This is a genomic window from Vannielia sp. ABF1_015 (assembly GCF_056160745.1).
On the sequence record NZ_JBSWXT010000004.1, the window covers coordinates 170,753 to 225,265 of the forward strand.

The window sequence follows — 54,513 nt, forward strand, 5'->3', positions numbered from 1 at the left end:
CTCGCTGGCCGAGGTGATCAGGCACTTCTGGCGCACATCGGGAAAGTCGGTGTTGGCAAGAATATCCATCACGCCCCAGGCCTGATGCGCCGCGTCGCCATGCAGCTTGCCGCCGATAGCGCGGCGCACGTTGGAGCGGGCACCATCGCAGCCGACAACGTAGTTGGCCCGCACCACGTGGACCTCGCCCGCGTTGATCCCGGTGTTCTTCAGCGTCACGGTTACCGGATGGTCGGTGGCCTCCCGGTCCACCTGCACATCCTGCACCGACCACGAGTAATCCGGCTCCAGTCGCGCGGGCGACTTGCGCATCACATCAAGGAACAGCTCATGCACCCGGGCCTGGTTGAGCAGGGTGTGGGGCATTTCGGAGCTGCCCTCGGGCACATCCTGCACCCGCCCGATGCGGCGGATATGGGCGGGGTTGGCCGGGTCGGGCGACCAGAAGGCCGTTTGGTTTACCCAGTAACTCTCGCGCTTGACCTTCTCGCCAAAGCCGAAGGCCTGAAACATCTCCATCGTGCGGGTGTTCACCCCGTCGGCCTGCCCCTTCTCGATCGGGCCGGGCTTGGGCTCCACGATCATCGTGTCGATCTGCGGAAACTGCGCAAGCTGGGCCGCAAGGCAAAGCCCGGCGGGGCCGCATCCGGCGATCAGCACATCGACCTTGTCGGGCAGCGGCGCAAAGCCCCCTCGCGCCCGCCGGTTGGGCGCGGCATTGCCCAGGTCGGGGTCTCCGCCACGAAATCCATCGAGGTAATACTGCATCACTTGCCCTCCTCCGGCCTGCTGACGGGCAATTGATAACTACACTTATCATTTACGGTCAAGAAAAATATGTATACATATTAATTGCCAGTCATCGGCACCGCGAGGGAGGCGGAATGAAAGCGCTCGTCATGGCCGGACACCTGATCCGGCGGCTCAACCAGATGTCCACCCATGTGTTCTCCACCCGCATTCAGGAGGCGGGGTTTGATGTTACGCCCGTGCAGTTTGCGGCGCTGGATGCGATCCTGAGCTATCCGGGGATTGATCAGGCCGGGGTGGCCGCTGCCATCGCCTACGACCGCGCCACCATCGGCGGGGTGATCGACCGGTTGGAGCAGAAGGGCTATGTCTCCCGGCAGGTCAGCCCGCGCGACCGACGCGCGCGGGAGGTGCGGGCCACCAAAGCAGGCCGCGCCGCCTTTGAAGAGATCCTGCCCATCGTGACCGCCCTGCAAGAGGAGCTTCTGGCAGAGCTCGACGATGGTGAGCGCGAGGCCTTCCTGCGCCTCGCCCGCAAGGCCATAGGCCCGGCCATGGCGCTCCCGCCGCAGGCCGGCTGACGCCGCTCACAGCGGGTTCACCCCCCTGCCCTCAGTCTTGCGCAGTCCCGGCAACCGGCTTGCGCGAGAGCTTGCGCACCAGCACAAAACAAGCCGGAACGATGAAGATGCCGATGAAGGTGGCCGCCGCCATGCCGCCCAGCACCGCGATGCCAATGGCGTTTTGTGCCTGTGCCCCCGCGCCAGTGGCCAGCGCCAGCGGCAACACCCCCATCATGAAGGCGAAGGAGGTCATCAGGATCGGCCGCAGCCGCATCCTTGCCGCCTCGATCGCCGCGTCGATGGCAGAGCGGCCCTGCGCCTCCAGATCCCGGGCGAACTCGACGATCAGGATAGCGTTCTTTGCCGCAAGCCCGATGGACGTCAGGATCCCGACCTTGAAATACACATCATTGGACTGCCCGAAGAGCAGCGCAAAGGCGAAGGCCCCCGCCACGCCGACCGGCACCGAAAGCATCACCGCGAAGGGAATCGACCAGCTCTCATAAAGCGCCGCGAGCGACAGGAACACGACCAACGCCGAGAGCGCATAAAGGTAGGGGGCCTGGCTGCCCGATTGCTGCTCCTGAAACGAAAGCCCTGTCCAGGCCACGCCATAGCCCCCATCCAGCTCACCGGCCAACTCGGTGATCGCATCCATCGCATCGCCCGATGACACGCCCTGCGCGGGGCTACCCGACACCGAAATCGCACTGACCCCGTCGATCCGCGCCAGTGACGGCGTGGAGGAGATCCAGCGGGTTTCCATGAAGGCGGCAAAGCTGACCATCTCGCCGCTGCTGTTGACCGCATACCAGGATTCGATGTCTTCCGGCTGCATCCGGTATTCAGCGGCGGCCTGCACGATCACCGGGCGCAGCGAGCCGTTCATATCGAAGTCATTCACATCGGACCCGGCGAAGATGGTCGAGAGGATGGCGTTGACGCTGCTAACGCTGACGCCAAAGCTCTCGGCCTTCTGCTGGTCGATGTCGATGCGCAGCACCGCCTCGCTTTCGATCCCGCTCGCCCGGACGCTGGCAAGGCGCGTGTCGGCCTCGGCCGTGGATTCCAACTGCGAGGCGGCGGCACGCAGGGCCTCGGTGCCATTGTTGGCGTAGTCCATGAGATACATCGAAAATCCGGAGGTATTGCCAAGGCCCGGAATCGCCGGGGGCTGCATGAACATCACCCGCCCGGCCCGCAGGTTGCCAAACTGCACCGTTGCCCGCGCGGCAACGGAAGCCGCCGACAGGCTGTCATCCGTGCGCTCCTCAAAGCTGCGCAGCTTGATGAACACCATGGCCGCATTCTGCCCCGAGCCGGAGAAGCCAAAGCCGAGCGTGGCAAATGTGCTCTCCACCGCCTCGGATTCTTCGGCCTGCAAATAGGCCTCGATCTCATCCACCACTTGCGCCGTCTGCGCCGTAGTGGTGCCCTCGGTGAGGTTGATCATCGCCATCAGCACGCCCTGGTCCTCCGTCGGTAGGAAGGAGGACGGCAACCGCGAGTAGGTGGCCCCTGCCCCGAGCACGAGCGCAGCAATCAGCCCCACGGCGATCAGCGGCTTGCGCGCAATCCGCCCGACCGATCCGGCGTAGCCCGAGGTCAGCCGCGCAAAGCCCCTGTTGAAGGCCCGCGCCGGAGCAAAGCGCACCTCATGGCCACTGCGGCGCAGCATCGAAGCGGTGAGCGCCGGGGTGAGAATGAGCGCCACCAGCGCCGAAAGCACCATGGCCGAAATGATGGTGACCGAGAACTGCCGGTAGATCACCCCGGTCGAACCGCCGAAAAAGGCCATCGGCAGAAACACCGCCGAGAGCACAAGCGCAATGCCGATAACGGCGCCGGTGATCTGGCCCATGCCCTTCTCGGTGGCGGGCAAGGGCTCCAGCCCGTCGTCCTCCATCACCCGCTCGACGTTTTCGACCACCACAATCGCATCATCCACCAGCAGGCCGATTGCCAGCACCATGGCAAACATCGTCAGCGTGTTGATCGAATAGCCCAACGCCGCCAGCACCGCGAAGGTGCCCGCCAGCACCACCGGCACCGCGATGATCGGGATGAGCGTGGCCCGCCAATTCTGCAGGAAGATCAGGATGACGAAGAACACCAAAACCACCGCCTCGATTAGCGTGTGATAGACCTTCTCGATCGAAAGCTCGACGAAGGGCGAGGTGTCATAGGCGTATTCCACCGTCAGCCCCTCGGGCAGCGAGGCGGCCAGCTCATCCAGCGTGGCGCGCACCGCTTCTGCGGTGTCCACCGCGTTGGCCCCGGTGGCGAGGTTGATCCCGAAGCCCGCCGCGTTCGCCCCGTCAAACCGGGAGTCGCCGCCGTAACTCTCTTGCCCGATCTCGATCTTCGCCACGTTGCCAAGCAACACCTGCGCACCGCCCTCCTCGGACTTCAGCAGAATGTTCTCGAACTCCTCCACGCCGGTCAGCTGGCTCTGCGCGGTGATGGTTGCGGTAAACTGCTGTCCGGTGACCACCGGCATATCGCCCAGCGAGCCCACCGAAACCGTGGTGTTTTGCGCCTGGATGGCAGAAGTCACATCGGCGGGCGTGAGCTGGTATTCATAAAGCGAAAGCGGATCGAGCCAGACCCGCAGCGCATAGCCCGAGCCAAAAAGGTTGATCCCGCCCACGCCCTCGGTGCGCTGCACCGGGCCGGAGATCTGATTGTCGAGAATATCACCCAACTCGATGGTCGAATACCGCCCATCGGCAGAGACGATAGCCCCGACCATCAGGATCGAGGAGGTGGAGCGCGAGACGCTCACGCCCGAGGATTGCACCGCATCGGGCAACCGCCCTTCAACCTGGCTGACCTTGGATTGCACATTGTTCTGCGCATCCACCGGGTCGATGCTTTCATCGAAGGTCAGCGAAATCGAAGAGGAGCCCTCGCGCGATGTGCTCTCCATGTAAAGCACGCCGTCGAGCCCGGTCATGGAATCCTCGATCACCGATGTCACCGAGTTTTCCACCGCCGTGGCCGTGGCACCCGAGTAGCTGGCGCTCACCCGGATCGTGGTTGGGGCAATGTCGGGATATTGCGAGACCGGCAGCTGGGTAAAGGCAAAGACACCGGCCAGCATCGTTACGATGGCCAGAACCCAAGCGAAGATGGGGCGGTGGATGAAAAACTGCGCCATGGGTCAGTCTTCCGTGCCGGCGGCTTCGGTCGCGCCGGCGTCATCGCCGGCATCGCCCTCATCGGTGGTGTCAGCTTCGTCGGCGTCACTGTCGGTGACATCCTCCACCACGCCCTCCGCGTTGATCGTGACCGGCACCGGCACCACCTCCGCGCCATCTGTGAGGTTGTTCAGCCCGTCGACGATCAGCAAATCCCCGGCAGCCACCCCCTCTGTGGTGATCCATGCGTTCTCATGGGTGCCCGAATAGGTGAGCGTCACCTGATGTGCCTTGCCGTCACGCAGGATGAAGGCCGTCAGCGTGCCATCGGCCTGCCGCTCGGTGCCGCGCTGCGGAACCAGCACGGCCTTTTGCTGACCAACCACAACCGCCACCCGCAGGAACTGGCCGGGAAGGATCATCCTGTTTGGATTGTCGAACTCAAAGCGCAGATCAACGCTGCCCGTGGTGGTCGACACCTGCTGCCCGGGGGTAACGAGCGTGCCGGGGCTTGCGTAGGTTTCGCCGTTTTCCAGCGTCAGCACCACTTCCAGCCGCTCCCCGGGCTGCAATGCGCCGCTGTCGATCTGCGAGCGCACCCGCAAGATTCGAGCGGAGCTCTCTGCAACATCCACGTTGATCGGGTCCATCGCCGTCACGGTGGTGAGCGCATCGGTCTGATTTGCGGTTACGATGGCGCCCACCGAAACCGTGCTGACATCCGCGAACCCGTCAATCGGGCTGCGAATTTCCACCCGGTCCAGGTCCAGCCGCGCGGTTTGCACGGCGGCCTCGGCACTGGCCAGCGTGGCTTCGGCCTGCGCCAGAGCGGATTGTGCGGTTTGCAAATCGGAGGTGGTCACGCCCGTGCCCTCCAGCCGGGCATAGCGATCCACCGTTGCCTGCGCCGTGCTCACCCCGGCCTTCGCCCCGTCCAGTTCGGCCTGCGCGGCCGCATAGGCGGCCTCAAAGGTGTCCGGCTCCAGCCGATAAAGCACATCTCCCGCCTTCACCCGCTGGCCGGGCCGATAGACGATTTCCTTCACCATGCCCCCCACCCGCGGGCGAATATCGGTTTGCGCGGCGGCCACCGCGCGGCCCGGCAGGGTGACGGAATACGGAACCGTCGAAAGCTCCAGCTCCACCACCCCAACCTCTGTGGGGCCGCGCGCCCCGCCGGGAACAGGTTGCGCCAGCGCTGGCGAAACCGGGGCAAGCCCGATGACAAGAAGGGCGGCGACAAGCACGGCGGGGAGGGACATGGAGAATCAGCCTGTGGATCAGAGGGACATCTTTGCGGGTCTAACGCACACACCCCCGGATTCCGTTGCGCAAAAACGCAAATGCGGGGGCGCAGAAATGTGGTTTCAGAGCAGCCACGGCCTGGTGCCCTGCCTAGGCGGCGGAGGCGACCATCATCAAAGGATACGTCTGAATGGCGGCATCCCTGAAGCCCTGCTGGCGGCCACGCCGGCCTGACGGCGCGGCATCCCGGCTCATCGCGGGGTCAAACCAGCCAGTCGGCAATTGCAAACAATCGCCGACTGGCCAATAGATCGTCAGCGAGCCCCGGCGCTTGGGCGCTTCATTATAGGCTGGCCAGCTTCTGGCCTTCTAAGTCGGCGGTGGTGGTCTGCTCATACAGGCCACCCAACACACGGAATTCACCAGATGAATCCCGTCACGGGATTTGCGCGACAAAGCCTCGCGGAGTGCGTCCGCGCTGAAGCCAATGCCCTAAGCCACCGATTTAAAGTAATATAAAAGGCTACCCGAAGTCAGGTGGCGGAGAGGATGGGCCTGACGTCGAACCTTATCTCAACCTTAAGTCGTCATTGTCATTTGGGAAGGTCAAGGTTCGACGCTCAGCCGATTGAAACGCGACAGGTAGCGGAACGGATCAAAAGCGGAATCATCCCTATTTCGAGTCTGCCTGCATTCGTGCCTCGGCGAGCGTTATAAATCTGGCATGCACGAAACACCGGCAGCGCAAAGGCGCTAGCAGTGCCAAGAGTTAAACGCACGCTGCCAGGGCAATCATTTAGCGAAACTAAGCGCGGGCGTTGATGACTTCGCGTAGATGCACCCCCAGCAGCACGAGGCCCGGCCAAAGCATATAGGCTTCGATCTCGATGTTCTCGCCAAACGAGAGCAGCACCATCGTCATCAGGATACCAAGCGGCAGCCTCCCGCGCGGATGGCGCGCGGCGTCGATGAGCGCGAAACCCACGTGCCACGCGAGCGGCACCAGCAGCGCGAAGAACCCGACCAGCCCCTTCACGAAGAGCAGCCCGAACCAGGTGTGGTGGCTGCCGATCGGCATGTATTCCACCGCGTGAGAGCCGGGATGCACCGTGCCGTGCCCGAACCAGGGAGCTTCGTTCTCCCAGCGTTCGCGGGCGATACGCTGGAGGGTTTCGCGCACCCGCGTGCTGTCGGCCCGCGCGCCTTTGAAGGCCGAGACGGCATCGGCCGCCAGCGTCATCAGGGTGGTGCCGACGACTGCCAGCGAAGCGGTCAGCGCCGCCGTGACCTGCCACGCCCAGCCGCGCAGGATCAGTGGCAGCATCCGCGGGGCCACGGTGCAGGCCACCAGCCCCACCAGCCCCATCCGGGACTTGGAGGCGAGGATCATCAGCACCCCCGCCGCCACGCCCGCCGCCATCCAGCGGCGGTCTTTCTCTTCGAGGGCAAAAAGCACCATGATAACCCCGAGCAGCGCTGCGAAGGGTGACCAAGGCGCGTAGAACTGCCAGCGCGGGGTCCAACTCGCCGGATCCCATGTGAAGAAGTACACGCTGAAATATTCCGGTCCCGGCCCGCCGATGGCCTTGAGCGGCGAAGTGAAGATGCGCTCGGGCAGGCCGATGTAGGGGGCGGCCAGCAGCACCGGCGCGAGCGCGAGGGTCCAGAGCCCGACCACGCATTGCCCCCGGATCAGCACCTCGCGGCGAATTTGCAGCACCGCCCCGGCCAGCGGAAACAGCGCCAGCAACGCCCAGCCTTTGGCCCAGCCGATGGAGCTCTTGATCGTTTGCTTCAGACCAAGGCCCCAGTCGAGGTGGCCAATCCAGAGCGCCACCAGCATCACCGCCATGCCGATGAACCACGCCCAGACAAGGGCAGGCACCGGCCCGGTCGGGCGCAAATCGGCACGCATTGCCGGCCCGAGATAGAGCGCCAGCGCTGCCAACCCGCCGAGCAGCCAGGCCAGCACCGGCCCGACCACATAGAGTGCACCCACCGCATAGAACGGCCAGGTCCAAATCAGCGTCTTGTAGACCATGCGCTCGGGGCCGGTGAGCCCGGTCATGCGCGCACATCCAGGTCGGGTTCGGGCCGCGCCAACAGGCGGCCGATCAGGGCCCCGCGCATCCAGCCGAGCAGCAGGCCCAGCAGCATCATGAAGGTCGCCGCAACCCCTGCGGCCAGAGCCAGCTTGCGGTTGGGGGATGAGGGGGTCTCGGGCAGCGAAGGGTTCTCCAGCACCTGCACCAGCGGGTAGGAGGCGTAAACGTCAGACTTGGTCGACTGAGCCTTGGCGATGGCGCTGGCAAAGACCGCCTCTGCCACGGTGAAGTCACGCTGCAGGTCCTGCAACCGGGCGGCAGGGGCGGCCAGCCGCTTCTGCTCGGCCAGCTCGCTCTCGAGCCGCGCCGAGAGCGTCTCGTGCTGCCGGGCCACGCCCGCGCGCTCCGCCTCCATCCGCACCAGCTGCGCCAGCAGCTCGGCGCGGGCGCCGTCGGGCGCGAGGTCGAGAGCCGCCAGATCGGCCTCACCCAGCCCGGTCACAGCAATCGCACGGGCCAGAATCGCACCCCGCGCCGAGGCATGGGCCGCACGGGCCACTTGCACCTTGGGGTGACCCTCGCCGTAGGCCGAGCGTGCCTCGGCCAGCGCCGCTGCATGGGTGGCGGCCTCTTCGGTGAGCGCGGTAAACTCGGCATCGGCGTAGAGCTTCAGCGTTGCCGCGGCGGCGCTTGCGGGCACACCCAGCGTGGCTTCGAGCGCGGTCACGCTCTGGATCTTCTCGCTCAACGTGGCCTCCACGTCACGCACCCGGGTCTGCAACTGGCGGGTTTCCTCTACCATCGCGTCATATTGGCCGGGCGAAATGAGACCGGTTTCGTCTTGCAGCGCGGCGATGTCCTCACGGGTCGCGGCCACTGAGCTTCGATATTCGGAGATCGCGGCAAGGCCGCTGTCTTCGCGCGTGGCCATCTCATCGGCGCGCAGCGCGTCGATCTCAGCGAAGAAGGCTGCGATCAGCGCATCGCCGCGCGCCTGCGCTGTTTCCGGGCTGCCGCCGGCCATCTCGACGTGGATCAGGCTGGTCTGGTCGACGAGGTTGATCCGCGGCGCGCCGAACTCGCGGCGCGTCATCCCCATCGCGCCCGCGGCGGCATCCACGATCCGGTCGGCCCCGATCAAGCGCTTGTAGGTCTCGGTCGGGCTCACCGCGTTGCTGGCAAAGGCGGAGTTGGCATAGGACGAGGCCTGCCCGATCCCGTTGAGGTTCATCGAGGCCGAGGCGCCCGAGCCGGGCAGGATCAGCGAGGCCGTGGACCGAAAGCTGAGCGGCGCGGTCTTCAGATACCCCGTGATCGGCGCCCAGATCGCCGCCCCGCCGAGGAGTGCGAAGGCCAGGTAGCGCGGAAACCGCCCAAGGTCGCCAATGCGCCCGCCCAAGAGGATGCGCTTGCCGGTCAGGCGGCGCTTGCGTGCGGGTTTGGTGGTGGGGAACGTGTCTTGCAGGGTCATCGGGCGTCTCCTTCAGGGCGGACCATAGAGGGAGAGGCTGCGCCGTGCCGCTGCGCGGCAGGGGAGGTGCGAGGGGCATCAGGGCGTTTGGGCTATCCGATGGGGTAGGTTGGCGGCAGTAGGACGGGCTCAGGGTTGGCCGTATTCTCAGAATGGCGGCTTTGCGGGACAAAGCTGCCCTTGCGATGAGCCGCGCGTCGACGGGCCGCGGTGCGGCGATCCGCCGATGGTGCGGCGCAGTTTATCGTTGTCATTTGCCTGTGAGGCCCGAGCCTTGCGCCGCCTTCGATGTATCGCCGTGCCGGGGGGCGGCCCGGCGATGCGCGGCGGCTTCGCCTTGATTCCGCGCGGGGGAAGAAGCGGCAAGGGAAGCGATGGGCTCGAAGCGGACCTCCGCAGCCTCCCCCCTCAAAACAACCCCGCCTCCCGGGCCATCAGCGCCGCCTGGGTCCGGTTCGACGCCCCCACCTTCCGGTAGAGCGTCTTCATGTGCAGCTTGATCGTCGGCTCGGTGATGTCGAGGTCGCGAGCGATTTCCTTGTTGGATTTGCCCTCAGTCAGCCCCTTAAGCACCTGCAACTCGCGGGGCGTCAACTTTTCGGCCATCGGGTGGGTGGGGGTCTCGTCGGCGGCGGTCATGAAGTCGATGGGGGCGTATTGCTCGCCCATCGCCATGAACTTCACCGCGTTGATCATGGACTTCGCCGGCAGGGTCTTGGGCACGAAGCCCGCCGCGCCGGCCTCCAGCGCCTTCTCGGCGATCTCCTTGGTGGCCTCGCCCGAGAGCAGCGCCACCCGCTGACCCGCGCCCAGCGCCATCGTCGCCTTCAGCCCGTCGAGGCCATTCATCCCCGGCATGTTCAGGTCGAGCAGCACGAGGTCGAAGGGCGTATCGGCACCCTCGATCAGCTTGTGGGCCGCGGGCAGGTCGGGCGCGGTTTCGGTCTCGATATCGCCCTGGCTCTGCAGGAACATCACGAGAGTGTCGCGCAGCAGGTCATGGTCATCGGCAATCAGAACGCGCATCGTAGGCTCCTGGGTATCCGCACTGGTAGAACGCTGTCTCTCATATCTAACCCGCGGGCGGACCGAAAGGCACGGAGAAATCGGCCAGCCACTATCTCCTTCGGATAGGTTTCCGCGCCGCTGGTAATAACCGGTTAACCAACGCGCCGCGCACCTCTCCTCCCGCTCCGTTGAGCCGGGGCGGGGGCAGCGGGCATGAGAGGGCAAGTTCCTGAACCCAGAAGGATTTGCCCGATGAAAGCCGCCACGTTCAACGCACCCCACACAGCCGTCACCCCGGCTTTGCCCACCGCAAACCTGCCCGCGCTGGGGCTCGACCTGGTCGATGCCACCGCCGCGCAGACAATCGCCACGCTGCTCGCCCCGGGCCGCCGCCGCGCCTTCTTCATGAATGCGCATTGCTGCAACATCCGACGCCGCAACCGGGCCTACCGCGAGGCGGTGGCCGGGGCCGACGTGCTGCTGCCCGACGGGATCGGCGTGGAGCTAGCGGGGAAGATGACCCGCCAGCGCCTCACCGCCAACCTCAATGGAACCGACCTCGTGCCAGCACTGCTGGAACAGGCCGCGACGCAGGGCAAGTCGGTCTATCTCTTCGGCGGCAAACCCGGCACCGCTCGGGCCGCCGCCGCCGCCCTCCAGGCGAGCATCCCCGCGCTAACCATCGCCGGCACCCGCGACGGCTACGACGGCGCCGCCGATACGGATGCCGTCGTGGAGGACATCAATGAAAGCGGCGCAGACATCGTGCTGGTCGCCCTCGGCGTGCCCATGCAGGAGCTCTGGCTGCACCGCCATGCATGGCGGCTGAATGCCGACCTGACCCTCGCGGTCGGCGCGCTCTTCGACTTTCTCGCAGGCAACGTTGTCCGTGCGCCCGATTGGGTGCGCAGTGCCCGGGCCGAATGGGTCTGGCGGCTGGCGCAGGAGCCGCGCCGCCTTGCCAAGCGCTACCTGGCAGGCAACCTCAGCTTCCTCGCCCACGCTGCCCTTAAGGCCTGGGGCCCGGAGAGCTTTGCCGCCGTGCAGCGCCGGTTTCTCGACGTGACCCTCTCGCTCACCGCGCTGGTGCTGCTCTCCCCGCTGCTGCTGCTCACCGCCGCCGCGATCAAGGCCGACAGCCGGGGGCCCGTGTTCTTCCGGCAGACCCGCGTGGGCCATAAGGGCCGCCTCTTCACCATGCTGAAGTTCCGCTCGATGGGCGTCGATGCCGAAGCCCGCCGCGCCGCGCTGCTCGCCACCTCCGACCGTGAAGGCGTCTGCTTCAAATCCAAGGCCGATCCGCGCATCACCCGGGTGGGCCGCTTCATCCGCCGCTTCTCGATCGACGAATTGCCGCAGATCCTCAACGTGCTGAAGGGCGAGATGGCCATCGTTGGCCCGCGCCCTGCCCTGCCGACCGAAGTGGCCGCCTACCCGCCCCGCGCTCTGGGTCGCCTTGCCGTCAAGCCCGGCCTCACCGGGGTTTGGCAGGTCTCGGGCCGCGCCTCGGTCGGTTTCGACAAGATGGTCGAGATGGATCTCTCCTACGCCGCCTCGCGCACCCTGCTGCTCGACATCTCCCTCATCGCCCGCACCTTCGGCGCCGTGCTCGGCGGCCGCGGCGCTTACTGACCCTACCCCACCCCCATCTGCTCTCCGAAAGGACACCTGCCATGACCCACGTTCGCAAAGCCGTCTTCCCCGTCGCCGGAATGGGCACCCGCTTTCTGCCCGCCACCAAGTCGATCCCTAAGGAGATGCTGCCGCTGGTCGACCGTCCGCTGATCCAATACGCGGTGGACGAGGCCCGCGAGGCCGGGATCGAGGAGTTCATCTTCGTCACCGCCGCCGGCAAGGGCGCGCTGGAGGATTACTTCGACACCGCCGCCGCCCTGGAGCAGCGCCTCGAGGCCGCCGGCAAGGCCGATGCCCTCGCCGCGCTGGAGCGCACCCGGATGCCGGAAGGCGCGCTCAGCTTCCTCCGCCAGCCCAATCCGCGCGGCCTCGGCCACGCCGTCCGGCTGGCCCGCAAGCTGGTGGGCGACGAACCCTTCGCCGTGCTGCTCCCCGATGACGTGATCCGCGCCCGGCGCGGCGCGCTGGCCCAGATGGTCGAGGCTCACAGCCGCACCGGAGGCCACATGGTCGCCACCATGGACGTGCCGCGCAGCAAGGTCTCCGCCTATGGCGTGCTCGACGTCGCTGAGCGGCAAGGCCGGGTCGCGATGGCCCGCGGCATGGTCGAGAAGCCCCGCGCCGAGGTGGCCCCCTCCACCAGCGCCGTGATCGGCCGCTACATCCTCGAGCCCTCGATCTTCGACAAGCTCGACACCCTCGGCCCGGGTGCTGGTGGCGAGCTTCAGCTCACCGATGCCATCAACGCCGACCTGCCCCGGGCGGGTGTCTACGGCTACGCCTTCGAGGGCGAGCGGTTCGACTGCGGCTCGATCCAGGGCTTCGTCCAGGCCACGGCGGCTTTCGCCCTCGACCGTCCCGAACTAGCGGGCGAGCTTCGCGGCTTTCTCGCCGAGCGCAGCGCGCCCCTGCGCCAAGTCGCCTGAGCCGACCCTATCCCTAAGGATAGGTCCCTATCCGCCTGACCCTTTGGGTCGGGCGGGCATTCGTGAAATAGAGTGCCAGAGGAAACCAAGGAGCAACCGACATGCTGCGCAAACTCATCCAGTCACTGGCGATTGCCGCGCTCACCGCCCTGCCGCTCGCCGCGCAGGATCTGGCCGCGCCGGAAGGCGAGGTCATTCTCACCCTCTCCGGCGAGATCGGCACCACCAACGCGGGCGACACCGCCCAGTTCGACCTTGCCATGCTCGAGGCGCTCGGCACCGAGACCATCGAGACCACCACTATCTGGACCGAGGGCACCAACACCTTCGAGGGCGTCTCGCTGAAGGCGTTGGCCGAGGCGGCGGGCATCGAGGGCGGCACCCTGCGGGCCACCGCCATCAACGACTACGCCGTCGAGATCCCGTTCTCCGATGCCGTCGAGGGCGGCCCGATCGTGGCCTACCGCATGAACGGCTCCGAGATGTCGGTGCGAGACAAGGGCCCGCTCTGGATCGTCTATCCCTACGACGCCAACGCCGAGTATCGCACCGAGGTGATCTACTCGCGGAGCATCTGGCAACTCGACCGCATCGTCGTGACCGACTAAGGCTGACCCGGCCCGCGCCGCCCGCGCGGGCCCACCACCGACGAGCCGACCGAGGAGCCGCCCATGCCCGGCAACACACGCCGCAGCCGCCACCCGCGTTACATCGCCTCCGCGCTCGCGGGGGCGCTCTGCATTGCGGCGCTTGTCTACCTCTCGATCAACGTGGCGCGCGATCTGCGGCTGCTCAACTCGGCCAGTTCCGACAACGTGCAGTGGACCCTGTCGCAGGCCGAGGTGGAGTTCCTCGAGTTCCAGATGCACCTCGCCGCCCTGCCCGGAGCCGAGCCCGACGAGCTGCGCACCCTCCGGCGCGAGTACGACATCTTCTACAGCCGGATCACCACGCTGGAGCAGAGCTCGATCTACGGCGGCCTGCGCGAGGAGCCGGAGTTCTCCCGCAACCTGCGCATCGTGAAAACCTTCCTCGACCGCACCGTGCCGCTGATCGACGCGCCCGATGCCGAGCTGGCCGCCGCCGTGCCCGACCTGCTCGCCCGTGCCGAGGCGGTCCGCCCCAACGTGCGCGCGCTGGCCAACTCCGGCCTCAACTACTTCGCCGTCGAATCCGACCGGCGGCGCGACAACGTGGCGGTCACCCTCACCCAGCTCGCCGTGGGCGTCACCGTGCTGGTGCTCGCGCTGCTCGGCTTCGCCGCCTACCTCAACCACCTCAACCGCCAGAACGTGCGCCGCCGCCGCGAGGTGCTGGAAAGCGCAAGCCGGATGAACGTGGTGACCTCCACCGCGCTCGATGGCGTGATCGTGGTCGACAAATCCGGTGACGTGCTCGATTTCAACGCCGCCGCCGAGCAGATCTTCGGCTACGAGGCCGCCGAGGCGCTGGGGGCCAACCTGGGCGACCTGATCGTGCCGGAACAGTATCGCGCGGCGCATGACGCGGGCATGCAACGGATGCGCGAGGGTGGCGAACAACGTGTGGTCGGCAAGGGGCGGGTCAAGCTGGAGGCGCGGCGCAAGTCGGGCGAGGTCTTCCCGGTCGAGTTCGCCATCCAGTCCGCCGAAACCGACGAGGGCACCATTTTCATCTCCTTCCTGCGCGACATCTCGCACCGGGTTCGGGCAGAGAAGGAGCTGGTCGAGGCGCGCGACCGGGCGCTGGCCGGCGAAAAGGCCAAAACCGATTTCCTCGCCACCATGAGCCACGAGATCCGCACGCCGCTCAACGGCCTCCTGGGCAACCTCGAACTCCTGCAGGACACCTCCCTCAACGCCCGGCAGGCCCGCTACATCAGGAACATGGACACCTCGGGCAAGCTGCTGATGAGCCACATCTCCGACGTGCTCGACATCACCAAGTACGACGCGGGCAAACTCCAGCTAAGGCCCGTGGCGATGAACCTCTCCACCCTGTTGCAGGACATCGTCGACAACCAGAGCGGCGCCGCGCTGGCACAGGACACCACGCTCGAATGGGGCTGGTCCGGCCCGCAGCTCGACTGGATCAGGGCCGACCGCGACAGGCTTCAGAACGTGTTGATGAACGTGATCGGCAACGCGGTGAAGTTCACCCGCGGCGGGCGGGTCAGGGTGGAGGCGGAGCATTTGGAAGGCCCAACTGGCTCCGAGGTGCAGATCACCGTCAGCGACACCGGCATCGGCATGAGCTCCGCCCTTCAGGCACATATCTTCGACGATTTCCTGACCGGCAACACCGCCTATGACCGTGAGGTCGGCGGCACCGGCCTCGGCCTTGGCATTGCCAAGCGCTTCGTCACCGCGCTCGGCGGCGAGATCGAAGTGGAGAGCGAGGAAGGCGTGGGCAGCAGTTTCCTGATCCGGCTACCGGTCGAACCCGTGGCCGCGCCGGACCCCGAGATGGCGGCACGAAAGCCGCGCAGCACGGCCGCCGCCAGCAAGGTGCTGCTGGTCGAGGACAACGAGATCAACAGCATGGTCGCCCGCGAGATGCTGGAGGCCGCAGGCCATACCGTGATCCACGCCCGGAACGGACGTGAGGCGGTGGAGCGGGCCGGGGCCGAGCCTTTCGACCTGATCCTGATGGATATCTCCATGCCGGTGATGGATGGCCGCGAGGCCACCCGCGCCATCCGCGCGGGCCACGGCCCCTGCGCCCGGGTGCCGATCATCGCCCTCACCGCTAATGCGGTGGCGGAGGAGCAGGAGGCGTTTCTTTCCGACGGGATGGACGACATCGTGACCAAACCGCTCTCCCGCGCCGCGCTCGACCGTGTGCTGGCCGATCATGTAGGCGCCGACACGCCCGAGCGCGCGCCCCAAAACCCCGCCGTCGCAGGCAGCTATCTCGACGAGCTGCGCGAGACCCTCGGTGTCGAGGCGCTGGCCGGGTTGCTCGACCGCTTCGGCACCGAAGTGGAGGCGCTTCTCACCTTCCTGGGCACCTCGGCCGAGGCCGACCTTGCCGAGACCGCCGCGCGCACCCACAAGATCGCCGGTAGTTCGGCCACTCTGGGCGCCGTCGCCTTGCGGGCCGCGCTGGTGCGTATCGAGGATGCCGCAAAGGCCGGGGAGGTCGCTGCCATGCAGGCGGGCATCGCCGCCCTGCCGCAGGTCTGGGCGCAAACCCGCGCCGCCCTGGTGGCTGAGCGCCGAAAGGCCCCCCGCCCGGCGGCGCAGTAGGCAGGCTCAGGGCCGGAGCAGCCCCAGCACCCGCCCGATCTCGCCCACGTTGGTGACCGTGCTGTCATAGCAGGCGATGGAGTCGCCGGGCAGCAGGAAGGGGTCGTAGTCATCCCGGTCGGCCCGGCGCAGCAGGTTCTCGATATCGCGCTCTATCACGACCGAAACCTTGGTGATCGGGTTGCGCGAGAACAGCACCGAGGAGCGGTTGGCACTGGTCGCCCGCGCTCCGCCCACGCAGTTGGTGTTCACCACCGCCTGCAGGTAGCGGGTGCCATAGGGCACCTCGCGGGTCTCGCGCCCGATGGCCGAGGGCGCGTTGCCGGTGGCGGGCTGGGTCAGGTTGGACAGGAACAGCGAAATCCCCGGCGGGCTGATCGGGCTGGGGCGCATCAGGTCCTCCTGAAAGCAGCCCCGGCTCGGCACCTTCACCTCATCGCCGGTGAGCAGCATGATATCGACCGCGTTCTGCCCTTCAAACACGCCGCGCATGTCGAGCGTGTAAAGCGTGCCGCCACGGCGCACCTCGATGGCAGAAATATCGGCATCGGGCCGCACGCCGCCCGCCGCGCGCAGCGCGGCGGAGAGGTTGCGCCCCTCGGTCGAGGCACCCAGCGCCTGCTGGCGACGGCTGTCGACCTGGTCGCCGGGCACGCCGCCGATTTCCACCGCACGCGGCTCGAAGACCGCGCCCGAGACGCCCACGGTCACCGAGGCAAAGTCGGCCACGCGCACCGAGATGCGCGGGGTGTCGGCAAAGAAATCTCCGGCAAGGAGCTGGCGGGCTATGTCGGCCTCGACCTGCGAGGTCAGCCGCCCCTGCGCCCGGATCGGCGCAAGGAAGGGCAGCTTCAGCGTGCCGTCGCGGGAAACCACGTAATCGCCATTGAAGGTTTCGTCATCGCCCACGCGAATATTCACGAGATCGTTGCGGGTGAGCCGCTCGCCTCGCAGCGCCGAGGCCGCCGCCACGCCGCTACCCTTGCCGCCTGCACCGCCACGCGGGGCGCGGCACTTTTGGGCGTTGATGGTGGCCGACCGGAGAAACTGCGCCTCATCCCGGCTGACATCGGGCTGGCGATACTGCGCCTGATAGGCATCGCCCGCAGCAACCGGTTCGAGGTTGTCGGGCGCATCGAGCGCGGCGCAGCCCGCAAGAGCCAGCGCGGCAACGAGCGCCGTGGAAGACTTGAATACCTGCACCATCACTGCTTTCGCCTTGTCGCCTGCGGTTGAATGATTGTTAAATCTTTCCCTCGCCCCGGTCGAGAGAGCGTCGGGCGCGTGCACCCTATCCGTTGGGATATGATGCACAACTGTTGCGCCTTTCACCTCGCCTTGGGCGCGCAAGACTGCGTGGTGCTGCTGGCATAGACCTTGGTTACCAACCGCCAAGGGACCAGAAAGATGCTTACCACTCACGGAACATCTCGTATCGTGCACAACCTCCTCGCCTATGGGGCGTCGGAGGTTGCGGCCAAGGTCTCGCGGCTGTTGGTGGTCGTCGCCGTCGCCCGAACGCTCGATCTCGAGCAGATCGGTGTGGCGGCGGCGGCTCTTGCTGCTGCCGACATCCTGAAATCGCTCACCGAGAACGGCGTCGGCCAGCGCATCATCGCCGCGCGCGAGGACGAGCTGGAGGCCACCTGCGCTACCGCCCACCGAATCTTCTGGGCGTGGTGCCTCGGCCTCTTCGTGCTGCAATCGGCGGTAGGCCTCGCGCTCTATGCGGTGGGCGGCAGCCTCACCCTCTTGCTGCTGATCCTGCTACTGGCCGGTGAATACCTCTTCATGCCAGGCGGATTGGTGCAGACGGCGCTGGCCATGCGCTCGGGCAAGCTGCGCCAGACCGCGGCCATCTCGGGCGGCCAGATCGTGGCAGCCAACCTCATGTCGGCGGCGCTGGCACTGGCCTGGCCCTCGGCGCTGGCGCTGATCCTGCCGCGCCTGCTTACCGCGCCCTTCTGGCTCGTGGCCATGCGCCGCCTGCACCCCTGGTCACCCGACCCGTCCGCCCCCCGGGCCCCGCTCGCGCCTTTCGCTCGTTTCGGCGCAGCGGTGCTCGGGGTGGAGCTGGTCAAGGCGCTGCGCATGCAGGCCGACAAGCTGATCGTCGGCACGCTCATGGGCGCCGAGGCACTGGGCCTTTACTTCATGGCCTTCAACGCGGGCCTCAGCCTTGCCACCTCCTTTTCCACTGCCTTCTCCACCGTGCTCTTCCCGCACCTCTGCACCAGCACCGACCGGGCGCAGGCACTGCGGCAGGCGATGGTGCTGGCCCTCGGCCTTATCACCCCCGCCGTGCTGGCGCAGGCGCTGCTGGCCCCGGTCTACGTGCCGCTGCTGCTCGGCGCCGGCTGGGAGGAGCTGCCCCAGATCGTGTCGATCCTCTGCCTTGTCGCCATCCCCACAACCCTCTGGGCCGCCGCCGCCGGCTGGATGCGGGCGCAGGGCCGCGCAGGGGCCGAGTTCCGCGTGACCGCGCTGATGACCGCCGCGCTCATGCTCAACACCGCCGCCCTCGCCCCCTTCGGCCTGCTGCCCGTCGCCACCGGCTACGCGCTTACCGCCACGGTGGTAATGGTGCTGGCCTCACTTCCCGCCCTCCGCGCGGCCTTCGCCCGCCCCCACCTCGCAAAGGTCTGACCCATGCCTGCCATCTCCATCGTCATCCCCTGCTACAACGCCGAGGCGACCATCCTCGCGACGCTCGAAAGCCTGCTGCGCCAGAGCTTTGCCGACTGGGAGGCCATCTGCATCGACGACGGTTCGACCGATGCCACCATGACCCTCGTGCGCTCCGCCGCATGGCAAGATCCGCGCATCCGCCAAGTCGCCAACCTCGGAAAAGGCCCCAGCGTGGCCCGCAATGCCGGTGTTCTCCGCCACGCCACCGCGCCGCTGGTGGCCTTCTGCGATGCCGATGACCTCTGGCACCCGGAGAAACTGGCGCAGGTCGTGGAGGCCTTCGACGACGAAGCAATCGACGCGGTCTACGGCCAGATCGAGTTTTTCCGTCACGCGCCCGGCGACAGCCGCGTGCGCTCCACCGTGCCCGCCGGGCCGCTAACCATCCCGATGCTGCTGGGCGAAAACCCGGTTTGCACCATGTCCAATCTCTCGGTCCGGCGCGAGACCTTCGCCGCGACCGGCGGGTTTGACAGCGCAATGGTTCACAACGAAGACCTCGAGTGGCTGATCCGGCTGGTGGGTGACGGCGCCCCGGTCATCGGCCTGCCCGCGCTTCACACCTTCTACCGCACCAGTTCTGGCGGGCTCTCAACCGACCTCGACGCCATGGCCGCAGGCCGTGCCACGGCACTGGAGACCGCCGCACGCTACGGCTTTGAACCGGATGAGGAGAGCCACGCCATCCACGCCCGCTATCTCGCCCGCCGCGCCCTGCGGCTTGGGGGCGATCCGCGTGAGGCCCTGCGCCACGCCTTGGCCGGCCTCCGCCATAGCCCCGCAGGCTTCTTCTCACCCGCCCGCCGCGGCGCGCTCACCCTCGCCGGGGCCGCCCTCGCCCCCGTCCTGCCGCGCCCCCTGCGCCGCGCCCTCTTCTCTTGATCGCTCGCCAGAAAGGCCCGCCCATGACCCTCGCCTCCATCATCGTCCCCGCCTTCAACGTCGAGGCCACCCTCGCGGAAACCCTGACCGCGCTGCTCGCCCAGACCCACCCGGACTTCGAGATCATCGTGGTCGACGACGGCTCAACCGACCGCACCCCGATGATCGCTCGCCGCTTTGCCCGCGATGCCCGTGTGCGAATTGTCCGCCAAGCCAACCGAGGCCTCGCCGGAGCCCGCAACACCGGTATCCACTCGGCGCGGGGCGAGGTGATCGGATTCTGTGACGCCGATGACCTCTGGCACCCCGAAAAACTGGCCCGTCACGCGGCCCACCTAGCCGCCAATCCGCAGGTCGGCGTTAGCTACTCCGGCTCCGCCCTGATCGACGAGGCCTCTCGCCCCCTCCACACCGTCCAGCGTCCACGCCTCACCGGCGTCGACGCCAGCTTGATTTTCAAGCGCAACCCGGTTGGCAACGGCTCTGCCCCGGTGATCCGCCGCGCCGTCTTCGACGAGATCGGCTACGCGCCCCGCCAAGAGCCCGGTCGTACATGGTTTTTCGACGAAACCTTCCGTCAGTCGGAAGATATCGAGTGCTGGCTGCGTATCGCGCTCTCCACCGCTTGGCGCTTCGAGGGCATCGAGGGGCAGCTCACACGCTATCGCATCAACGGGGGCGGCCTGTCGGCCAATACCGAGCGCCAACTGGCCGCCTGGGAACGAATGGTGGAGAAGCTTACGCCCCTTAACCCGGCCTTCTTCGAGATCAACACCTCCGCCGCCCGTGCCTACCAGCTGCGCTACCTCGCGCGCCGCGCGGTCTCCGACCTTGATGGCGAGCGGGCGCAACGGCTGATCCGCGCTGCGCTCTCCAACTCCCGCCTGCCGCTGCTCGAGGAGCCCGGCAAGACCCTCACCACCCTCGCGGCGGCTCACTTGCTTCGCCTGATCGGCACCCGCCGAAAGCCCGCCACACTCACCAACGAGCCCTCCCGATGACCCGCCCCCGCATCCTCCATCTCGTCGACGACGCAACCGCTGGCGGCGTCATGCGCGTGCTCGATTACCTCGTCACCTCATCCGAGTTGGCTGAACAGGCCGATCACACGCTGCGCCAGGTGCCTCGTGGCGGCCTGCGCCTTGGCCGTCTTGATGCGGATATGATCGTCTCTCACCTCGCGGTGAGCTGGCGCACCTTGCCCATGCTGGCGCTGCTCCGGCTGCTGAACCCCCGCGCCCGGCTGGTCCATGTCGAGCACAGCTACACCGAGGGTTTCGTGGCCCAATGCGTCCGACGCAAGGGTCGCTTCGCTCTCCTCCTCCGAACCGCCTACCGCCTTTTCGATCGGGTGGTTGCTGTAAGCAAGGCCCAAGGCGAATGGCTCACCCGCAGCGGCGCCGTCAACCCGGGCCGCCTCGCCATCATACCCTCCTGCGTCGACCTTTCGGCCTTCCGCGCCCTGCCCCGGCGCTCCGGCCCCATCCGCACCTTCTGCGCCATCGGCCGGCTCGACCCTCAAAAGGGCTTCGACACGCTGATTGCCGCCTTTCGCACGATCCCGGAGCCGGACCTTTCCCTTCACATATACGGCGAGGGCCCCGAGGAGGCGCGGCTCCGCTCACTCGCTGCTGGTGATGAGCGCATCGTCTTCAAGGGCCGGGCCGTCAACCCTTGCGACGCCTTCGCCGCGGTCGATGCCGTCGCCATGCCCTCCCGCTGGGAAGCTTACGGCCTTGTCGCAATCGAAGCCCGCGCCGCAGGACGCGCTCTGCTGGTCCAAGGCGTAGACGGTCTGACCGACCACCTGCCCCTCGGAGCGCACGTGGCTGAGGAGCGCACAGGCTCCGCATGGGCCCAGTTGATACAAGAGGTCGCAGCAGGCGCAGAGCAGCCCCCCGTTCCCGAACCGATGTTCGTCTCGCAACTTGAAGAAAGGTTCCTTGAGGCTTGGAAAAAACTCGTCGCCGAGGTCCCGCTTTAGGTGTTCGATCCCAAGGTTTGATGGTGTGATCCTTTCTCAAGCTTGGAAGGAAGCATTATGGGACAAGTTCGTCACGAAGGCGCCGCGACCACGCACGCCGTCAGAGCAGCAAAACAGCGCTCGCAAGCTTCGCTCGCGACGCTGAGCCGGGAGCTGGGGATCAATACAAAGACGGTTGCAAAGTGGCGTAAACGACAGACGACGATCAGAAAAAACCTAAATCATTTCAGCGTGTTGTAGAAATTTCGCCAACTCGCCGCAGTCAATAGGTTCAGAGAATGTCGTCGGCAGAGAACGCTGTTTGGCTGCTAGCTGCCAACTCCAGCGCTCAGCCCCTCCCGCATAACCCTCGAAAACAACGAGAAAATCTGGCTACAGCCGGATCGGGAGAACGCTTTCGCGGGGGCAAGTGGCGGAGACGAAGTCCGCAATAGTTCCGACGTATATTACTGTTTTTCAAAAATTATTAAGCTATCATCTGAGAACATACCACACTTCCTACCACACCGGGTGCACCGTGCCTGCTTACGGCCCAGAGCGGCCTTTCGCTCGATCATCGCTACGCTGCGGTGCGGCTCGCCGAAGGAGACATTCGCCGCACGCGCGAACAACTTGACCATCCTGCTTGTAAATTGCGCGGCCAATTAACCCCAAGAGCGCCAATCAATAGATCGATGTACTCTTTCCCGGACCTCGTCCTCAAACCTTACCGAGTTCCTAGGCTCAGGACCCATTGATCTCAGCGGAAGGGCATGATTCACAGCGCGAAAACTGAGCGGTGATATGTCTGATCTCTTCTGGCTGAGCGATGCGCAGATGGCGCGCCTGGAACCCTATTTCCCGAAGTCCCATGGCAAGCCGCGTGTCGATGACCGGCGCGTCTTGAGCGGGATTATCTTCATCAATCGCAATGGGTTGCGTTGGCGAGATGCGCCGAAAGACTATGGCCCCCACAAGACGCTCTACAACCGGTGGAAACGCTGGAGCGACAGGGGGATCTTCGCGAAGATGATGGCGGGGCTGGCTGCCGAGCACGGCGAGAAGAAGACCGTGATGATCCCCTCTCATCGAAACTGCGTTTCAACTGCCGGGGCAGTGGACGCCACATATCTGAAGGCTCACCGAACGGCGTCCAGTCTGGGCGTCAAAAAGGGGGGCGCGGCCGCCTGATCGGGCGGACTAAAGGCGGCATGAATACGAAACTTCATGCCATCTGCGACAGCCAGGGACGTCCGCTCAACCTTTTCGTCACGGCTGGACAGGTCAGCGACTACATCGGTGCGCGAGCGCTTTGTGACAGTCTGCCGGACGTCGACTGGCTGCTCGGAGATCGCGGCTACGATGCCGACTGGTTCCGGGAAGCTTTGAAGGACAAGGGGATACGTGCCTGCATCCCCGGTCGGAAGCAGCGAAACACAACCGTCAAATACGACAAGCGCCGCTACAAACGCCGAAACCGGATCGAGATCATGTTCGGCAGGCAAAAGGACTGGCGGCGCGTTGCCACGCGCTACGACCGATGCCCGAAGGTCTTCCTCTCTGCCATCGCTCTCGCCGCTATCGTCATCTACTGGCTATGAGTCCTGAGCCTAATAAATTTCAATCCGGCCATCTTATCCCGCGTCTTGGTCACGAAGCTCTTGAGCACCTCACCTTTATGATCAACCGCCCGCCACAAGTAGTGCCGCTCCCCGTTGATTTCCACGAACATCTTGTCGAGATGCCAACGCCGAAGGCTCGACTTCATCCCTTCGATCCGACGTGTTCGGATCTCGGCAGCGAACATCTTCGGATCTCGGCAGCGAACATCGGTCCGAACCTGTTCCACCAGAACCGGGCAGCTTCATGAACCACGTCTATACGTCGCTCGTGCAGCAGATCCTCGACATTGCGAAGCGAGAGCGGGAAACGCACGTACGTCATGACCGCGAGGCCGATGATCGCGCGACAGGTTCGGAAATACTTGAAAGGGTTGTCTTTCGTCATCCCGAAACGCTACGAGAGCGCCCTGCCCCGCTCAACTGGATTCCCTCTGACACCGCCTCCTGCCACTATGGCTTGAACGCGTATCCCTGCCCCCAGACCGTGGTTATTCGTCCGGCATCAAACCCCCTATTTTTCAGTCTGCGTCTGATATTGCTGATGAAGACATCGATGATTTTGCGTTGCGGTTCATCGCGACCTTGGTAGAGCTCGTCAAGGATCGCCATTTTAGAGACCACCCTTCCCCGTCTCCTGATCAATAGCTCCAGCAAAGCGCGCTCTTTGTCCGGGAACCTGATCGTCTCGCCTCTAATGGAGAAGAGACCAGTTCGGAGGTCGAGCACCAATTCCTCGATACATACTCGGTCCGCTGGTGGCGGTGGCATTGATCGCTTGGCGACCACAGTCAATCTTGCGATCAACTCATCCAGCCTGAAGGGCTTTACGATATAGTCGTCTGCCCCGGCTCTCAGTGCATCAACTTTGTCTTCGAGCGAGTCAGATCCTGAGATCACAATTATCGGAAGATGCGAGCCGTTCGCTCTGACCGCCCGAAGGAAATCCATGCCGTTCTGATCTGGTAGAACAAGGTCGAGGAACACCGCATCCCATGCGGCCACTTCGAATTTCTGCAGGGCCTCTACGACGGCATCAGCACATTCCACCTCATGACCATGGGCACAGAGCCCTTTTTTCAGGATTCGTGCGGCGTTTGCGTCATCTTCGACAACTAGTACTTTCACCGCGGCTCCCCCAGAGGTACTGTACGCGACGACGAGTGGATATCACCCTCAAATCGCTGTACGTTCTTGCGTCAGACACGGATCCAAAAAGAACAGTCTTGCGGTGATGGGCGCGTTAAACCCGGAACAGTGTCTCACCAAGAAGGATAGTCCCGCAGTGCTGAGTTTCAACAAAAAGCTATGTCGTCGACGCGGGTTTTCTATTGCTTGCTTCGGCTGCCAAAGGTCTCGATCACCTTCAATGCTTCCAATTAGTTAAGATGCGGCCGAGCAGCCGATCGGAAGGCTCATTGGTCTCGAAGGCCGCGCTCAAAGGCAAGCTGGCTTCGCGCAGCCGAATTAGCTACTTTTTGCAACCGGGCCAGTTGGCGGTCTTCCCTGGATTCACCGACCACCGTCACGTCCAAGTCCGGCCACCTTTTTCTGAATAGAGCGGCAAGGTCTCTCCCGGAGATGCCTTCCATTCCATCCGGTTCGATAAGGACGGCATGCGGTGCTCTGCCGGAATTTGGACCTTCCAGTGCCACCATTGGATCTTTCTGCCATTCGACAACGCTCCCTGCGGCTTCAAGCTGGTAGATCAAGTTCTCTGCAGCGGTATTGTCATGGCAAACAAGTAGGATGTGATCCTCGTCCTGCACCTTGAGGTCGTCCGCCGAAGTCGCGCCTTTGAGGGATGCTGCCGGAAAGAGCATCGCGACTTGCGTGCCGATTCCGAGTTTGCTCTTGACCGTCAGCGCGCCACCGACCTGTTCGCACATTCCTATTGCGGACGCCAAGCCAAGACCGCTTCCAGCGTTTTCGCCCTTTGTCGTGAAGTATGGTTTGCCGGCATTGGCAAGGGTATCTGCATTCATGCCGCATCCGTCGTCCCATACCTTCACCACGGTGTACGTTCCTGGCACGAACGTTGGGCCCCACTTGCCAACGTCCGGGCTGTTCTCCGAGATCCTCTGAGTGGCAACCCGAACGGTAATCTTGCCACCCGATCTCCCTTTCTCGATCGCATGCTGTGCGTTAATCAAGAGGTTCAGAAGCGCCCTCTCGAAGGAGGTGGGATCAATCTCGACATCCCGAATGTGCTCGGTGGGCGCTTCAAACTCCAAGCCAATGTTCGCCGGTACGACGCGCCGGAACATACCCAGAACCTGCTCTACGATCGGAACGAGAGAGTGAGGCTTCGGCTGGTTAGTGTTCTTCTTTCCGGATTTGACGAGTTGCTGCGCCATGTCGGAGGCTCTGTTTGCGGCGGCCAAGGCCTCTTTCGCATAATCGGTGCTATTTGCAGGGTCCATCTCAAGCAGTTCAAGGTTCCCGCGCAGTGCAGTCATTGCATTGTTGAAGTCATGGGCGACGCCTGCAACAACCTGACCCAAAACTTGGAGGTTCTCAGAGCGGGTATTGGCAAGCTGCTTGGCATGGTCCGTGTCCGCGAGAACCTTTTCCACCGCACGCAGTCTCATTTTCTTTTGCTCCAAGCGCTCCACGAAATACCCCATCGCCAACGCGCCGCCGACGATGGTGGTGAGGAGCAATGTCACAAGGATGGTCATCCGTACACTTGGCGACAGCCATCCAGCCGAGACCAAGGCCATCATGTATTTGCAGCATGCCAAGACAAGAATGCTTGTCGTAACAGCGTAGGCCCTGATTATCCGACTCTCGATCCGTGCGCCCAACAGACCACGCAGTACTACGTTGTCCCGGTTTGTGAACATCAACGAAAGGGACAGGGAGAAGCCCCCTAGGCCCGTGATAAGCCCCATCTGTTTGAAGCTGGCAAGCCTTGTCAGGGCTTCTGCATCGAAAATATACCCAAGGAGAGCAAAACCAGTGACCAGAGCTGTCATCGTGCTCAGCACAATGGCCAGGATCTGAGCCGCAGTTGCCTGAGAGCTACGCAGCAGGATCCCGCAGGAGATCGCTCCCAGCGTCAAGGATGTACTTGGTGCCATTCCGTCTGTCACAACGACACCGTCCCGCCAAGTTAGGTATGTGCCGAAAGCGACAAAGCCGAGCGACACAAGCGCTAAGGCAGAGCTCAGGGAAAACGGGCCAGAGCTGCGGTCCAAGAAAAGGAGTGCGGCGCCGGCGGCCATCATCGCGCTGGCCGTTTCGGGAACTGTGGCAGGCCAGGAGTCCGAGATCCGTCGAAATCCATCGACTTCCATCACCCAACCCATTAGCAACGCCACGGTCGCGATCAAGGCCGCGACTAAGGCCAACAGAGTTTGAGGCCTCTCGAATTTTGGCACCGACAAGCTCCTTGACCACAATGACCTTGGCACAATCATATCTAGTAGGTCTCAGTGTTTCTTCCCATTCCACACTATAGGGGTTGATATGGTTAACGTGCAGTTAACACTCACATGGAGATTGGAATAAAATCACCTCAAGCGGGTGTTACGATCGCCTTCTAGTGCCTGTGATTGCGGGCGTGGTCGGCGAATTGATGCCAGCGCCGGTTACCTTGCGGTAACCATTAAGGTGTTGTTAACCCTTTACGCTCACACACGTGGGCAAACGCGATCTATAGGGATTAATGGTCCACATGGCACAAGATGTAACATCCCAGATTTTCGGATCGTCCGAGCATGCTCTTGAGCTGCTCTCAGAGGAGCTCCTCACCGCGCTGAGTTGTAGCTCGCAGATTGAGTTGCTTGTCGGCATTCTCCACGCGGAGCGCTGCGGGTTTACCTCCACGCGCGACGCGCTGAACCGCGTTCTTGAGCAGACGATCCATATCAAGACAGAATCGGCGGCTCGCCTTGACACCATCGATGATGGGCAGGGCACCACAATGCATGACAGGACCTTGAAAGCACAGGCTGCTCGGGAGCCAGAGCGGGCGCCGGACCAGCAGAGCGATGCGAGCAAACTAAAGCGGGGCTTGCGAAAACTGGCTGGGGCGCCTGTTGCATTCAGGGGAGCGTAATGAAGCCAACCTCCGGCGTGAGGAAACTGGAATACTCCAAAGGCAGTCAGAGGTACGGCGCTTGCCGGATGACCCACGCGCGTCTGACGTTTCAAACCTACGGTAGCGCCCCCCAGAGAACCGGGCACAGTTCAGAGCGTACACACTGGCGATCACCGAAGCAGCCACGTCGGAGCCATCCACATAGCAAGTTCCAACGTAGCGGTCATGGCTTCTTTCCCCGTCAAAACGACAAACGACGACCTTTCCTGCGGTGACTCTCTGTAGGGTCTTGGTCGCCGCCCGAAACCGAGGCTGGCCTCTTTCCGTCGCGTCGATGCCGTTCAGCCTGTCCTTCACTCGTCCGAGCCAAAGGGTATCACCATTCGGCTCGGCACCCCAGCTACTATGCTGGCTTCACGAGATGAATCCTTCGCGGAGACTTTCGACGGAGCCACGATTGAGGGTTTCTTTTGCGACTACGAAACTCATTCAAGATTTCGCATTAAGCCGAACTTAAACCTGCGAGTACTAATGTGAACCTCGATGGCTTCTGGTTTCTGCTTGAGAACTATGATGAACGACAGTTTGCCTGAGAAAGGGCCTGCAAGGGAGCGGATATTCGAGATCCTAAGGCAAGCAAAGTCTGCGGCATATGGCTCGGAAGAAGATGAACAAGCGAAGATACGATCAAGCGCATTTGAGCCCAAGCGCGAAGCGCGGCCCACGCCTCCCCGACTGTCTGATCTTGTGTCGCCCGTCGATCGGTTCTTGCTGCGCGAGAGCCTAGACCTTGAGCAAGTCGCTTTGCACTTGGCGCTCGGGATCAGACCTTACAATCAACGCGCGGGCTCTAACGAATTCCGGGAAGTGTGAAGCTTGGAGGTTGGGATTGGTCTGTTGGGTACAGTGGCATATGGATTGCAGTTCGTGAACAACTTTAAGCCGGGGACTGTGCTCGCGGTTAGGGCCCTCACCTCACCGCCGGAGCGTCCGCCGGATTCATAAATACTAAAGCATGTCCCTCTATAGCTTTGCCAACACCGTGGGAGCTTTCGGACATTATGCACGCTTGGATTGATCCTTGGAGAACGGCCATTCTCCCCGCGGAAGCGCAGCAGTTGGCGCGCCTGCTTGTCGGACAGTCCGATCTGGATGACGCGACTGGCATCAAGCGAAGCATAGTGCTTGGCGATCGCGCGGATGAGGTCCTCTGCTTCTCAGGCATATTTGACGTCTTTGAGCACGCCTTAGAGCGATGGTCGGGGCAAATGCGAAAGTTCCCTAACAACGGCGCGTTCGCCGAAGGGGTGACCCAGTGCTTTGCCGAGAATCTGGATAGCGAGGAAGTGCCCATGGAGGCGGCGCCATTCATTGAGCAGAAGCACACAGCGTTCCTCACGGGCCATATACTCGATGCTTTTGATGCATTTCCGCTAGTTTCCCTTGCACGCTATGGCTGCCCAGTGGCCATCGGTCAGATGGACGAGATCGTTCACCACATCTTTGGCCTGTGGAACCGATTGGCACTTGGGTTGCTCTGGATGACGAGGCGAAAGACCACTCATGACACCCAGCCGTCCAGATGGATCGTTTCTGGGCTACTGCACCGTCGCTTCATGATGACTGGTGCCGAGCTTTGCTGCGCGTCGTTTGGAGCGGAAGCCACAGATCGTACGACCGGTGCAGCCAACGACAATAGCCCTCCGCAGGGCGTTTATCCCGAAAGCTATCATACCGTGCCATGAGCCGCGGCGTTCCAGTCGCAAGCTACTTTGGAGCGAGAGGAAGGGTGTCTTCGGTGAGGAGCGCTTAGGCCTCCATCTCCTTCTAAGCCCTCGTTGTTCAGTCCCGGATCATGGCGTTCCTGGCCGCCGCCGAGACACGACAAGATGTCGTACAGCCAGATAGAGAAGAGGCTATATGAGCTCCAAACAACGTTCCACTTTTCTCGTCATCGAGAACTCCATGTCAGGCGCTCCATCAATCGTGCGTCTCTTGGCCGAGATGGATGTGGCACATTCAACTGTTCACAATTTCACGTCCGAGGAAGCGCTGGCCTACTTTGAACAGGCCACTCTGGTCGCTTCCGGCCGTATTCCTCACATCATTTTCTTAGATTCTGTGCTCTCCGAGATGGACGCGGTGGAGTTCTTGACGCGGCTACGGCGGCTTCCAGGTGGTAAACACCACTATGTTATGGTGTTTGGAAGCTCTGAGGCGACACACCGGCTGGAACTAGCAAACTCCGCAGGCGCAAACATTGTTCTTTTGAAGCCCCACAGCGATCATCGCCTGGTCAAGGTCCTCGCCACCGCACTACGGCTTCTTGGGGGCATGCAACTGCCGTCTCCAGTATGTTAGGGGGACGGTCCGGGGAATTTGATGAGCTGGCACCGACACATGCTGGGACACATCTCCCCCTTGATCCGATGCCAGCGCCAAAGGGACAGGCCAAAATGCCGATATCCCGTATAGGGGCAATTCCTCCGGACCCTCCCAATCAGTGTCGCAAACCCATGAGCTGCAGCAACGAGTTCAGAAGTACCTCGGTCGACAAGAGATTCGCGGTCCTCTCAGACTGAAGATCACTTGTCTTGGGCAGAGCGTGATTCGGAAGAATATGCTCTGCTTGCACGATCAGCGACTGCCGGTTCCTTCGAGAAAGCAGGCCGTACAGCCTGGGTATCTTCGTTCAGAATTCATTGAAGTTATTTAAGCACGCCTACACGATCTGCTGGGATTGGGGTGCGTGAAGATGGGCTCCATCGGTGATCCCCAAAGAGCTATCGAACGACGAAGTCAGTCAGCATGCGATTCACCAACTCCATGCGCATCGGAGGCGAAGTACACATTCTGCTTTGTATTCAGCACTTTCGACAGATACCTTGATATCGCGGATGGGTACTGCTTGTTCGTGGCAACGTCAGCTCAAGAGTCGCACTGTAGATTTCAGCCAAGTAGCCCGGTGTTGCACAGCCCCAAATCCAAAACAATCTGGAGCTACGATAATCCAGTTTTCGCAACTGTAGAGTTAACTGATGAATAAGCATTTTGCCCACAACTCTGGAGCGATCGCAGAAGAGTGATCAACCGGGATTGCTGGCCCGGAGTTCTGGAACGACCGCTCACCAAAACGGAGGGTGGTACAGAAGTTGGGGAAGAAATTGCTTCATTTCTATTACAGGCTCGTCAGAGCCTCTGAAACCGAGCGCGCAACTGTGCCCGGCATGTCCGGTGGCCGGACGGAGAGGCCGTTGGCGCCGACCCATTTTAGCCCTCGAAGGGAACTGTGCTGCAACGTGGGCAGGCGGGCACATACGGCGGTTCCTGCATGTTTTCGGAGGCAGTAGGGCAAGATGTTCGATCATGTTTTGGAGAACGCTCATCCCCAAACTTCATGCGAAATAGTTCGCATCCTGGAGGCCCAAGCTCGCGAACTATCTCGGCAAGGACAGACCTCTGCGGCAATGCAGAAGTTCGTCGCGGTAGCTCAGATTTGTGGGCCTTGCCTAAAGAAGCGCGACACGGCTGGGTGTTTGTGATGGCCCACGTGACGTTCTTTGGAAGGTAGGAGCACGTCGGGGATGCTCCGGTCTTGTCCGATCCGTTCAACCAGATCCCCGCAAACGAAGAGACCGCCAGCGTCACTGCCGATAGCGCCTACGATTTCTGCGAGTGCAACAATGCCACTGCGGATCGCGGCGTCCATGCTGATATCCCGCTGCGGAAGGCCTTCATCGCCGGCACCGGCGCAGCAAATGAAATTCTGCTGGCAAACAAATGCCGCGACCGAACCCTATGCCCCCGCTCAGCAAACTCCTTCAGATACGTCTGCCGGGCTATGGATGGGGATGGAAGGGGCTAATAACACCGCGGGAACCGCGTCGAGACGTTGATGCATTGCCCAAAACTGATGGGCCAGCGGCTCATGGCATGGGACTACGACCCTCAAGTCGCAGGGCTCCAAGTCCAGATTGCCGTCTTGAGCGGCTACACCACGCTCGGTAATCACGTCACATCGGCCTGGGGATAGGTCTGCCTGGAAAAGGGGAAAACTCGGCCATCAGCGGATTTGCGCTCTGGGGCCTAAACGCGCGAGCTTGCTGTGTCAGGTTGAAACCGCCCCACCCTCCGATGCAACGGGGCACACCGATTGCATTCAGTCCGAAGCGAAACCAGAGGATGGCTCGGCCTGCGCCGTCCAGAAGCAGACTTTGCGGAGCCCGCGTCTGAATCAAAACCTGTGAGCATCTGCAAGCATTCGTGCGCGTGGCCTCCGGCCTTTAGCAAGCCTGTACGTCTTGAGTAAAACTTAAAAAGCTCCTCACAGGTCTGCCACATTCCCGATCCGTTCACGGCGCAGACGGTGGCTACGGTCATTTCCAAGGTCGCAGAGACGGGCAAGTGACGATCGCGACGCGATGGGCCCTCGGGGCTCGGTCGGACAGAAGTTCCGTTCACATCCTGTGGCGATCCTTTCTGCAAGCTGAGGTGGGAACCCCAAATGACTGCTATCACATTTGAACTGAGTGCCGAGAGTGCTGCGACTTCGATCAGCCCGGAAATGTTCGGCGTCAATCTCCTTTACCGAGATGAGGAGATCGCGGACAACGACGGTGCGGTTGCCGAGAACATCCAATCTTTGGGCGCGACTACCCTGCGTTGGCCAGGGGGTGGAGTGACCGAAAGCCATTTCCAAATGGACGCCTTCGATATCACGTACCATCCAGATTTTGACGGCCACGCAGATCAGAACGACGATGGCGTTACAGTGTTGAGCCTTTCCAGTTTTCTTGAAACGGCTGCGGACCTGGGATCTCCGGTTGCGATCGTTCTGCCAACGGTCGACGGCTTCGATATCGGGGCCGGCGCGGCCCTCCTAAACGGCACTTACGGTGAGCGCGATGTGTCGGACGCCTATCTGGAGCTGGTATCCGACTACGCCCTGACCGTACTGACTTTGGCCGAAGAGGCCAGTGTGGAGATCAGCGCATTCGAAATCGGGAACGAGTTCTGGCTTGGGGGACGGATGACCGCGGCAGAGTATGGGCGTCTCGCGGCACAGGTCTCGGTTGTGGTTCACGATGTCATAGAGGACTTCGCCTCGACTCATGGCGCAGTCGACGCGGCGATTATCGTTCAATCCACCCATTGTGCCGGACGGTTCTCGCCCAACGAGGCGAGGACGGTTTGGGTCGATCCGGACGATCCGGAGAGTATCTCGACCTCGCCGGCGCCGGAGTATGTTGCCGTCGAGGTGCCGGCCCAAGGCCCGGCCGCCGATCAGCTCGTGTCACTCATTGACGGACTAAACAATTTCGTCTCGTCGACGGGCCTGGCGGCCGCAGACGTAATCGACGGGATTGTGGATCACTACTACGAAGATGATGGGCTAAATGGCGTCGATTCAGACGACTACACCTTCTATATGCTGTCGCGCTGGGGCGACCTTCTGGACCGATCTCCAACCCTTCCCGAACTCGCTTTTCACATCACTGAATGGAACGCGCGGGCCAATGGAAACTTCGACGACAACCGAGGGCTTGCACAAGCTGCCATGATTGTGGAGCAGTTCTATGAAATGGTGACCATGGGGGTCGATGCCGCCCAGATCTGGCCGCTGCGGCACGAGTGGTCGGTCGAAGATACAGCCCTGACCGGGAATGACGCCGACGGTCTGCGCCTTTCTGGCAAGGCCTTCGCCATGATGAGCCATACGTTGGTTGGCACCACCGCATTCGGCGAACTTGAGCAGGGCGGCGTCGACCTCCACGCTTTTGGTACCGAAAACCTGGACCGGGTCGTGATCTTCGCGTCCGAGCGCACCGGCGCCGACAACGCAATTGATAGTCTCACACTCACTGGGCTTGACGTCGATCAGCGCTATTTCATTAGTACCACGTCTTTGTACGATGATGGCTCTCATGGTGGCATGTCTTCCACAGCAACGCCCATCGTCACATATTCCAATGGCTATACAGGCACGCTCGACACGCTTTCCGTCGACCTCGAGCCTTGGGAGCTTGAGAGACTCGAACTGACCGTTGTTGACGGGGGCAACAACGTCGTGGCCGGATACGGCGGAAATGACTTCATATCTTTGTATGGCGGAGATGATGTCGCGGAAGGTGGGGCTGGAAATGACCATATTCTTGGCGGCCAGGGCCACGACTACATCTCCGGCGGGATCGGTGACGACCGAGTTCACGGCGGCAGCGATAACGACGTCCTCTATGGGGATGCTGGCGACGACGAGTTGGACGGCGGTGTAGGTAATGACCTGCTTGTGGGCGGCGACGGCGCAGATGACCTGATCGGCGCCCGTGGCGACGATCATTTGCTTGGTAACTTCGGCGATGACTCGCTGGATGGCGATCTGGGTGATGACACACTGATCGGGGGAATGGGCCAAGACAGATTGTTTGGTGGAGATGGGAACGACCACATCGATGGCGGCTTTGACAACGATCTCATGCGCGGTGGGGCTGGGAATGACGAACTATATGGCCGGCTTGGCAATGACATAGTACGCGGTGGAGACGGCGCTGACGTACTGGTGGGTGGAGGTGGGCGCGACTATCTCATTGGCGGCAATTGGAACTCCGGCGAAGACCATTGGGTTGGGGATGGCGAAGCCGATGTCTTCGTCTTTGAGTCCCTCAGTGACTCCGGCGTTGGGCCAGACAGCGACGTTATCCGAGACTTCGAGACCGGCATTGATGTGATCGATCTGAGCGAGATTGACGCGATTCAGGGAGTGGCGAATTCGGAGTTCACTTTCGTTGGTACGGATGATTTCTCTTATACGCCGGGGGAGTTGCGGGGCGAGTCCTATGCGGGCGGCTACATTATCTCCGCTGACGTAGATGGGGACGGTGTCGGTGATTTTGAAATCCGTTTGCAGGACGTCTCAACGCTGACGGAAGCAGACTTTATCCTTTGAGGGCGATTGGTAAGACCAAGCACCACTGGCGTTGGGGAAGGACTGGTACCTCCGCTATCCGCCGTCTTACAAGATGTCGTCGATCTTCAGGGAAAACATGGCATTACTGTTGATCGCTCGGCAGTGTAGCGCTGGGTTCCGAAATTTGGTCCCGAGCTGACGAGGCGAACCGAGAAGCGCCTGCGGCGTGCGAGCGTCGACTGGGATGTGGATGAGACCGACATCCGCGTCGGAGGCAAGTGGCGCTACCTCTCGCAGGCGATCAATGCGAACGGTCAGATGGTCGACTTTCGGTTGACCGCACGGCGCAATGCAAAGGCCGCGAGAGTTTTCCTGTGCAAGGCAACCGAAAGGCTGCCGCTTGGTAGGCCAGCCACGATCTGCACCGAAGAAGCGCATACCTGTCAGCGCGTCGACCGTGGACTCAACCACCGCTATGACCAACATTTCCAAAGCATCCTGCACATCGACCGAAAGTGACTCAACAAGAGGATTTAAAGTGACCGCGCCGCCATGAAACGGCTACTTGGATATCAGGAGGGCTTTCGCTCATTACGAACCGCCAAAGCGACACTAGCGGCATCGAAACTGTCCGAACCATCAAACGCGGCCACGTCCATCACAAAGAACCAAGCGTCAGAGGTGAGGTGATTTTCATAGCAAGCCTGTTCGACGCAGCCGCGTTACAGACTAGGCTCAGGACCCATTGGTCTCAGCGGAAGGGCATGATTCACAGCGCGAAAACTGAGCGGTGATATGTCTGATCTCTTCTGGCTGAGCGATGCGCAGATGGCGCGTCTGGAACCCTATTTCCCGAAGTCCCATGGCAAGCCGCGTGTCGATGACCGGCGCGTCTTGAGCGGGATTATCTTCATCAATCGCAATGGGTTGCGTTGGCGAGATGCGCCGAAAGACTATGGCCCCCACAAGACGCTCTACAACCGGTGGAAACGCTGGAGCGACAGGGGGATCTTCGCGAAGATGATGGCGGGGCTGGCTGCCGAGCACGGCGAGAAGAAGACCGTGATGATCCCCTCTCATCGAAACTGCGTTTCAACTGCCGGGGCAGTGGACGCCACATATCTGAAGGCTCACCGAACGGCGTCCAGTCTGGGCGTCAAAAAGGGGGGCGCGGCCGCCTGATCGGGCGGACTAAAGGCGGCATGAATACGAAACTTCATGCCATCTGCGACAGCCAGGGACGTCCGCTCAACCTTTTCGTCACGGCTGGACAGGTCAGCGACTACATCGGTGCGCGAGCGCTTTGTGACAGTCTGCCGGACGTCGACTGGCTGCTCGGAGATCGCGGCTACGATGCCGACTGGTTCCGGGAAGCTTTGAAGGACAAGGGGATACGTGCCTGCATCCCCGGTCGGAAGCAGCGAAACACAACCGTCAAATACGACAAGCGCCGCTACAAACGCCGAAACCGGATCGAGATCATGTTCGGCAGGCAAAAGGACTGGCGGCGCGTTGCCACGCGCTACGACCGATGCCCGAAGGTCTTCCTCTCTGCCATCGCTCTCGCCGCTATCGTCATCTACTGGCTATGAGTCCTGAGCCTAGCAGCTTCAATCAACGCCACAATGCCGCTTTACGAAAGCGGAGTTTATCAATCGCGCAGCATTTTCCGATGCCCAGGTTCCAGGCGAACGGAATAGACTGCTGTTTTGGGCAAAGTCCGCATTGGAACGTTTAGGCCCGCGAGCGTGGACTTGGCCAAATAGTAAAGTGGATACTCACTTGCGACAGAACCGCGCCGGTCACCGTCCCAGAGCGCCGGCAACAGCCTTTAGGAAATCGGCTTTGGCAACGGGCTTCATCAGGCGAATGTCCTCCGGACGCAGGCCGTTGCCATGGACCGTTGCCTCGCTTGCATAGCCAGAGAGGAAAATCATCGGCAAATCCGGATCCAAAGCCCGGATCGCCTTTGCCAGTGTCGTGCCCTGCAAGGTGCCGGGCATCACAATGTCCGTGATGAGCAGATCGAAGCCCGCGGCGCCTTGGTACACGGTCAATGCCTTGTCGCCGCTCTCAGCTTCGGTCACCTGATATCCCACACCGCGCAACATGGCCGAAAGAACCTGGCGAACCTCGAACTCGTCCTCCACAAGCAATATGCGCCGGCGATCACCGGTTTCTGCAGTCAGGGGCAGAGTTTCCGCGTCAGCCAACCGCGCCTCCGCTGGATTCGCGGCCGGGAAGTAGAGCTTGAATGTCGTCCCGGTGCCAACTTCCGTATAGACCTGAACGGTGCCATTAGACTGCTTGGCGAACCCTTCCACCATGGCCAACCCCATGCCAGAACCTTCTCCCGGTCCTTTGGTCGTGAAGAAGGGGGTGAAGATGTTCTTCAGCGTTTCGCGCGGGATGCCGGGCCCGGTATCGCTGACAGCAAGCATGACATAGCGGCCGGGCCGAAGCTCTTCGTCGCGCTGATCGACATAGCTTTGGTCGATGCGCACATTGGCGGTTTCGATGGTTAGCTTGCCTTGCCCCTTCATGGCGTCGCGGGCGTTAAGCAGCAGATTCAACAGCGCGCTTTCGAGAGATGCGCGATCGAGCCGTGTTTGCCAGAGCCCGGCAAGAAGAGAGGTTTCGATCTCGATCGCCTCGGGCAGAGCGCGTTCCATCCAGCCTTTCGCGTTGCGTACGACGTTGTTGAGCTCAAGAACCTCGGGATCGAGCCGCGCTTTGCGTGCATGGGCCAGCATGGCCCGCGTCAGCGCAGCGCCGCGTTTGGTCGCCTCCAGACTGGCCTCGATGTAGCGCTGTCGCTCTTTATCCGTCGCGTCGTCTTTGAGCAATTCGAGGTTGCCCATGATGATCGCAAGAAGGTTGTTGAAGTCGTGGGCGATGCCGCCGGTCAGCCTGCCGATGCTTTCCATGCGTTGTGCGCTGTGGGCGATCTCGGACTGGCGCTGCGCCTCTTCCTGCGCGGCCACTTCGGCGTTTACGTCGATCAGAACCCCTTCGATGCGGTAGGTGCCGTCGCCCAGATCCGTGGCATGGCCGTGGAAATCGGCCCAGCCCGTAAGCACCTGGGTGCGCATGTACATTGGCGTGCCGGTACGCGCGCTTTCGATCATCATCTCGGTGGCCAGTTCACCCGTTTCCTCCGGAACCTGATCGGTAATCACAGCGGGATCGTCGTAGGCCTGTTGCGGCGTCACTCCCCACATGTGCACGCATTTGTCGCTGATATAAAGGGTCTTGATGACTTGGCCCGGCGCCCAAATTGCTTGGTAGACCAACCCCGGAAACCCCTCGATCGCTAGTTTGAGACGTTCGGCGGTCTCGTCGCGCTGCGCGCGCAGGTTCCAGACGTCGGTCAAGTCGATGTTCAGGCCGAACAGGGTCGCATCGTCCCCAGTTTCCCCTTCGGTGAAATGCCAGATGCGCTTGACGTAGAGCATTTCTCCGGTGGTTTTATAGATTCGACCGAAATCATGCGTGAGGCTACGGTCCCCGTTCAATCCACGGGCGACATTCCCTATCAGTTCGTCCCGATCCTCGGGATGGATTAGCTCGGCGTAGACTTTTGCGCGCTGCTCTGGCGGTACATCCTGCATGGCGTACATTTCCAGAATGCTCTGATCCCAGAAGAAACCGGCATCGTCGGGCAGCAAATCAAACGAACCAGCGCCAGCCTCATCCGGATTGTTGCTGAACGCGCCGACACCGGCCTCGTTGAACAGCATCTGCATCTGGCGCTCGCGCATCGCATTCTGACGGCTATAGTCGCTCAATCGCGCAAGATCCCGCACAACGAACCACACCAAAGAGAGCGAAGCGGCCTGCGCCAGAAGAACCAAGGCAAAAATCGGCAAACGGGCAGCGAAATTGGTCCAGCCGTATTGACTGACCGCAATCAGAAAGCTCAGACCAATCACCGCAAACACCAAGGGTATGGCAAGAGCAAGCGAACGGGTCGGCGGGTTGGGCCATTTCTCGATAGGAGCCAGCCTTTGCAGCCAAAGTCCAATCAAGACATAGCTTGCCTCTACCAAAACGCTGATAAGGATCAACTCGCCGCCCATGGCAAGTCGGGTGCCGCTTGCCATGACAAAAGCAATCAGCCCAGTCAGCGGCCCTCCGATATATCCCGCAAACACCAAAGGACCGGACACGCCGGTGATCAGCCCCGCTTGATCGGGCAATTCAAATCCGGCCCGCACCATAAGCGCCGCCGAGACCCCAAAAGCCAGCCCCAGCAAGCCGCGATGCACCAAGCCGGTCCGTGGTTTGTTCCGATACAGGAACAGAAACGCCAGCGCCATCCCAAGCAGGGGGGCCGCCAGAACGCTGTCGATGAGGGCGGCGAGGACATCATTCATCGCGGCAGGCTCGTTGCTCTTGGCGACCGTGGCATCGAATGCTCAGGAGGAGTGGCCCGCGCAGGCGCATGCGACGCGTGTGGTCGGTTGCCGCTTCCGGTTTGAGCGGCAGACTCTGACCAATCATGGTCACAACATCAATCGTCACGCTTTGCGATCTCGTCAAGTAACTCGGCTTCCTCTTCCAAAATGGCGATGAACCGCTCTCTCGAAATCGGTTTGTAGACGTTTCTGCCAACAGATAGGTCACGCGCTGACGCGATCATCTTTGCGGCAATGATCGGCGCATCGTCCCCGCCGGTCATAAAGCGGAGCCGCTTTGGCCTTGGCACCTCGAGAATCTCATCGATCGCCTCGATGCCATCCATGTCCGGCATATTGATATCGATCAGCAAGAGGATCGGCCCTTGCCCATCGGCCAGTAACGGCTTGATGCCGTTTCCCGAGGCGCAGGTCCGAACGTCCCAGCCCGCTCGCTCTGCGAACGATCGATACACGTTCAAGAGATCGGGGTCGTCTTCGGCAATGATCAGATGGCGCATGAACTGGATCAATCGGGTTAGGGGCTTTTCTTGGCATTTTCGTATACCATTAAAGCGTTTGCACCACATTCTTTGATTTAGCCTGCCCCAGAATTTGTTGTTGAATCAAGTGTTAAGGGCTCGAAAATCGGGCCGTGAAGCGCGTTATTCGAAACGGACTGACGCAGGAGTTGGCTTCAAGCCCGCTTCCTGTTCGAAGCACGAGGTGCAGGGGGAGGCCGGACAAAAGGCCCGTCCATATATGCGGACAAAGGCGAGCGCCCCCTAAAGCGAACCATCACTGCACGCGAGGACGGGCCTGAAGTTGCCGTGCTGTTTCAAAGAAAGCTGCCATCCTGCGACTTTTTGAACGTCCGCTTCGTACCAGCGGAGCCTTAGTGCTCGCGCGCGCAGCGAATGGCCGGTTCCCGCCCTTCGTGCCGGAAGACCGTGTTAAAGACCGACTTTTTGGGTCGAGTGTCCACTTCCACAGTTGAGCAAGGGTGGTCATCTCACCGCGGCGGGCTCCGGAATCCGCCAAAACCTCTTCGTCGCAGCTGCGTTTCTTTAGCCCCGCATCCCAACCAGCACCTCTCGCTGCCGCTCCCGGCTCATCGGCAGATATGAGTTGTACGAGGTGGCCAGATTCTCGTGCCCAAGGTTGCGCGACCATGCCTTTACCTGCTCGATGGTGTCGCAGCAGTCCGAACCATAGAGAAACAGCGTCTTCCGAAAGCTGTGCGGCGTGTATTCAGGCAGTTGCACCTTGGCGAAGGCGGTGCGGATCACCCGGTTGAGCTGCGCGGTGCTGGCGTAGCATTCCCGCGACAGCCCGAGGTTGGCAAAGCCCTGCCCCTCTACCCGCCCGACAAGCGGCTTAGGAAACAGCGCATCTTCCGGACTGAAGAGCTTGTCCACCTTCAGAAAGGTCAGCCATTCTGTGAAGCAATCCAGATACTGCTCGCCCACGGGGAAGAACCATGTGTCGATGCTCTTGGCGGCCTTGGTCGCCACCTCCCGCGCGTCCTGCCGCACATGCTGTTCGGGCAGGTTGACATGCTTGATTTTCAGCGTGGCCACCGCCCCGATCCGCGCGCCGGTGAGCATCAGGAAGGCAAAGAGCGCCTTGTCGCGCTTCTCGATCTCATCGCCCCAAGGCATGGCCTCGAAGGCGCGCTGGACGGCCTCCATCGAAGGGTGCGGCACATCCCGCTCGGCATGGGCAATGCGCGCGCTCTTGCGGTTGTTCTTGAAGTAGTCCGCATCGCTGTAGGTGAACTTGGAGCGGTAACCCTGCCGCCCTGCGAGCCAGATGAAAAACTTGCGCACGATTGCCAGCGTGGCATCCACCGTCGCATGGCTCAGCGACTTGCCGGTGCGTGGGTTCTTTGCACGTGCGAGGCTGCGCTTGAAGCCCGCCGCCTGCTCGATGTGGAACTTGGAGAACGGCTTCCCGCCGGTGCTTTCCTCGAACTTGCGAAGGGCGGCCAGCACCTTGTCGGTGGATTTTTCGTCCAGCCCCTCCGTCTGCTCAAGGAAGAACACATAGTCGCGCTTGGCGCGCTCGTTTTCAGCTACTCGTTTTGCCATTTTTGGCCTCTTAGGTTGCTCGAATTTGGCCGGGGTTTTCCAGCCACCCGGAAGTGATGTTTCAGGCTGGGGTTCAGGGGTTCCTCTAGGCTTGCGTGGGGTCGCATCTGACAATCTCCAGATACGCGCCCAATCCGCTCAGGCTGGCTTCACTGGCGAAACGGAAGCAGGCCCCTTCACACTCGCCGCACAGCGCCTCCAACTGCCCCCTGTTGGGCCCAAGTGGCGTGTAGAATGCCATACCGCCCAAAGGCCGCGTCTGCTCCCTGCAAGAGAAGCATCGGAAGGTGCCCGGCGCTGGGCGTTCCGCCGGGGCCTGGCGCGCTTTCAGGAACACGATCAGGTCTTCACCCAGCATCAGGTGGGGGCGCTTTTCATCAAGCACCCGCACCCCATGCGCCCGCCAAGAACGGACGGTCTGCGTGGTCACGCCCAGCGCATCGGCAGCATCCTCATAGGTGTAGTGGCGGTGCTTCTTGAGGGCGCGCGTCGATACACGTTTCGCCATCAGCCGCGCCCCATGCTGCCCGGCTCAACCCGATGCGCTTCCGCCCAGGCGTTCAGGTCTGCGCCCCGATAGACGATCTTGCGGCCAAGCCGGTAGAAGGCGGGGCCAATGCCCTTGTGCCGCCACTGGGCGAGTTTGTCCCGTTCACCGATGATCTCCAATTCAGGATCACCCAGGACGTAGTTACGGTTCTGCTCGAATAGGTTTGCCATTGTTTAGGCTCCACGGTTGTTGTCGTGAAACCAAGGAAAGCCAATCTGGCCTCTCTAATCTACCTGCGCCTAAAGCCCGGAATGCGAGGGCAAAAAGGTCTATTTGTCCTGGGCTTTTGTTTCAGCCGACAAAGATTGTGCCAGCGCATTGAAAGGCAGGGGGTCAGAGTCCTCAATGGTTGTGCTTAGAAGTCCTGCAAGCGCGTTCCTCGGGGGTTGATAGTCCTCAGGCCGCAATTGCTTGACCGCCCAACGTGCCGCCCGCCGGAAGTCGCTCTTGATCCCGAGAAGGGAGAAAACCTCTTCCACCGCGCGCCCAAAGTCAGTGGACGGAAGGTTCCCTTCGCTGGACTTTCCAACTGTTGGTCTTTTCCCAGTCGTGCGGGCTACATACCGCGCTGCTCGAAGCGCAATGGTGCGGGCATGGTGATTGGGAGGGCGGGATTTTCCACTCCAGAAAGCAAGCTCCTGTTGCTCCAACTCTTGCGCGCGCTTCCTCAATTGGTAAGCGATATCAAGGCATAAGGCAGCGGCGCTGAACGTTGCCCCAACTTCTGCGGCGTTTAAACGAGCAAGATCGGTCGCGGTCGCAGCCCGTTGCCTCACGCGCGCCTCTTCACGGCACCCTGTGTCGACATGCTGACTGAGACGCTTTGCCAAGGCATGGTGCTCGGACTCGGCGACCATGCCACTCTTCACAAACTCGAACAAGGCCTCGCAATGCACGATGCCATCCGCAACCATTTGCTTCTCGGCCAAGAACTCCGGTTTGGAGTCGTGCTCATTGGGTTTCCGATGGTCGAAAGGGGGCGAGTGAGCGGCCAAGAGGCTGGGTTTCGGCACTTTACAGCACCGCTCCATGATCTGGTGCAATTGCTCGATTAGCTGTGAATCTTCCATCAAAAGGTCACATGGGGCCGACCTTTTGCAACTTCAAGAGTTTGTTCCCGTTTTGTCTGATTGCCGCCCAGCTTGCAAAAGGTCGGACAGCCCCAACCTTACGGGCTTTACTTACGGGGCAGCTTAACCGCGCACCAGCGCCACTACCTTGCCCGAAGAGCCTTTGACATAGTCAGTCCATGCTTCAATCAGGGTCCGCCGCTTGTCCAAAAGGTCGGAGCGTGCATAGGCCCGCTCCACCTCACTCCCGACCTTATGCGCCAGACTCATTTCCGCCACCTCTCGCGGCGCGCCTGCAACCTCTGCCGCCCAATCCCTGAACGTGGAACGGAAGCCATGAACCGTGACGCCTTCAATCTTCATCCGCCTCAGGAGCATCAGCATCGACATGTTGGAAAGCGGTTGGTGGCGCTTCTGGCCTTCGAAGACATACTCCGATTGCATGGCCTTCAACGGCGCGATGATCGAAAGCATTTCATCCGACAGCGGCACCCGATGCGCCTCACCCGCCTTCATGCGCTCCGCCGGGCATGTCCACACAGCCGCATCGAAGTCGATTTCCGCCCAGCGCATCCCAAGCACCTCGCTTGTCCTTGAGCCGCTCAGGCAGGTGAACATGAGCGCCTTCGCTGCCATCGCCTTCCTGCCGCGCAGATCGGCATAGAAGGCAGGCACATCGCGCCAGTCCATCGCCTTGTGGTGCTTCGCCTTGGTCCGCACTTTGGGCAGCACCCTGGCATCACGGATCGCCGTCACCGGGTTCTCACCCTCACGAAAGCCCTTGGATTTGGCCACGTCGAGCACCGCCTTGATCCGCTGCATCAGCCGCCGCGCGGTTTCCTGTTTCTCCGTCCAGATCGGAGACACGCAGGAAAGCACTTCCGGCTGGCCAATGCCCGACACAGGCAGGCGACCGATCAAAGGGAAGGCGTAGTCGCGCAGCGTGTTGATCCATTGCTGCCCGTGCTTCTCGTTCTTCCATGTGGGCATCCGCTCGATATGCACCTGCCGCGCGATTTCCTCGAAGGTCGGAATGTCCTTCGCCGCGTTGAAGCGCGGGTTCAGGCCCTGCCGCGCCATGCGCCGGAACTCCAGCGCCTTGGTGCGCGCCTCTTGCAACGGCACCAGATCGGCCCCGCCCAGCCCGAAGTCTGTGCGCATGGGTTTACCGTGGCGGTTCTTCTGCCCCTTGACCGTCGCCCTCACGATCCAGCGCCGCGCGCCGGACGGATCAACCACCAGGTAAAGCCCATTGCCGTCGCCATGCCTCCCAGGCCCCAGCGACTCGACTTGCTTCTTTGTCAATTTCCCCGAGATCATCGGCGCGCCCCCATACCACGTTTCATACCACACAACGGGATGAACTACAGGTAATCGAAGAGAACCCGATCACAAGGGCTGGCGCGAGAAACCCCATAGAATGAGGGTCACAGCGCCACTAGACGCTATCAGTGATAATCATAAAATGAGGTATGGTGGCGGAGACGAAGGGATTCGAACCCTCGAGACGGTTTCCCGCCTACTCCCTTAGCAGGGGAGCGCCTTCGACCACTCGGCCACGTCTCCGCCGGCGGGTTTATCGACCAAGGCTACGGGGGGCAAGGGTGAATTTCGGCTTCCCCACCCCTACATGGCGCGGCTATTCTTTCGACAAGGGGTAACGGTGCCAATGTTTTCAAAGACACTTCACGCCGGCAATATCGCCGCATCCTTCGGGGCCGTCGCAACGGCAGCCGATGTCACCTTTTGCGGCGGGATGGCCACCACCATCGGGGCGGCACTCTCGGGGGTGGCGATCTTTAGGCGCGGCGACAAGGCCATGCAATCCCTCGCGCAAGAGATCGCCCCAGTAATGGAGGCCGAGATCACCTCCGTCGCCGCCTCGCCCGACGCCCGCAAGCTCGTCGCCCAGATGGTCCACCTCTACCCGCCCGGCGAAGACGATATCGCGCTCGGAAATCTCGACGCTCCGACCATCGCCACCACCCTCTCCGACCGGCTCGCCAACACCGCGAAAGACCCGGCTCACCGGAGCCCGGCGGCGCTCACGCTCTATCGGCTGGTGCTCACCAACACCCTCGCCCATGTGCTCGCCCGGCCCGATGTGATCGAAGCGCTCAACCCGGCGATCTTCCGCACGATCCTGCAACGCGTCGGCAGTTCCGGCGCCGGTGACAAGCTGCGCGAGGAGGGGATCACCGAGAAGGCGATCATCCGGCTCGCCCAGCGCGTTGCAGGCGACACCGAGGATGTCGGCCAGGCCTGGCTGGAGTTGCAAAACGCCATGGACATCGCGGTCGACGTCCAACGGCGCGGCAATGCCCCCTCCAACCACGGCGATTTCGTCGATGAGGTGTTGCGGCGGGCGGCGGCGCTTTCGGCGCAGGGTGAGCACGCCGAGGCGGGGGATGAGATCGCGGCGGCGCTGGAGGAGGCCGAGACGGAGCATCGCGCGCGGATGGGGCGGCTGATCGAAACCGGGGTGGAAGTGGCGCTGCTGGAGGGCGACGAAGAAAAAGCCGCCGCCCTTCTGATCCGCCAAGCCGATCTGGACGCAGGCGGGCGGGCGGATGTTGCGGCGCTCAGGGCGCTCTTCATCGAGCACTACGAGGAAGGCCGCGACAAGGGCCTCGCCCAACCGCTGGGGCTGGCTATCGCCCTTTCCCGCGCCACCCTGCCCCGCTGCACCTCGGCGGATGAGCGGGGCGCGGTGGGGGACGAGTTGGGCACTTCGCTCGGTACCCTCGGGCAGCGCGAAAGCGGCACGGAACGGCTGGAACAGGCCGTCACCGCCTTTCGCACCGCGCTGGAGGAACGCACCCGCGACCGGGTGCCGCTCGACTGGGCCACGACCCAGGTGAACCTTGGCACTGCGCTCCTCACCCTCGGGGAACGCGAAAGCGGCACCGACCGGCTGGAGCAGGCCGTCATCGCCTATTGTGCCGCGTTGGAAGAAGTCACCCGCGACCGGGTTCCGATCCAATGGGCCGCGACCCAGATGAACCTCGGCAATGCGCTCCAAACCCTCGGGCAGCGCGAAAACGGCACCGAACGGCTGAACCAGGCCGTCGCCGCCTATCGCGCCGCGCTGGAGGAACGCACCCGCGAGAGGGTGCCGCTCGATTGGGCCATGACCCAGATGAACCTCGGCAATGCGCTCCGGGCCCTCGGGCAACGCGAAGGCGGCACCGAACGGCTGAACCAGGCCGTCGCCGCCTATCGCGCCGCGCTGGAGGAACGCACCCGCGACCGCGTACCGCTCGAATGGGCCATGACCCAGATGAACCTCGGCACTGCGCTCAAAACCCTTGGGGAACGCGAGAGCGGCACGGAACGACTGGAACAGGCCGTCACCGCCTATCGTGCCGCGCTGGAGGAAAACACCCGCGACCGGGTGCCGATCCAATGGGCCGCGACCCAGATGAACCTCGGCAATGCTCTCCAAACCCTCGGGCAGCGCGAAAACGGCACCGAGCGGCTGGAGCAGGCCGTCGCCGCATATCGCGCCGCGCTGGAGGAATGGACCCGTGACAGGGTGCCGCTCGACTGGGCCATGGCCCAGATGAACCTCGGCGCTGCGCTCCAAACCCTCGGGCAACGCGAAAGCGGTACCGCGCGGCTGGAGCAAGCCGTCACCGCTTTTCGCGCCGCGCTGGAGGAATGCACCCGCGACCGCGTGCCGCTCGAATGGGCCATGACCCAGATGAACCTTGGCAATACGCTGCTCGACCTCGGGCGACGCGAAAGCGGCACCGAGCGGCTGAAACAGGCCGTCGTCGCCTATCGCGCCGCGCTGGAGGAACGCACCCGCGACCGAGTGCCGCTCGGCTGGGCCATGGTACGGGGCAACCTCGCCAGTTGCGAAATGGCCTTCTTCGAGAAGGCCGGAGACCAGGCACATCTGGCCACGGCGCGGCAACATGTGGAGGCCGCGTTGGAGGTGTTCGCCGCCGCCGGGGCCTCGCAGTATGTCGCGATGTCCGAGAGGCAGCTTACGCAAATCTCGGCGCTTGAGGCTGGCTGACGGGGCAAGTGTTGCGTGGGGCGGTGGGTTAACTTAACCAAACTGCGCGAAACCTCGTATGCATGGGTTGTGCATCACTTGTGCATCGGTTGTGCCTGTTGCCTATTTACGGTTAACCCCTGAAATCTTTCAGCTTTTACCGAATTTCAACCTTCCGCCCCGCCCGCCATCACCTCCGCCATGACGCAAAGCAATTCGAACATCACCGACACCCCGAGGTAGCTCGTGGCCCCGCCCACGTCGAAGGGCGGCGAGACTTCCACCATGTCGGCGCCCACCACGTTCAGCCCCCTGAGCGCCCGCACCACCTGCAAGGCCTGGTAACTGTTCGGCCCGCCCACCTCGGGCGTTCCGGTGCCGGGGGCAAAGGCCGGGTCAATGAAATCAATGTCATAGCTCACATAGGTCGGCCCCTCGCCCACGATCTCGCGAGCCTCGGCCATCACGTCATCCACGCCCCTCGCATGGAATTCCTCTATCGGAATCAAGCGGATACCCACCGACTTGGCGAAGTCCTTGTCTTCGCTGTCATAAGCCGTGCCGCGAATGCCGATCTGCACGACCCGCTCCGGCTCCAGCAGCCCCTCCTCCACCGCCCGGCGGAACGGGGTGCCGTGGGTGAACATCGTGCCGCCAAAGTAGGAGTGGTAGAGGTCTGTGTGGCTGTCAAAATGCACCATGCCCACCGGGTTTTCCGCCGCCACGGCACGCAGCACGGGCAGCGATGTCAGGTGGTCTCCGCCCGCCGTCAGCGGCATGATCCCGGCGTCCAACACCCTGGCATAAAACGAAGTTATCCGCTCCAGCGTGTCGGCGATGTCGGCCGGGTTGGGGGCCACGTCCCCCAGATCGGCGCAGTTGACCAGCTCGAAGGGCCGCACCCCCGTTGCCCCGTTTTCCGCCCGGATCATGGAGGAAGCATCCCGCAGCGCGCGCGGCCCGTGGCGCGGGCCGGGGCGGTTGGTGGTGCCAGAGTCCCAAGGCACCCCGATCAGCCCGATCTCAACCTCGGCAAGGCGTTGATCTTCCAATGAAACATGGGGCAGCCGCATGAAAGTGGGAATGCCCGCAAAGCGCGGCAGCTCAAAGCCGGAGACGGGCTGGAAGAACGGATCGGGCATCGCTGGGGCTCCTTCGCGGGTGTCTGCCTTGGGCGACTGTGGCGCGAAACACCGCTGCGGCGAAAGCCCCTTTCTGCCACCGGCCCCTACCCCGCGGCGAGGATCTCCGCCGCACGGGCGCGCTCGCGCTCCCATGTCATTTCCCGCGCAAGTGCTTGACCTTCCTGCGCAATCTCGCTGGCCTCGGCGTCATGGCTGCGCAGCCAGTCCAGCTTTTCTTCCAGATCGGCCAGATCGGCGCGCACCGGCACAAAATGCCGCCCCGCCTCCAGCCGGTCATAATACCACTGACGAAAGCCAAAGGGGCTATCGACCTTGAGCACGCAGCAGCCGAGGAGCAGGCGATGAAAGAGGTTGTCCCAAGTGTTGGTAATGCCATCAATATCAATGGCATACTTGCGCTGCCCCCAGCTTTCCGAAGCCAGCCGCTCGCCCAATAGCCCCTGCGCCCGCAGCGCCGCCGCCTCGCCCCGCTCGGGCTCGTCGATAAAGCGAAAGTCGATCTCCCCACCCCGGCACCGCAGCGCCATCGCTAGGCGCTGGTTGACCCCCGGCTGCCCCGCCACGCAATCGGTCAGAAGCGGCCCCAGCCCATTCGCACGGCCCCGCCAAACCACCTCTGCCCCGCGATCCGCCCAAGGCAATGCCACCTGCGCGGCCGCCTCGCGCATCGCGTCATGCCCCCGGCTGCGGAAGAAGAAGTGATCCGGCACCGGAACCGTTTGGCCGCAGGAGGAAAAACTGAACCGGGCCACAGAAGGCTCATGCCCATCAGAGGTATTACCGCTGATCTGGGCCACCCCCTCGGGCGCGGCCATCATCCAGCACAGATAAGCGGCACTGTGGCTCAAGGCACGCTTGCGCGGATGCACCGGCGGGCGTTGCGACGGCAGGGCAAGCTCAAACCCCGCACCGGCCCGGCGCAGCGTCACATCATAGCTGCCCACCGGCTCGTCATGGCGAAGAATTTTCAGCGCTGGCGGCTCTAGCCCCACGGAAGCAAGCTGGCGAAGTACGCCCCGCTTCACCTTGCGGCTCCAGTCCAGCCATTTCAGATCCAGCATCACCGGCCCCCTTTCGGTTGCCTCGTTCCGGCCCGAGTTGCCGCGCCCTTTAGCTAGCGTCGATCATCAGGCACTTATAGCGGCGCTCAGTCTCTTCCACCGTCTTTTCGGCCACGGCATTGATACGGGCCGAGATCTGGCGGCTGGAGGCGGTGCCGTTCACGATGTGGCCCGCCGCCCATTTCGCCACGGCTGTGAGCTGGGTGTCGGTGTAGCGGTGCGCCTTCGTGGCCCGCGCCTTTGCATCCGCGCCGGGTGCACAAAGATAGGTCAGCGCATCGCCGTCCGAATTGCGAAACCGAAAGCGCTCGCGGTCCGGGTAGGCGGTGCTGATGAGAGCATCCGTGGTGCAGCCTGCAAGCAGAAGTGCAACGACAGCGATGGCAGCAAAACGTTTCATATCAATCCCTTACAAACTCATACTCTTCAGGAAGCCACACCCGCTTGCGCGGCAAACCCGGCTGCCTCAGCCCGAATGCAGGAAGTGCAGCACATCGCCATCCTGCACAATATATCCCTTGCCCTCGGCGCGCATCTTGCCCGCCTCCTTGGCCCCCTGCTCGCCATTGCCTGCGATGTAGTCCTCGTAGGCTATGGTCTCGGCGCGGATGAAGCCCTTCTCGAAATCCCCGTGAATCACCCCTGCCGCTTGCGGCGCTGAGGTGCCTGACGGGATGGTCCAGGCGCGGGCCTCTTTTGGACCGACAGTAAAGTAGGTTTGCAGGTGCAACAGCTCGTATCCGGCCCGTATGAGCCGGTCGAGCCCGGCTTCCTTCAGCCCGAGCTCCTCCAGAAACATCTCGGCCTCTTCAGCATCGAGCTGGCTGATCTCTTCTTCGATCTTGGCCGAAATCACCACAGCACCGGCACCTTGCTCGGCGGCCATCTTCTCGACGGCGGCAGAGTGTTCATTGCCGGTCGCGGCCTCATCTTCGGCCACGTTGCACACGAAGAGGATCGGCTTGGAGGTCAGCAGTTGCAGCAATTGCCACGCGCGGGCGTCTTCGGCATCCACATCCACCGTGCGGGCCGGTTTGCCGTCTTCAAGCGCTGCCTGTGCGGCGGCCAGCAAGCGATCCTGCTGGGCGGCTTCCTTGTCGTTGCCCTTGAGCTTGCGCACCAGGCCCGCGCGGCGCTTTTCGATGCTTTCAAGGTCGGCGAGCATCAGCTCGGTCTCGATGGTCTCGGCATCGGCCACAGGGTCCACCCGGCCTTCCACGTGAGTCACGTCGCCATCTTCAAAGCAGCGCAGCACGTGAGCAACGGCGTCGCATTCGCGGATATTGGCTAGAAACTGGTTGCCCAACCCCTCGCCCTTGCTGGCGCCCTTCACCAGCCCGGCGATGTCGACAAAGGTCATCCGCGTGGGAATGATCTGCTTGGAGCTCGCAATTGCCGCCAGCTTTTCCAGCCGGTCGTCCGGCACCGCCACCTCGCCCACGTTGGGCTCGATCGTGCAGAACGGAAAGTTCGCCGCCTGCGCCGCTGCCGTGCGGGTCAGCGCGTTGAACAGCGTCGACTTGCCCACGTTGGGCAGCCCCACGATGCCGGTTTTGAAGCCCATTTCATTGTCTCCCGTGATCCGAGCCGCCTTCTAGGACGCGCAGGGCTGAAGGGCAATGCCCGCTTGGCGCTTGCACCTGAGACCATGGCGCTTAGAACGGTCAGAGCACCATCAGTCACAGCCAATCAGACGAACTTCATGCATCGCCTTTTCCGCCCCACATGCATTGCCCTTCTGGCCGCCGCGCCCACCTTTGCCGTGGCGCAGGACGAGGCCTTCTTTTTCCTCGTCACCAGCGCCCAGCTTGCCTGTCTGCAACAGAACGCCGAGGCCTATGCGCCTGCTGAGGGTCAAACCGCCTTTGTGACGCTGGCCGACTGCGGCGAGGCCCCGCCCGCAGCGCCCGCCGACACGGCACAGTTCACCACGCCCGATATCTCCCTTTTCGACGCCGCCGAAGCGCCCGATGCCGTGGTCGCCCTCTCGGCGCAGGATTTCACCTGTCTCGCCGGGATCGAAATTCCGCAAAGCGCCGGGCTGCTGGCCTTCTACCCGGAGCGCTGCGATGTCCAGCCCCGCTGAGCCCGCCCCCGCTGCCACGGCTGAGGAGGCCCCCGCACGCCGCTCGCGCATCCGGCGCTTCTTCAAGCCCGAGATGGATATCGACACGCTGGCGCATCTCTTCACGCTGGTCGTCGCCGTGGCCGGGATGGCGAAGTTTTTCTACGATCAGGACCTAGCCCTGAAGGCCGAGAACCGCGCCCGAGCCATCACCTACATCAACGCCTATACCGAAGAACCCCTGCTTGGGTCGCGTCAAGCGCTCTATGATTTCTGGGCCGGGCAGCCCGAGCTTGTCGCCATGCTGCGCAACCAGTCGCTCACCCCCCGCAACTATGCCGCCATGCTCGCCGCATCGGTCTTTCGCACAGGGGCCGAAGAGCCTATCCGCGAGCCGCTTCTGGTGCTCGACAGCTTCTACTCACAAGTCAGCTTCTGCGAGAGCGGCGGGCTTTGCGATACCGGCATCATCGACAGCTATTTCTGCACCCACGCCCGCCGCGATGCACAGGCCTATGCGCCATTTTTCGAGCATCTGCGCAGCCAGAGCGGCGACACCCGGATCGGCCGCGAGCTGGACGCCTTCGCCGCGCGCTGCACCCCGCCCTCCGACCCCGCTACACCCACCGGCTGATCTCGGCCTATCGTCAGTTGACGGCAGCTGGGCTTGCCGCTTATGTTGATATCAACACTTATGAGGAGACGCACAATGGAAGCCACCCCCTATCTCTTCTTCAAGGGCACCTGCCGCGAGGCCTTTGAAACATACGCCAAGGTTTTCAAAACGCCCGCGCCCGAGCTGATGAATTTCTCCAGCCTTCCTGAAGAGGATAAGGCGCACATGCCTGGCGTGCCCGATGATGCGGTGATGCACGGCTCCATGAAGATCGGCGACAGCCTCGTTTACGGCTCCGACGACCTGATGGGCGAGTTCACCCCCATGGCCGGCTGCTCCATGGCCGCGACCCTCCCCGACGAGGCCGCCACCCGCGCCGCCTTCGAGGCTCTCTCAGAGGGCGGAGAGGTGCGCATGCCCCTCGCACCCATGTTCTGGACACCCCTCTTCGGCACCCTCACCGACCGCTTCGGAATCCGCTGGATGGTGATGGCCGAGGGCGAACCGGCCTGACGCTTACTCACGAAACGCATACGGGCGGCGTACCCAAGCGCCGCCCGTATGTCATAGTGCATTGCCCTCCCAACCCTGTGACTGGCATGTTTCGCAAAAGGAACATATCAGGAACACATGACCAAACGCACCCTCCAAGACAAGCTCGCGATTCTCGCTGACGCCGCCAAGTATGACGCCTCTTGCGCGTCTTCGGGCGGTGACAGGCGCAACTCGAAAGACGGTAAGGGCCTTGGCTCTTCCGGCGGCGCTGGCATCTGCCATGCCTACGCACCCGATGGCCGTTGCATCTCGTTGCTGAAGATCCTGATGACGAACTTCTGCATCTACGATTGCGCTTACTGCGTGAATCGCGTCAGCAGCCGGGTGGAACGGGCGCGCTTCACGGTCGAAGAGGTGGTGAGCCTCACCGTGGAGTTCTACCGCCGCAACTATATCGAGGGCCTGTTCCTCTCCTCCGGCATCATCAAGTCGCCGGATGACACAATGGCCGACATGGTCCGCATCGCCCGGACCCTCCGCCAACAGGAAAACTTCCGCGGCTATATCCACCTCAAGACGATCCCCGACGCCTCCCCCGAGCTGCTCGACGAGGCAGGCAAATGGGCCGACCGGCTCTCGATCAACGTCGAGCTGCCCACCGAGAAGGCCCTCACCTCCCTCGCCCCCGAGAAATCCGCCCAGCAGATCCGCACCGCGATGGCCGGGGTCCGCGCCCGCCGGGAGGCAGCGAAGGAGCCCACCTACAAGGGCCGCAAGGGCCGCTTCGCTCCGGCGGGCCAAAGCACGCAGATGATTGTCGGTGCCGATGCGGCAAAGGATAGCGACATCCTCGCCAATTCCTCCAACCTCTACGCCTCCTACAAACTTTCCCGCGTCTACTACTCCGCCTTCTCCCCCATCCCCGACGCCTCCAAGGTGCTGCCGCTCATCCGCCCGCCGCTGCAACGCGAGCACCGGCTCTATCAGGCCGACTGGTTGATGCGCTTCTACGGCTTCGACGCAGGCGAGATCGCGCCCAAGTCCGGCATGCTCGACCTTGAGATCGACCCAAAGCTCGCCTGGGCCCTCGCCCATCGTGAGGCCTTCCCGGTCGATATAAACACCGCCCCCCGCGAAGCCCTGCTGCGCACCCCCGGCCTCGGTACCACCAGCGTCAAACGCATCCTTGCCGCCCGCCGCCACCGCACCCTGCGCTACGATGACCTGCTGAAGATCGGCTGCAACCTGAAGAACGCCAAACCCTTCATCACCTGCCCCGGCTGGTCGCCACGCGGCCTGACGGATGAGGCAAACCTGCGCGCCCGCTTCGCCCCCCCGCCCGAGCAACTCTCGCTGTTCTGATGCTCACCGTTCGGCTCCCGAAAATCGGTTCAATCGCCGCATGGCGCGGCGAAGCGCGCCGCCTCGCGGCAGAGGGCGTGCCCGCTGAACACGTCCGCTGGACGCAAGACGACGCGCAAGATCTCTTCGCCAGCAACGATGCGCCGCGCGCCGCACCGGTCGAAATTCGCCTTTCGAGACAGGCCCTTTTGGATATCGAAAGCAGCCTCTACCACCGCGACCCTCAGCGTTTCGCCCGTGCCTACGCCCTCGTCCTCCGTCTTGGCCGGGGCGAGATCCGCTGGGGCGACCGCGCCGACGACGCGCTGCTCAAACTGCTGCACCAGCGCAAGGAGGTGGGCCGCGACATCCACAAGATGCACGCCTTCGTCCGCTTCAACGAGGTCACGCCGCAAGGTGCCAACCGCCGCGCCTTCGCCGCATGGTTCGAGCCCGACAACCCGATCACCGAAGCCGCCGCGCCCTTCTTTGCCAAGCGCTTCGGCGATATGGATTGGGTCATCGCCACGCCCATCCTCACCGCCCGCTTCATCGCAGGCGCGCTCTCCTTTGAGGAAACCGCCGAACACACCCGCCCCCCCGAGGACGCCAGCCACGACCTCTGGCGCACCTACTACGCCAACATCTTCAACCCGGCGCGGCTGATGCCTGCGGCAATGCGCTCGGAGATGCCCAAGAAGTATTGGAAGAACCTCCCCGAGGCTCGCCTCATCCCCGAGCTGATCCGCACCGCCCCCGCCCGCGCCGCCGAGATGCAGGCCAAGCTGCCAAGCATCCCGCCCGCCTTCGCCGCCAAGGCCGTCGCCACCCGCGCGCCAATGCCTGAAGGCGTCACCCCCGACACCTTCAAGCAGCACCTCGACGCCTGTACCCGCTGCCCCATCGGCTGCCGCGCCACGCAAGGCGTGCCCGGCGAGGGGCCGCTCTCCGCTCGCATCATGGTCGTGGGCGAGCAGCCGGGCGACTCCGAAGACCTCTCCGGAAAGCCCTTCACCGGCCCCGCCGGGCAACTCTTCGATAGCTGCGCCGCCAAGGCCGGGCTCAGCCGGCAACAAACCTACGTCACCAACGCGGTGAAGCACTTCAAATTCACCCCACGCGGCAAGCGCCGCCTCCACCAGCGCCCAGATGCGGATGAGATCGAACATTGCAAATGGTGGCTCGACCTAGAGCGCGACTGGGTCAAACCCCGCCTGATCCTCGCCATGGGGGCCACGCCTGCCCTCGCCCTCACCGGCTCATCCCGCAACATCACCCGGCGGCGCGGCATGATCGAACACACGCCAGACGGCACCCCCGTGTTGCTCACCACCCACCCGAGCTACCTCCTGCGCCTCCCCGAGGCCCAGGCCCGCCAAGAGGCCGAGGCCCGCTTCACCGCCGATCTCGCCCGCGCGGTGAAAATCTGCGCCTGATCCATTTTCTTGCTGCAAATATCTCCGGGGGTGTGGGGGCAACGCCCCCCCAGCCTTCTTCGTATGGCCCTGCCTCCCCCGCCCCACTCCAACAAACCCCCCCAGACCCACCCCAGGACCAAACCATCAACCA

Annotated in this window: 41 protein-coding genes, 1 tRNA gene and 5 pseudogenes (1 of these 47 running past the window's edge); 24 read left to right on the plus strand and 23 right to left on the minus strand. The window is 62.8% G+C overall.

Annotation, left to right across the window (positions count from 1 at the left end; translation table 11 throughout):
- A protein-coding gene (locus ACXAG6_RS19950; protein ID WP_475339695.1) for an FAD-dependent monooxygenase crosses the window boundary here: on the minus strand, positions 1–768 show its 5' portion. 1,125 nt of this gene lie to the left of the window's left edge; only the first 768 of its 1,893 coding nucleotides appear in the window; the start codon lies at positions 766–768; the stop codon falls past the left edge of the window.
- 116 nt (positions 769–884) lie between these two features.
- On the opposite strand from ACXAG6_RS19950, the gene ACXAG6_RS19955 reads away from it, so the two are divergent.
- Positions 885–1,331, plus strand: coding sequence for a MarR family winged helix-turn-helix transcriptional regulator (locus ACXAG6_RS19955; protein WP_475339696.1), 447 nt, complete (start codon positions 885–887; stop codon positions 1,329–1,331).
- 31 nt (positions 1,332–1,362) lie between these two features.
- Here ACXAG6_RS19955 and ACXAG6_RS19960 read toward each other — a convergent pair whose 3' ends face one another.
- From ACXAG6_RS19960 to ACXAG6_RS19985, 6 genes and pseudogenes are all read right to left on the minus strand, one after another.
- Positions 1,363–4,473 carry an efflux RND transporter permease subunit gene (locus tag ACXAG6_RS19960; RefSeq protein ID WP_475339697.1) on the minus strand — a complete coding sequence of 1,037 codons (3,111 nt, stop codon included), beginning with the start codon at positions 4,471–4,473 and terminating at the stop codon, positions 1,363–1,365.
- A gap of 3 nt (positions 4,474–4,476) precedes the next feature.
- Complete coding sequence (locus ACXAG6_RS19965; protein ID WP_475339699.1) at positions 4,477–5,715, minus strand: efflux RND transporter periplasmic adaptor subunit; 1,239 nt, start codon at positions 5,713–5,715, stop codon at positions 4,477–4,479.
- A gap of 148 nt (positions 5,716–5,863) precedes the next feature.
- Positions 5,864–6,094, minus strand: a pseudogene (locus tag ACXAG6_RS19970) (hypothetical protein); the annotation flags it as partial.
- Positions 6,095–6,503: 409 nt separating this feature from the next.
- Entirely contained in the window at positions 6,504–7,766 is a 1,263-nt protein-coding gene (locus tag ACXAG6_RS19975; RefSeq protein WP_475339700.1) for an O-antigen ligase family protein, read from the minus strand.
- Positions 7,763–9,214: a GumC domain-containing protein gene (locus ACXAG6_RS19980; protein WP_475339701.1), complete on the minus strand. Its 1,452-nt coding sequence runs from the start codon at positions 9,212–9,214 to the stop codon at positions 7,763–7,765. Before ACXAG6_RS19980 ends, ACXAG6_RS19975 begins: the two co-directional genes overlap by 4 nt.
- 408 nt (positions 9,215–9,622) lie before the next feature.
- The gene (locus tag ACXAG6_RS19985) at positions 9,623–10,240 is read right to left on the minus strand and encodes a response regulator transcription factor (RefSeq protein WP_213548274.1); all 618 of its coding nucleotides are present in this window, start codon (positions 10,238–10,240) and stop codon (positions 9,623–9,625) included.
- A 234-nt stretch (positions 10,241–10,474) separates the two neighbouring features.
- On the opposite strand from ACXAG6_RS19985, the gene ACXAG6_RS19990 reads away from it, so the two are divergent.
- The 4 genes from ACXAG6_RS19990 (at position 10,475) to ACXAG6_RS20005 (ending at position 16,010) form a co-directional block, all read left to right on the plus strand.
- Positions 10,475–11,854, plus strand: coding sequence for a WecB/TagA/CpsF family glycosyltransferase (locus tag ACXAG6_RS19990; RefSeq protein ID WP_475339703.1), 1,380 nt, complete (start codon positions 10,475–10,477; stop codon positions 11,852–11,854).
- A 41-nt stretch (positions 11,855–11,895) separates the two neighbouring features.
- Positions 11,896–12,783: a UTP--glucose-1-phosphate uridylyltransferase gene (locus tag ACXAG6_RS19995; protein WP_475339704.1), complete on the plus strand. Its 888-nt coding sequence runs from the start codon at positions 11,896–11,898 to the stop codon at positions 12,781–12,783.
- Between the two features lie 101 nt (positions 12,784–12,884).
- Positions 12,885–13,391 (plus strand): putative pterin-binding protein, encoded by a 507-nt coding sequence (locus ACXAG6_RS20000; RefSeq protein ID WP_475339705.1) that lies wholly within the window; start codon positions 12,885–12,887, stop codon positions 13,389–13,391.
- Positions 13,392–13,454: 63 nt separating this feature from the next.
- Entirely contained in the window at positions 13,455–16,010 is a 2,556-nt protein-coding gene (locus ACXAG6_RS20005; RefSeq protein WP_475339706.1) for an ATP-binding protein, read from the plus strand.
- Positions 16,011–16,016: 6 nt separating this feature from the next.
- Here ACXAG6_RS20005 and ACXAG6_RS20010 read toward each other — a convergent pair whose 3' ends face one another.
- Positions 16,017–17,216 (minus strand): polysaccharide biosynthesis/export family protein, encoded by a 1,200-nt coding sequence (locus ACXAG6_RS20010; protein ID WP_475339707.1) that lies wholly within the window; start codon positions 17,214–17,216, stop codon positions 16,017–16,019.
- A gap of 201 nt (positions 17,217–17,417) precedes the next feature.
- Between ACXAG6_RS20010 and ACXAG6_RS20015 the strand changes: the two genes are divergently transcribed.
- The 6 genes and pseudogenes from ACXAG6_RS20015 to ACXAG6_RS20040 all read left to right on the plus strand — a co-directional run bounded on the left by ACXAG6_RS20015 (position 17,418) and on the right by ACXAG6_RS20040 (position 23,144).
- The gene (locus ACXAG6_RS20015) at positions 17,418–18,656 is read left to right on the plus strand and encodes an oligosaccharide flippase family protein (RefSeq protein WP_475339708.1); all 1,239 of its coding nucleotides are present in this window, start codon (positions 17,418–17,420) and stop codon (positions 18,654–18,656) included.
- Between the two features lie 3 nt (positions 18,657–18,659).
- A complete protein-coding gene (locus ACXAG6_RS20020; protein ID WP_475339710.1) occupies positions 18,660–19,580 on the plus strand; it encodes a glycosyltransferase family 2 protein in 921 nt (306 codons plus the stop codon).
- A gap of 23 nt (positions 19,581–19,603) precedes the next feature.
- Complete coding sequence (locus tag ACXAG6_RS20025) at positions 19,604–20,581, plus strand: glycosyltransferase family 2 protein (protein ID WP_475339711.1); 978 nt, start codon at positions 19,604–19,606, stop codon at positions 20,579–20,581.
- Positions 20,578–21,564, plus strand: coding sequence for a glycosyltransferase (locus tag ACXAG6_RS20030; protein WP_475339712.1), 987 nt, complete (start codon positions 20,578–20,580; stop codon positions 21,562–21,564). Before ACXAG6_RS20025 ends, ACXAG6_RS20030 begins: the two co-directional genes overlap by 4 nt.
- 57 nt (positions 21,565–21,621) lie before the next feature.
- Positions 21,622–21,765: pseudogene (locus ACXAG6_RS20035) on the plus strand (IS481 family transposase); the annotation flags it as partial.
- A gap of 582 nt (positions 21,766–22,347) precedes the next feature.
- Positions 22,348–23,144 (plus strand): IS5 family transposase gene (locus ACXAG6_RS20040; RefSeq protein WP_475339713.1). Its coding sequence is split into 2 segments (ribosomal slippage): positions 22,348–22,708 and positions 22,708–23,144, totalling 798 coding nucleotides; the frame shifts between segments, so codons are not numbered across the junction.
- A gap of 8 nt (positions 23,145–23,152) precedes the next feature.
- Here the strand turns inward: ACXAG6_RS20040 and ACXAG6_RS20045 are convergent.
- The 3 genes and pseudogenes from ACXAG6_RS20045 to ACXAG6_RS20055 all read right to left on the minus strand — a co-directional run.
- Positions 23,153–23,550 (minus strand): annotated as a pseudogene (locus ACXAG6_RS20045) (IS6 family transposase); the annotation flags it as partial.
- Between the two features lie 65 nt (positions 23,551–23,615).
- Positions 23,616–24,290: a response regulator transcription factor gene (locus ACXAG6_RS20050; protein ID WP_475339714.1), complete on the minus strand. Its 675-nt coding sequence runs from the start codon at positions 24,288–24,290 to the stop codon at positions 23,616–23,618.
- Positions 24,291–24,577: 287 nt separating this feature from the next.
- The gene (locus tag ACXAG6_RS20055) at positions 24,578–26,545 is read right to left on the minus strand and encodes a two-component system sensor histidine kinase NtrB (protein WP_475339715.1); all 1,968 of its coding nucleotides are present in this window, start codon (positions 26,543–26,545) and stop codon (positions 24,578–24,580) included.
- A gap of 296 nt (positions 26,546–26,841) precedes the next feature.
- On the opposite strand from ACXAG6_RS20055, the gene ACXAG6_RS20060 reads away from it, so the two are divergent.
- From ACXAG6_RS20060 to ACXAG6_RS20090, 7 genes and pseudogenes are all read left to right on the plus strand, one after another.
- Positions 26,842–27,225, plus strand: coding sequence for a hypothetical protein (locus ACXAG6_RS20060; protein ID WP_475339717.1), 384 nt, complete (start codon positions 26,842–26,844; stop codon positions 27,223–27,225).
- A gap of 1,043 nt (positions 27,226–28,268) precedes the next feature.
- On the plus strand, positions 28,269–28,952 hold the full coding sequence (locus tag ACXAG6_RS20065) for a hypothetical protein (protein ID WP_475339718.1): 684 nt from the start codon (positions 28,269–28,271) through the stop codon (positions 28,950–28,952).
- Positions 28,953–29,127: 175 nt separating this feature from the next.
- Complete coding sequence (locus tag ACXAG6_RS20070) at positions 29,128–29,568, plus strand: response regulator (protein WP_475339719.1); 441 nt, start codon at positions 29,128–29,130, stop codon at positions 29,566–29,568.
- Positions 29,569–30,838: 1,270 nt separating this feature from the next.
- Positions 30,839–31,240, plus strand: a pseudogene (locus ACXAG6_RS20075) (transposase); the annotation flags it as partial.
- 471 nt (positions 31,241–31,711) lie between these two features.
- The gene (locus ACXAG6_RS20080; RefSeq protein WP_475339720.1) at positions 31,712–34,150 is read left to right on the plus strand and encodes a calcium-binding protein; all 2,439 of its coding nucleotides are present in this window, start codon (positions 31,712–31,714) and stop codon (positions 34,148–34,150) included.
- Between the two features lie 43 nt (positions 34,151–34,193).
- A pseudogene (locus ACXAG6_RS20085) lies at positions 34,194–34,833 on the plus strand (IS6 family transposase); the annotation flags it as partial.
- A gap of 73 nt (positions 34,834–34,906) precedes the next feature.
- Positions 34,907–35,703, plus strand: a protein-coding gene (locus ACXAG6_RS20090) for an IS5 family transposase (protein WP_475339713.1) whose coding sequence is annotated in 2 segments (ribosomal slippage) — positions 34,907–35,267 and positions 35,267–35,703 — 798 coding nt in all. Because the reading frame shifts where the segments join, the coding sequence is not laid out codon by codon here.
- Positions 35,704–35,913: 210 nt separating this feature from the next.
- Here ACXAG6_RS20090 and ACXAG6_RS20095 read toward each other — a convergent pair.
- From ACXAG6_RS20095 to ACXAG6_RS20130, 8 genes are all read right to left on the minus strand, one after another.
- On the minus strand, positions 35,914–38,487 hold the full coding sequence (locus tag ACXAG6_RS20095) for an ATP-binding protein (RefSeq protein ID WP_475339722.1): 2,574 nt from the start codon (positions 38,485–38,487) through the stop codon (positions 35,914–35,916).
- Positions 38,488–38,624: 137 nt separating this feature from the next.
- On the minus strand, positions 38,625–39,029 hold the full coding sequence (locus ACXAG6_RS20100; RefSeq protein ID WP_475339723.1) for a response regulator: 405 nt from the start codon (positions 39,027–39,029) through the stop codon (positions 38,625–38,627).
- 546 nt (positions 39,030–39,575) lie between these two features.
- Positions 39,576–40,598, minus strand: coding sequence for a tyrosine-type recombinase/integrase (locus ACXAG6_RS20105; protein ID WP_475339725.1), 1,023 nt, complete (start codon positions 40,596–40,598; stop codon positions 39,576–39,578).
- Between the two features lie 85 nt (positions 40,599–40,683).
- Positions 40,684–41,106, minus strand: coding sequence for a hypothetical protein (locus ACXAG6_RS20110; RefSeq protein ID WP_475339726.1), 423 nt, complete (start codon positions 41,104–41,106; stop codon positions 40,684–40,686).
- Positions 41,106–41,318 (minus strand): MerR family transcriptional regulator, encoded by a 213-nt coding sequence (locus tag ACXAG6_RS20115; protein WP_475339727.1) that lies wholly within the window; start codon positions 41,316–41,318, stop codon positions 41,106–41,108. Before ACXAG6_RS20115 ends, ACXAG6_RS20110 begins: the two co-directional genes overlap by 1 nt.
- 99 nt (positions 41,319–41,417) lie before the next feature.
- On the minus strand, positions 41,418–42,218 hold the full coding sequence (locus ACXAG6_RS20120) for a hypothetical protein (protein WP_475339728.1): 801 nt from the start codon (positions 42,216–42,218) through the stop codon (positions 41,418–41,420).
- 123 nt (positions 42,219–42,341) lie between these two features.
- Positions 42,342–43,538 carry a tyrosine-type recombinase/integrase gene (locus tag ACXAG6_RS20125; RefSeq protein ID WP_475339730.1) on the minus strand — a complete coding sequence of 399 codons (1,197 nt, stop codon included), beginning with the start codon at positions 43,536–43,538 and terminating at the stop codon, positions 42,342–42,344.
- A 156-nt stretch (positions 43,539–43,694) separates the two neighbouring features.
- A tRNA-Ser gene (locus tag ACXAG6_RS20130) sits at positions 43,695–43,784 on the minus strand.
- A gap of 103 nt (positions 43,785–43,887) precedes the next feature.
- Between ACXAG6_RS20130 and ACXAG6_RS20135 the strand changes: the two genes are divergently transcribed.
- Positions 43,888–46,242, plus strand: coding sequence for a tetratricopeptide repeat protein (locus ACXAG6_RS20135; protein ID WP_475339731.1), 2,355 nt, complete (start codon positions 43,888–43,890; stop codon positions 46,240–46,242).
- Between the two features lie 146 nt (positions 46,243–46,388).
- Here ACXAG6_RS20135 and speB read toward each other — a convergent pair whose 3' ends face one another.
- The 4 genes from speB to ychF all read right to left on the minus strand — a co-directional run bounded on the left by speB (position 46,389) and on the right by ychF (position 49,991).
- Entirely contained in the window at positions 46,389–47,363 is a 975-nt protein-coding gene (gene speB, locus ACXAG6_RS20140; protein ID WP_475339732.1) for an agmatinase, read from the minus strand.
- Between the two features lie 86 nt (positions 47,364–47,449).
- Positions 47,450–48,427 (minus strand): glycosyl transferase family 90, encoded by a 978-nt coding sequence (locus ACXAG6_RS20145; RefSeq protein ID WP_475339733.1) that lies wholly within the window; start codon positions 48,425–48,427, stop codon positions 47,450–47,452.
- Between the two features lie 49 nt (positions 48,428–48,476).
- Positions 48,477–48,827 carry a hypothetical protein gene (locus tag ACXAG6_RS20150; RefSeq protein WP_475339734.1) on the minus strand — a complete coding sequence of 117 codons (351 nt, stop codon included), beginning with the start codon at positions 48,825–48,827 and terminating at the stop codon, positions 48,477–48,479.
- Positions 48,828–48,893: 66 nt separating this feature from the next.
- Complete coding sequence (gene ychF, locus ACXAG6_RS20155) at positions 48,894–49,991, minus strand: redox-regulated ATPase YchF (RefSeq protein WP_475339736.1); 1,098 nt, start codon at positions 49,989–49,991, stop codon at positions 48,894–48,896.
- A 138-nt stretch (positions 49,992–50,129) separates the two neighbouring features.
- Between ychF and ACXAG6_RS20160 the strand changes: the two genes are divergently transcribed.
- The 5 genes from ACXAG6_RS20160 (at position 50,130) to ACXAG6_RS20180 (ending at position 54,380) form a co-directional block, all read left to right on the plus strand.
- Entirely contained in the window at positions 50,130–50,513 is a 384-nt protein-coding gene (locus ACXAG6_RS20160; RefSeq protein WP_475339737.1) for a hypothetical protein, read from the plus strand.
- On the plus strand, positions 50,497–51,126 hold the full coding sequence (locus ACXAG6_RS20165) for a hypothetical protein (RefSeq protein WP_475339738.1): 630 nt from the start codon (positions 50,497–50,499) through the stop codon (positions 51,124–51,126). Before ACXAG6_RS20160 ends, ACXAG6_RS20165 begins: the two co-directional genes overlap by 17 nt.
- Before the next feature lie 75 nt (positions 51,127–51,201).
- Positions 51,202–51,621 (plus strand): VOC family protein, encoded by a 420-nt coding sequence (locus ACXAG6_RS20170; RefSeq protein WP_475339739.1) that lies wholly within the window; start codon positions 51,202–51,204, stop codon positions 51,619–51,621.
- Positions 51,622–51,738: 117 nt separating this feature from the next.
- A complete protein-coding gene (locus ACXAG6_RS20175) occupies positions 51,739–52,965 on the plus strand; it encodes a putative DNA modification/repair radical SAM protein (RefSeq protein ID WP_475339740.1) in 1,227 nt (408 codons plus the stop codon).
- The gene (locus tag ACXAG6_RS20180) at positions 52,965–54,380 is read left to right on the plus strand and encodes a UdgX family uracil-DNA binding protein (RefSeq protein WP_475339741.1); all 1,416 of its coding nucleotides are present in this window, start codon (positions 52,965–52,967) and stop codon (positions 54,378–54,380) included. The genes ACXAG6_RS20175 and ACXAG6_RS20180 overlap by 1 nt, the downstream gene beginning before the upstream one ends.
- Positions 54,381–54,513: the final 133 nt, after the last annotated feature.

Bases quoted from the DNA above. Each gene is read 5' to 3' on its own strand.
- ACXAG6_RS19955 (WP_475339696.1), top strand. From the start codon at position 885: ATGAAAGCGCTCGTCATGGCCGGACACCTGATCCGGCGGCTCAACCAG.
- ACXAG6_RS19960 (WP_475339697.1), bottom strand. From the start codon at position 4,473: ATGGCGCAGTTTTTCATCCACCGCCCCATCTTCGCTTGGGTTCTGGCC.
- ACXAG6_RS19965 (WP_475339699.1), bottom strand. From the start codon at position 5,715: ATGTCCCTCCCCGCCGTGCTTGTCGCCGCCCTTCTTGTCATCGGGCTT.
- ACXAG6_RS19975 (WP_475339700.1), bottom strand. From the start codon at position 7,766: ATGACCGGGCTCACCGGCCCCGAGCGCATGGTCTACAAGACGCTGATT.
- ACXAG6_RS19980 (WP_475339701.1), bottom strand. From the start codon at position 9,214: ATGACCCTGCAAGACACGTTCCCCACCACCAAACCCGCACGCAAGCGC.
- ACXAG6_RS19985 (WP_213548274.1), bottom strand. From the start codon at position 10,240: ATGCGCGTTCTGATTGCCGATGACCATGACCTGCTGCGCGACACTCTC.
- ACXAG6_RS19990 (WP_475339703.1), top strand. From the start codon at position 10,475: ATGAAAGCCGCCACGTTCAACGCACCCCACACAGCCGTCACCCCGGCT.
- ACXAG6_RS19995 (WP_475339704.1), top strand. From the start codon at position 11,896: ATGACCCACGTTCGCAAAGCCGTCTTCCCCGTCGCCGGAATGGGCACC.
- ACXAG6_RS20000 (WP_475339705.1), top strand. From the start codon at position 12,885: ATGCTGCGCAAACTCATCCAGTCACTGGCGATTGCCGCGCTCACCGCC.
- ACXAG6_RS20005 (WP_475339706.1), top strand. From the start codon at position 13,455: ATGCCCGGCAACACACGCCGCAGCCGCCACCCGCGTTACATCGCCTCC.
- ACXAG6_RS20010 (WP_475339707.1), bottom strand. From the start codon at position 17,216: ATGGTGCAGGTATTCAAGTCTTCCACGGCGCTCGTTGCCGCGCTGGCT.
- ACXAG6_RS20015 (WP_475339708.1), top strand. From the start codon at position 17,418: ATGCTTACCACTCACGGAACATCTCGTATCGTGCACAACCTCCTCGCC.
- ACXAG6_RS20020 (WP_475339710.1), top strand. From the start codon at position 18,660: ATGCCTGCCATCTCCATCGTCATCCCCTGCTACAACGCCGAGGCGACC.
- ACXAG6_RS20025 (WP_475339711.1), top strand. From the start codon at position 19,604: ATGACCCTCGCCTCCATCATCGTCCCCGCCTTCAACGTCGAGGCCACC.
- ACXAG6_RS20030 (WP_475339712.1), top strand. From the start codon at position 20,578: ATGACCCGCCCCCGCATCCTCCATCTCGTCGACGACGCAACCGCTGGC.
- ACXAG6_RS20060 (WP_475339717.1), top strand. From the start codon at position 26,842: ATGGCACAAGATGTAACATCCCAGATTTTCGGATCGTCCGAGCATGCT.
- ACXAG6_RS20065 (WP_475339718.1), top strand. From the start codon at position 28,269: ATGCACGCTTGGATTGATCCTTGGAGAACGGCCATTCTCCCCGCGGAA.
- ACXAG6_RS20070 (WP_475339719.1), top strand. From the start codon at position 29,128: ATGAGCTCCAAACAACGTTCCACTTTTCTCGTCATCGAGAACTCCATG.
- ACXAG6_RS20080 (WP_475339720.1), top strand. From the start codon at position 31,712: ATGACTGCTATCACATTTGAACTGAGTGCCGAGAGTGCTGCGACTTCG.
- ACXAG6_RS20095 (WP_475339722.1), bottom strand. From the start codon at position 38,487: ATGAATGATGTCCTCGCCGCCCTCATCGACAGCGTTCTGGCGGCCCCC.
- ACXAG6_RS20100 (WP_475339723.1), bottom strand. From the start codon at position 39,029: ATGCGCCATCTGATCATTGCCGAAGACGACCCCGATCTCTTGAACGTG.
- ACXAG6_RS20105 (WP_475339725.1), bottom strand. From the start codon at position 40,598: ATGGCAAAACGAGTAGCTGAAAACGAGCGCGCCAAGCGCGACTATGTG.
- ACXAG6_RS20110 (WP_475339726.1), bottom strand. From the start codon at position 41,106: ATGGCGAAACGTGTATCGACGCGCGCCCTCAAGAAGCACCGCCACTAC.
- ACXAG6_RS20115 (WP_475339727.1), bottom strand. From the start codon at position 41,318: ATGGCAAACCTATTCGAGCAGAACCGTAACTACGTCCTGGGTGATCCT.
- ACXAG6_RS20120 (WP_475339728.1), bottom strand. From the start codon at position 42,218: ATGGAAGATTCACAGCTAATCGAGCAATTGCACCAGATCATGGAGCGG.
- ACXAG6_RS20125 (WP_475339730.1), bottom strand. From the start codon at position 43,538: ATGATCTCGGGGAAATTGACAAAGAAGCAAGTCGAGTCGCTGGGGCCT.
- ACXAG6_RS20135 (WP_475339731.1), top strand. From the start codon at position 43,888: ATGTTTTCAAAGACACTTCACGCCGGCAATATCGCCGCATCCTTCGGG.
- speB (WP_475339732.1), bottom strand. From the start codon at position 47,363: ATGCCCGATCCGTTCTTCCAGCCCGTCTCCGGCTTTGAGCTGCCGCGC.
- ACXAG6_RS20145 (WP_475339733.1), bottom strand. From the start codon at position 48,427: ATGCTGGATCTGAAATGGCTGGACTGGAGCCGCAAGGTGAAGCGGGGC.
- ACXAG6_RS20150 (WP_475339734.1), bottom strand. From the start codon at position 48,827: ATGAAACGTTTTGCTGCCATCGCTGTCGTTGCACTTCTGCTTGCAGGC.
- ychF (WP_475339736.1), bottom strand. From the start codon at position 49,991: ATGGGCTTCAAAACCGGCATCGTGGGGCTGCCCAACGTGGGCAAGTCG.
- ACXAG6_RS20160 (WP_475339737.1), top strand. From the start codon at position 50,130: ATGCATCGCCTTTTCCGCCCCACATGCATTGCCCTTCTGGCCGCCGCG.
- ACXAG6_RS20165 (WP_475339738.1), top strand. From the start codon at position 50,497: ATGTCCAGCCCCGCTGAGCCCGCCCCCGCTGCCACGGCTGAGGAGGCC.
- ACXAG6_RS20170 (WP_475339739.1), top strand. From the start codon at position 51,202: ATGGAAGCCACCCCCTATCTCTTCTTCAAGGGCACCTGCCGCGAGGCC.
- ACXAG6_RS20175 (WP_475339740.1), top strand. From the start codon at position 51,739: ATGACCAAACGCACCCTCCAAGACAAGCTCGCGATTCTCGCTGACGCC.
- ACXAG6_RS20180 (WP_475339741.1), top strand. From the start codon at position 52,965: ATGCTCACCGTTCGGCTCCCGAAAATCGGTTCAATCGCCGCATGGCGC.